Annotated in this window: 13 protein-coding genes and 1 pseudogene (2 of these 14 running past the window's edge); 8 read left to right on the forward strand and 6 right to left on the reverse strand. The window is 73.0% G+C overall.

Features of this window, described 5'->3' with window-relative positions; translation table 11 throughout:
* On the reverse strand, window positions 1-837 hold the 5' portion of the coding sequence (locus tag J7W19_RS02500) for an MFS transporter (protein WP_078588205.1). 810 nt of this gene lie to the left of the window's left edge; 837 of the gene's 1,647 nt are visible here — the first part of the coding sequence; the start codon lies at window positions 835-837; its stop codon lies beyond the left edge, outside the window.
* A gap of 170 nt (window positions 838-1,007) precedes the next feature.
* On the opposite strand from J7W19_RS02500, the gene J7W19_RS02505 reads away from it, so the two are divergent.
* The 3 genes from J7W19_RS02505 to J7W19_RS02515 all read left to right on the forward strand — a co-directional run bounded on the left by J7W19_RS02505 (window position 1,008) and on the right by J7W19_RS02515 (window position 5,070).
* Window positions 1,008-1,544 (forward strand): MarR family winged helix-turn-helix transcriptional regulator, encoded by a 537-nt coding sequence (locus tag J7W19_RS02505; RefSeq protein WP_004951504.1) that lies wholly within the window; start codon window positions 1,008-1,010, stop codon window positions 1,542-1,544.
* Window positions 1,545-1,690: 146 nt separating this feature from the next.
* Complete coding sequence (locus J7W19_RS02510) at window positions 1,691-2,929, forward strand: phthiocerol/phthiodiolone dimycocerosyl transferase family protein (protein ID WP_078588204.1); 1,239 nt, start codon at window positions 1,691-1,693, stop codon at window positions 2,927-2,929.
* 1,340 nt (window positions 2,930-4,269) lie between these two features.
* Window positions 4,270-5,070, forward strand: a complete 801-nt coding sequence (locus J7W19_RS02515) for an AfsR/SARP family transcriptional regulator (protein ID WP_040891805.1) — start codon at window positions 4,270-4,272, stop codon at window positions 5,068-5,070.
* Between the two features lie 186 nt (window positions 5,071-5,256).
* Here J7W19_RS02515 and J7W19_RS02520 read toward each other — a convergent pair whose 3' ends face one another.
* The gene (locus J7W19_RS02520; RefSeq protein ID WP_004951495.1) at window positions 5,257-6,510 is read right to left on the reverse strand and encodes a cytochrome P450; all 1,254 of its coding nucleotides are present in this window, start codon (window positions 6,508-6,510) and stop codon (window positions 5,257-5,259) included.
* Between the two features lie 325 nt (window positions 6,511-6,835).
* On the opposite strand from J7W19_RS02520, the gene J7W19_RS02525 reads away from it, so the two are divergent.
* The 5 genes from J7W19_RS02525 to J7W19_RS02545 all read left to right on the forward strand — a co-directional run bounded on the left by J7W19_RS02525 (window position 6,836) and on the right by J7W19_RS02545 (window position 25,205).
* A complete protein-coding gene (locus tag J7W19_RS02525; protein WP_210455255.1) occupies window positions 6,836-11,719 on the forward strand; it encodes a type I polyketide synthase in 4,884 nt (1,627 codons plus the stop codon).
* A 66-nt stretch (window positions 11,720-11,785) separates the two neighbouring features.
* Window positions 11,786-22,795: a type I polyketide synthase gene (locus tag J7W19_RS02530; RefSeq protein WP_233478052.1), complete on the forward strand. Its 11,010-nt coding sequence runs from the start codon at window positions 11,786-11,788 to the stop codon at window positions 22,793-22,795.
* The gene (locus tag J7W19_RS02535; RefSeq protein ID WP_004954377.1) at window positions 22,792-23,226 is read left to right on the forward strand and encodes a nuclear transport factor 2 family protein; all 435 of its coding nucleotides are present in this window, start codon (window positions 22,792-22,794) and stop codon (window positions 23,224-23,226) included. Before J7W19_RS02530 ends, J7W19_RS02535 begins: the two co-directional genes overlap by 4 nt.
* Before the next feature lie 24 nt (window positions 23,227-23,250).
* Window positions 23,251-23,736: a nuclear transport factor 2 family protein gene (locus tag J7W19_RS02540; RefSeq protein ID WP_004954380.1), complete on the forward strand. Its 486-nt coding sequence runs from the start codon at window positions 23,251-23,253 to the stop codon at window positions 23,734-23,736.
* Window positions 23,733-25,205 carry an NAD(P)/FAD-dependent oxidoreductase gene (locus tag J7W19_RS02545; protein ID WP_004954384.1) on the forward strand — a complete coding sequence of 491 codons (1,473 nt, stop codon included), beginning with the start codon at window positions 23,733-23,735 and terminating at the stop codon, window positions 25,203-25,205. The genes J7W19_RS02540 and J7W19_RS02545 overlap by 4 nt, the downstream gene beginning before the upstream one ends.
* Before the next feature lie 500 nt (window positions 25,206-25,705).
* Here the strand turns inward: J7W19_RS02545 and J7W19_RS02550 are convergent.
* The 4 genes and pseudogenes from J7W19_RS02550 to J7W19_RS02565 form a co-directional block, all read right to left on the reverse strand.
* Window positions 25,706-30,538 (reverse strand): annotated as a pseudogene (locus J7W19_RS02550) (type I polyketide synthase); the annotation flags it as partial.
* A gap of 61 nt (window positions 30,539-30,599) precedes the next feature.
* The gene (locus J7W19_RS02555; protein ID WP_210455259.1) at window positions 30,600-42,422 is read right to left on the reverse strand and encodes a type I polyketide synthase; all 11,823 of its coding nucleotides are present in this window, start codon (window positions 42,420-42,422) and stop codon (window positions 30,600-30,602) included.
* 52 nt (window positions 42,423-42,474) lie between these two features.
* Window positions 42,475-54,240 (reverse strand): type I polyketide synthase, encoded by an 11,766-nt coding sequence (locus J7W19_RS02560; RefSeq protein ID WP_210455261.1) that lies wholly within the window; start codon window positions 54,238-54,240, stop codon window positions 42,475-42,477.
* 218 nt (window positions 54,241-54,458) lie between these two features.
* On the reverse strand, window positions 54,459-57,671 hold the 3' end of the coding sequence (locus J7W19_RS02565; protein WP_210455263.1) for a type I polyketide synthase. The gene runs 8,949 nt beyond the window's last position; 3,213 of the gene's 12,162 nt are visible here — the last part of the coding sequence; its start codon lies beyond the right edge, outside the window; the stop codon is at window positions 54,459-54,461.

Here is a 57,671-nt window from a genome sequence, read left to right on the forward strand (position 1 = left end):
CGCGCCCAGGGCTTTCTGGCGGCGCCAGAACAGGCCGAGCGAGACGGCCGCCACGGCGAAGGCCACGGCGACCGGCGACGGGCCGACGCTCCAGGTGAACACCCCCAGATCGAGCGCCCGGACGGTCTCGAACCAGCCGTAGGCGCGTCCCTCGATCAGGGCGAAGGAGAGCAGTCCGAGGCCGATCACCGACAGGGCGCCACCCACCCCGTCGATCCGGGCCCGGACACGCGGCGACGCGTCGAGGTGGAGGAGCGTACCGGCGGCGATCAAGGCCACCAGAGGGATGTTGATGCCGAAGGCCCAGCGCCAGGACAGGTCGGCCAGCCGACCGCCGAGCAACGGTCCGACCGCGGCGGCCGCACCGATGGTGGAGCCCCAGACCGCGAAGGCGCGTCCCCGCGCCCGACCGGTGAACGACGCGTTCACCAGGGCGAGGGAGGTGGGCAGGATGGCGGCGGCACCGAACCCCTGGAGGAAGCGGGCCAGGATCAGGACGCCGCCGTCCGGCGCCACCGCGGCCGACAGGCTCGTCACTCCGAAGACGGCCAGGCCCAGGAGGAAGACCTTGCGCGCGCCGAACGCGTCGGAGAGGCGTCCGGCCAGCAGGAGGAGCGCGGCGAAGGAGATCGCGTAGGACTCCTGGACCCATTGGGCCTCGACGGCACCGATGCCCAGGTCGTCGATGACCGGAGCCATGATCACGTTCACGATCGTGACGTCCACCACGATCAGGGCCACGCCCGACGACACGGCCAGCAGGCCGAGCCATTGGCGTGGGGTGGGAGGGGGCTGCACGATGCCGTTCACGGTACCTCCACTCTGAAGTATCTCCATCGTGAAGTTATTTTGCGGACGTGCCCACTGTCAACTGCCCTACCGCCGGCAAGTGCCGCCTCGCCGCGGTCACTTCGGCAGCCGCAAAGGAAGTGACTCCCTCTGCTGACTCCACGGCGGAAAATCTTTACGATGAAGCAAAGAGGACCGAGAGGACGTGAAGACGAACCATGGCAGAGCCTGCGGCGGCCGACGGCGGAGCCGACCCCCACCGCCTCCTCGAAGGACTGCGCACCTTCGGAGCCAACTACACGGAGTTCACCCGGCGGTTCGCCGGCTGGCTGGGCCTCCACTCCACGGACGCCATGGCGCTCGCCGAGATCCTGTACGCCGAGGACAAGGGGACGCCCCTGTCCCCCGCGCGCCTGAGCGAGCGGATCTCCCTCTCCTCAGGAGCCACCACGGCCCTGCTGAACCGGCTGGAGAAGGCGGGCTGCGTGGAGCGCAGGCGGGAGACCTCCGACCGCAGGGTCGTCACCTTGCGCAGCAGCCCCGACGTCCGGCCGCGCGCCATGCGGTTCTTCGGTCCGTACACCGCCGGGATGGAAGAGGTCATGTCCCTGTACACCGACGCCCAGTTGGACGAGTTCCGGGAGTTCGTGACGCGTCTGGGCGACGCGATGGACTCGTTGCTGGCGCACGAGTACCACGACGTGGAGCCCGGAACCACTCCCGGGATCCGGCCGGGGCCCGACGCGGCGCCCTAGGGCGAGGGGTCCCCGTCGGTGGATGGTGATCGGTGCTGTATCAACTGGTGTGGCTAATGGGACCGTTTGTCATTCCTGTGTTCTTGTCAGTGATCCGCTGACAAGGGATAGTGGAGTGGTTGCCGGGTTCCGAGCGGGGGGATGGCATGGAGCGTCGTCTGGGTGCGCATGAGATGGCGATCTTCCGCAGCGGCGGACGTGTGCTCGTGCCCTGCGAGATCGACGGGGTCGTCGATCGGGCGCTGCTCGCCGAGGCGGTCCGGATTCTGACGGAGTTCCATCCCGTGCTGCTCGGCAGATTCGTCCCCGACGGGGATTCCTGCGTCGTCCGGGACGGTGATCCGGGCACGCGGCGGGTGAGCGTGGAGACGTTCACCGATCTCCGGGACGAGTTGCAGGTGGTCCAGGACTGGTCGGCCGGGCCGCTGCTGCGGGTGGCGGTGTCCGAGGGCGGTCCGCGTACCACGGTGGCGCTGAGTCTGCCGCGGGCCCTGGTGGACGGGTCGGCCTACATCGCGCTGTACAAGAGGCTGTGGTCCGTCTACACCGACCTGTCGCTCGGCAGGAGCGTCCCGACCCACGTCATCGCGGGCGGGCTGGCCTCGCCGTCGCTCGACACCCGGGTCCAGGAGGCGTTCGGCGAGGAGGAGTTGGCGGGGTTCCTGGCCTCGCGGGCCGCCGAGCGCGCGGCCGTCCCCTCCGTGCTGCCGGTGCGCGGCCGCGAGCCCGGGTCCTTCGGTCTGGTGCGGCTCGAACTCGACGCGGAGCGCACGCGGCGGTTCGCCGACCGCGCCCACGCCGCCGGACTCAGTGTGCACAGCCTCGTCTGCGGGGTCCTGCTGACGGCAGCGCGGGCCTTCCTCGCGCCGGCGTCGTCGCGGCCGGTCACCCTGGCCTGCGTCTCGGCGGTCGACCTGCGTTCGCGCATCTCCCCGCCCATCGATCCGGAGAGCATCCAGTCCTCCGCGTCGTCCAGCACGGCCACGCTGGAGGTCCCCGAGTCGCCCGACCCGGTGGAGCTGGGGCGGCTGGTGGCGGAGAAACTGCGGGCCGACCTCGACGCGCGCGTACCCGACCTCGATGTCGCCACGATCCCCCGGCTCACCGAGGAAACGGTCCCGCGCCTGCCCACCCTGGTCGTCACCAATCTCCACAAGATCCCGCTGCCGAGACTCCCGGAGGGACTGGCCGTGTCGGGCTGGAGAATCCTCCCGCTGGTGGACACACCGGTCCCGCTGGCGACCGTCACCCGCTTCGACGACCGACTCGCCATCGACCTCCCGTACCCCCGCCGCTGGTACGCCGACGAAACGATGCACGGGTTCATGGCGGCCGCTTCCGGGGCCTTCGACGCAATCCTGGCCCGAGAGGCCGTCAGGGATTAGTTAAATTTCGGAGCCGACACCTTCCTAAGGCTTCCCTCACCGCACACGGCGAATTGGCATTCACGCCTGCTCTCGTTCAGGTGCATCGTGAATCTACCTGAGGCCGACCATTCACGCCGTCGTCGGCCGTAGTCCCCCGCCCCACGTCGCAGAGCGTTCCTCGCCGAGGATCGCCGCCGACGGACGTCCGTGTGCGTTTTCCTCCGCCAAGCGAGGTTTGGCGCGATCTCGGTCACAGTGACACGTCGGCATGCCCTGCCGACCCCGTGCCCGCGGGGCGGCGGGCCGTCGCACGCCCCGGCGGTACGACGCGGGTCCACCGCCGTGGCCTGCGGCGTCGGCGTGCACACCGGCCGAGCGCCGGCCCCGGCGGGATCCAAGCAGCCTCCGCTTGACTGCGGGAGGCCGACGCGCTCCGACGGCCGGGCGGGGACCCGCCCGCACTCCCGCGTACCGCGCCCGTCCCTCCGAGACCACCCCTGACGTGCCCTGATGGCACACCTTCGGCGCGGGTTCACACCGGCTCCGCAACCACATCCGAGCCGCGATCGACCCACTGTTTCCAGCCATCATCGCCGACATCATTCGTTCCGCTCCTGCTCCCAGCGGACGAACGGGCGATCCCCGGCCAACGACTCTCACATTGGCGCGAATTACACAGGTCACCACCGCCACAAACGGGCGCGTCGGTCTGATTCGGCGTGGCCGGCCGGCCACCGTCGGCGCCGGGGCCGCACCCGGCTCGGCACCAGGTGCCGACGGTGCCCTAGGCACCCCTCGAAGGCCCCCTCGACCCCGGGTAAACAGCAGGTCAAGCGGTATCCGGCACGGCTTCGCGGACCGGTGGCCGCGACCGCGCGACACCACTCCGAACCGGATCTTCTGCGCTTTCCCGGCCCTTGCGCCACCAAGTCGCCGACACGATCGACATTCGAACAATGGGAATGTCTTATTCCGTCCGGGCGTCGCCCTTGCCTCGTTGCCCTGGCAAGTTCGGCCTTGCATCATCGGTGCGTACACCAATGATCCACAGGAACCTCTTCCGGTTCGACACTTCCGCCCAGCGGAGAAGCGGCCCGAAAGGGGACTTTCGACTCGTCCGGTAATGTCGTGAACATTCGCCGTATCCAGTTTGCGCGCGCCTCGGCGCGAAACGCACCGAACGGACAGGACGGGTCGATTCCGTCGCCCGAGCGCTGACGAGGCGCGAAGGGCAAGCCTTTTGTCCGCCTCTGCCTTTCCGATACGTCAGACGCGTGGTTCGTGAACGCCGTCCCGGTCGTCCGCAGGGCTCCCGCGGACGTCGCACGGCCAAGGGCAATACTTAGGGGGAACGCTCAGTGAGGTACGAGATGCTGGGGCCGCTCCGGGTCACGGACGGCAGCAAGAGCATGACCATCAACGCGCACAAGGTGGAGGTCGTCCTCTCCGTCCTCCTCGTCCGCGCCGACCAAGTGGTGTCTCCGGAGCAGCTGATGGCGGAGATCTGGGGCGAGGACCTGCCCCGGCGCGCCACGGCGGGGCTCCATGTGTACATTTCCCAACTCCGCAAGTTCCTCAAGCGGCCGGGAGTGGCCGGCAATCCCGTCGAGACCCGTGCGCCCGGCTATGTGCTGCACAAGGGCGACGACGAGATCGACGCCCAGATCTTCCCGCAACTCGTGGACGAGGGACGGGCGTTGCTCCGGGAGGGGCGGCACGACGAAGCCGCCTGCCGCTTCGAGCAGGCGCTCGCCCTGTGGCGCGGACCGGCCCTCGGCCACGGCGGCAAGGGGCCGGCCGTGGCCGGTCCGATCATCGACGGTTTCGCGACCTGGCTGACGGAGACCCGGCTGGAGTGCCAGGAGATGCTGGCCGAATGCCGGCTCCAGCTCGGCCGCCACCGGGAGGCCGTCGGCATGCTCTACGCGCTCACCGCCGAGAACCCGATGCGCGAGGTCTTCTACCGCCAGCTCATGCTGGCGCTCTACCGCTCGGAGCGGCAGGCGGACGCGCTGAAGGTGTACCAGTCGGTGCGCAGGACCCTGAAGGACGAACTGGGCCTGGAGCCCGGGCGTCCGCTGCAGAACCTGCAGCAGGCGATACTCGCCGGGGACACGGAGCTGCTCGCGCCGCCGCCCCTGGCCCTGTCGGGCCGCTGACCCCGGAGCCCGTACACCGCACCGGACGCAGCGCCCCCGGCGTACGGACGACGGACCGGGCCCGGCGCGTCGTCCGACGGACCCCGGCGGACCCGGCCGGACGAGCTCCGCCGGACCCGGCCCGCCGTCCGACGGCTCCGGCGGGCCCCATGGGCCCGGCGCCCCTGCCGGGCCCGCGCCTCCGGTTCAGAAGGCGCAGTCCAACCCCTTCAGCCCCTCCACGAAACTGGACTTCAGCCGCCGGGGCCGGCCCACCGCATGGATCCCGGGCAGCGCCGCGAGCAGTTCCCGGTACAGGACGGTGATCTCCAGCCGGGCGAGGTGCGCGCCCAGGCAGACGTGCGGGCCCACCGCGCCGAACGTGACGTGGGGGTTCGCCCCGCGGGTGATGTCGAAGCGGTACGGGTCGGGGAAGACGCTCTCGTCGCGGTTCCCCGACCAGTAGAACAGGAAGAGCCGGTCGCCCCTGCGGAACCTGTGGCCGTTCAGCTCGCAGTCGCGGGCGGCGATCCGGCGCATCCAGTTGATGGGCGTGGAGACGCGCAGGATCTCCTCGACGGCGCTCTTCGCGTGCGCCTCGAAGTCCGCCAGCAGCAGCTGCTTCTGCTCGGGGTGCTCGGTCAGCAGGACGAGGGCGTGGGAGATCGCGTTGCGGGTGGTCTCCATGCCCGCGATGACGAGCAGGATGAAGAAGGACACGAGTTCCTGGCGGGTCAGCTGCTCGCCGTCCGACTGCACCTGCACCAGCTTGGTGATCAGGTCGTTGCGGGGGTGGGCGAGGCGTTCGTCGCGCAGCCGCGCGATGTAGTCCCCGAGTTCGCGCGACGCCTCGACCACCACGCGCTCGGCGTCCGCCGGATTGGGGACGTAGTCGGGGTCCAGCGGGCCGACGATCGTATTGGACCGCTCGAAGAGGAACTCGTGGTCCTCCTCGGGGATCCCCATCATGTCGGCGAGCACGGCGATCGGCATCTCCGCGGCGACGGGCCGGATGAAGTCGCCCGGGCCGCGGGCGACGAGCTCGCGGATGATGCGCCGGGCGGTACGGGTCGCCACCGCCTCGAACTCAGGGACGGTGTTGCGGCCGAAGGAGCGCGAGACGATGCGCCGGAGGCGGGAGTGCTCCGGGTTGTCCATATTGATCATCGAGCCGTAGTACTCGTCCAGTTCGGGCGGCAGGCCGACGATGGTGGTCGCGCCCTTGGAGGAGAAGTCCTGCGGGCGGCGGCTCGCCTCCGCGATGTCGGCGTACTTCACCAGCGCGTGGTAGCCGGACACCCACGGCACGCCCGGCATGCTCTGCCGGATGAACGCCGGGTGCGGCAGCCGGCGCAGTTCCTCGAAGAGGGCCACGCGCTCCTCGCGCGGCCGCGCCCAGAAGGCCGGGTCCACGAGGTCGGGCAGGGTGGCTGCGGCAGGCTGGCTTTCCGTGAGGGACACGATGCCTCGATTCGCGTTGTCCGACCAACGATCAGGCCGTCCGGCTCCACCGAGCGTCGCGACGACACCGCTGATCGGATCGTGACAATGGGTGGGCGCACCCTGACAGCCCCCTCTTAAGTGCGGCTAAGACCCCTCGGCACGCGGCGGAGCGCGCGACCGGGCGGGCGGAGCGCGCAGCGGAGTATTAGGAGGGCTTTAGCGCCGTCGACGATTCTGCAACCCGGTGGTGCCCCGCCTGCCCGATGCGCGCGCCGTACGGCTGTCCGGCCATGCGGGACGAGGGGCCCGCCTGTTCTCGCCGAGAGGAGCGGTTGTCACCGGCATGGCGCACAACGAAGAGAAGCTTCTTGAATACCTCAAGCGTGTCACTGCGGACCTGCGCCAGACCGAACGGCGGCTGCGGGAGGCCGAGTCGGCGGGCCACGAGCCCATCGCGGTCATCGGCATGGCGTGCCGGCTGCCGGGCGGCGTGCGGTCCCCGGAAGAGTTCTGGGACCTGATCGCGGCGGGCGGCGACGCCGTCGCACCGCTCCCCGCCGACCGCGGCTGGGACCTCGACGCCCTCTACGACCCGGACCCCGAGTCCACCGGCACCAGTTACGTCCGCGAGGGCGGCTTCGTCCGCGGCGCCGGTGACTTCGACTCCACCTTCTTCGGCATCGGCCCCAGCGAGGCCCTGGCCATGGCGCCGCAGCAGCGGCTCGCCCTGGAGACCGCCTGGGAGGCCATCGAGCGGGCGGGCATCGACCCGCTCTCCCTGCGCGGCAGCGCCACCGGCACCTTCATCGGCTGCGACGGCCTCGACTACGCGCTGGGCGCCTCCGAGGTGCCGGAGGGCACCGCCGGATACTTCACCATCGGCAACTCCGCCAGCGTCACCTCCGGCCGGGTGGCCTACGCCCTGGGCCTCGAAGGCGCTGCGGTGACGATGGACACCGCGTGCTCGTCCTCCCTGGTCTCCCTCCACCTCGCGGCCCAGGCGCTGCGCGCCGGGGAATGCACACTGGCCCTGGCCGGCGGCACCTACGTGATGTCGTCGCCCGCGCCGCTCATCGGCTTCAGCGAGCTGCGCGGCCTCGCCCCCGACGGGCGGTGCAAGCCCTTCGCGGCGGGCGCCGACGGCATGGGCATGGCCGAGGGCACCGGCGTGGTGCTGCTGGAACGCCTTTCCGACGCGCGGCGCAACGGCCACGAGGTCCTGGCGGTGATCCGCGGTTCGGCCGTCAACCAGGACGGCGCGAGCAACGGCCTCACGGCACCCAACGGCCCCGCCCAGGAGCGGGTCATCCGTGCCGCCCTCGCCAACGCACGCCTGTCGGCCGACGACGTGGACGTCGTGGAGGCGCACGGTACGGGCACCACGCTCGGCGACCCGATCGAGGCCGGCGCGCTCGCCTCCGCCTACGGGCAGGGGCGGCCAGAGGGCCGGCCGCTGTGGCTGGGCTCGGTGAAGTCCAACATCGGCCACACCCAGATCGCCGCCGGCGTCGCCGGTGTGATCAAGATGGTCATGGCCCTGCGCAACGAATCGCTGCCCGCGACCCTGCACATCGACGCCCCCTCCCCCCACGTGGAGTGGGACGGCAGCGGGCTGCGCCTGCTCACCGAACCGGTGAAGTGGTCACGCGGCGAACGGGTGCGCCGGGCCGGGGTGTCGTCCTTCGGGTTCTCGGGGACGAACGCGCATCTGATCCTGGAGGAGGCGCCGGAGGAGGAACAGCCCCCGGCGGCCGAAGCCGAGGCGGGTCCGGTGGTGCCGTGGGTCCTCTCCGCCCGCACCGGCGAGGCCCTGCGCCAACAGGCCCGCCGCCTCGACGCGTTCACCGACGCCGACACCCTCGACGTGGGCTGGTCACTGGCCACCACACGCTCGGTCTTCGAACACCGCGCCGTCGTCATCGGCCACGACCACGACCGCGCCCTCACCGCACTACGCGCCCTCGCCGCCGGTGACCCCTCACCCGACGTCGTCACCGCGACCGCCGGGGACATCGGCCCCGGACCGGTCCTGGTCTTCCCCGGCCAGGGATCCCAATGGATCGGCATGGGAGCCCAACTCCTCGACGAATCACCCGTCTTCGCCGCCCGCATCGCCGCATGCGAACAAGCCCTCGCCCCCCACGTCGACTGGTCCCTGACCGACGTCCTGCGCGGCGACGGCCACGAACTCTCCCGCGTGGAAGTCGTCCAGCCCGTCCTGTGGGCCATGATGGTCTCGCTGGCCGCCGTCTGGGCCCACCACGGCATCACCCCCGCCGCCGTCGTCGGACACTCCCAAGGAGAAATGGCCGCCGCCTGCGTCGCCGGCGCCCTCACCCTCCACGACGCCGCCCGCATCGTCGCCATCCGCAGCAACGCCCTCCGCCAACTCGCCGGACACGGCGCGATGGCTTCGCTCGGCGTGGGCCGGGAACAGGCCGCCGAACTCGTCGACGGACACCCGGGCGTGGGCATCGCGGGCGTCAACAGCCCCAACTCGACGGTGATATCAGGTCCGCCCGCAGGGGTCGCCGCCGTGGTCGCGGACGCGGAGGCGCGCGGCCTGCGGGCGCGCACGATCGATGTGGACTACGCCTCCCACGGCCCTCAGGTCGACGAGATCGCCGGCCTGCTCACGGAGCGCCTCGGCGGTATCCGGCCGGTGGACACCGACGTGGCGTTCTACTCCACCGTCACCGCAGGACGCCTGGAGACCACCGGCCTGGACACCGCGTACTGGATCGCCAACCTGCGCCGGCCCATCCGCTTCGCCGACACCGTCGAAGCCCTGCTCGCCGACGGCTACCGCCTCTTCATCGAGGCCAGCCCCCACCCCGTACTCAACCTGGGCATCCAGGAAACCGTCGACCACCTCGGCCTCACGGCCGCCGTCGTCCCCACGCTGCGCCGCGACCACGGCGGCCTCGCCCAGTTCACGCACTCCGCCGCCCTCGCCTTCACGGCGGGCGCGGACGTCGACTGGCGACGCTGGTTCCCCACCGACCCCACCCCCCGGACCGTCGACCTGCCGACGTACCCCTTCCAGCACCGCCACTACTGGCTGCGGCGCTCCCCCGCCGCGACCGCCGCCGGCGGAGGCCACGACGCGGCCGAGGCACGGCTGTGGCAGGCGATCGAGGACCTGGACGTCGAGGCGCTCGCGGAAAGTCTGGAGCTCGACGGAGGGCCGGAGGCGGTCGAGACGCTGGAGCCGGCACTGCCGGTCCTCTCGGCCTGGCGCCGACGGCACCGGGAGCAGTCGGCGATCGACTCCTGGCGCTACCGCGTCACGTGGGAGTACCGCGCCGACACCCCCGAGACACCGGAGCTGCGCGGGGACTGGCTGCTCTTCGTCCCGGCCGGCCATGACGACCACCCCGCCGTGGCCGCCACGGCGGACGCGCTGCGGGAGCACGGCGCGACCGTCCGCACGCACACTGTGGAGACGGGTCGTGTACGACGTGAGTCCTTGGCCTCGGTGGACACGTCCGGGCTCGCGGGGATCGTCAATCTGCTGGCGCTGGACGAGACACCCCACCCCGACCACCCCGCCGTCCCCGCGGGCCTGGCCGCCACCACCGCCCTCATCCAGGCACTGAACGACAACGGCACCACCACCCCCGTCCACACCCTCACCCAAGGCGCCGTCTCCACCGGCTCCACCGACCCCCTCACCCACCCCCTCCAAGCCCAAGTCTGGGGACTCGGACGCGTCGCCGCCCTCGAACACCCCCACCTCTGGGCCCAACTCATCGACCTCCCCCCACACATCGACCACCACACCCTCACCCGCCTCGCCACCACCCTCACCCCCCACAACAACGAAGACCAAACCGCCATCCGCACCACCGGCACCCACACCCGCCGCCTCACCCACGCCCCCACCACCACACCCACCACCACCTGGCAACCCACCGGCACCACCCTCATCACCGGCGGAACCGGCGGCATCGGAGCCGTCCTCGCCCGCTGGCTCGCCCACCAAGGCGCCCCCCACCTCCACCTCACCAGCCGACGCGGACCCCACGCCCCCGGCGCACAACAACTCACCCAAGAACTCACCCAACTCGGCACCACCGTCACCATCACCGCCTGCGACGTCAGCGACCCCCACCAACTCCGAAACCTCCTCGACACCATCCCCGACACCCACCCCCTCACCGCCGTCATCCACGCCGCGGGCATGACGGACCTGACGCCGATCGGCGACCTGACGGCCGCGCGTCTGGGCGAGGTGCTCGGCTCCAAGGCGTACGCGGCCTGGAACCTGCACGAGATGACGCGGGACGCGGAGCTGTCGGCCTTCGTGATGTTCTCCTCCGGCGCCGGCGTATGGGGCAGCGGCCGACAGGGCGCCTACGGCGCCGCCAACCACTTCCTCGACGCCCTCGCCGAACACCGCCGATCACAAGGACTCCCCGCCACCTCCATCGCCTGGGGCCCCTGGGCCGAGGCCGGGATGTCGGCGGACGCGGAGTCGCTGGCCTACTTCAAGCGCTTCGGACTGCACCCGATCGATCCCGAGCCGAGCGTCAAGGCGCTTCACCAGGCGGTGAGTTCGGGCGAGACGACACTGACCGTGGCGAACTTCGACTGGGCGCGGTTCACCCCGACGTTCACCGCGCAGCGGCCCAGCCCGTTCCTGGACGGCATCCCCGAGAACCGGAGGGAGGCCGAACAGCCGGGCTCCGGTGCGGAGACCAGCGCGTTCCGCGCGGAGCTGGCGAAGACGCCCGCGTCGCAGCGGCACGGGTTCCTGGTCCAGCGCGTCCGGACGTACGCGGCCGCGACGCTCGGCCGGAGGGTGGAGGAGATCCCGGCGGCGAAGCCGTTCCAGGAGCTCGGCTTCGACTCGCTGACCGCCGTCCAGCTGCGCAACCAGCTCAACACCGCGACCGGGCTCGCGCTGCCCGCCACCGTGATCTTCGACCATCCCACTTCCGAGGCGCTCGCCGCGCACCTGCGCGGGCAGCTCGGCCTCGCGGGCGAGGAGGCCGGCGAGGGCAGCGTCCTCGCGGCCCTCGACAAGTGGGACGCGGCGTACGGCACGGCCGGGATGGACGAGGCGGCCCGGCGGCGGATCGCGGGCCGGCTCCGGGTGCTGCTGTCGAAGTGGGACCCGGCCGAGGGCGAGGCGGAACGGTCCGCCTCCGCCCACGACGCGCTGGAGTCCGCGTCCGCGGAGGACATCTTCGACCTCATCTCCAGCGAGTTCGGGAAGTCCTGACCGCCCGTTCCCGTCCGTCCCCCCATGACCTCGATCATCCACGTAGTGCCAAGGAGCCTGGGTTAGATGTCGAACGAGGAGAAACTTCTCGATCACCTCAAGTGGGTCACCGCGGAGCTGCGCGAGGCCCGCCAACGGCTCCGCGACAAGGAAGCGGCGGAACCCGTCGCGATCGTCGGGATGGCCTGCCGCTTCCCCGGCGGCACCCGGTCCGCCGAGGACCTGTGGCGGCTCGTGCGCGAGGGGGGCGACGCCGTCTCGGCGTTCCCCGACGACCGGGGCTGGGACCTGGAGGCGCTCTACCACCCGGACCCCGAGCACCCGGGCACCAGCTATGTGCGGGACGGCGCCTTCCTCTACGACGCGGGCGACTTCGACGCCGAGTTCTTCGGCATCAGCCCGCGCGAGGCCGTGGCGATGGACCCGCAGCAGCGGCTGCTGCTGGAGACCGCGTGGGAGGCCGTCGAGCACGCGGGCCTGGACCCCCGGAAGCTGCGGGGCAGCGACACGGGCGTCTTCACCGGGGTGAGCGCCCACGACTACCTGACGCTGATCAGCCAGACGGCCAGCGAGGTCGAGGGCTACATCGGCACCGGCAACCTCGGCAGCGTCGTCTCGGGCCGCATCTCGTACACCCTGGGCCTCGAAGGCCCGGCCGTGACGGTCGACACCGCGTGCTCGTCGTCGCTGGTCGCCATCCACCTGGCGGCCCAGGCGCTGCGGCAGGGCGAGTGCTCGCTGGCCCTCGCGGGCGGTTCCACCGTGATGGCGACGCCCGGCTCGTTCACGGAGTTCTCCCGGCAGCGGGGGCTGGCGCCCGACGGCCGCTGCAAGCCGTTCGCGGCCGCCGCCGACGGTACGGGCTGGGGCGAGGGTGCCGGCGTCGTGGCGCTGGAACTGCTCTCCGAGGCGCGGCGGCGCGGGCACAAGGTCCTGGCGGTGGTCCGTGGTTCGGCCGTCAACCAGGACGGCACCAGCAACGGTCTGGCCGCCCCCAACGGACCTTCGCAGGAGCGGGTCATCCGCGCCGCCCTCGCCAACGCGCGGCTCTCGGCCGACGACGTGGACGTCGTGGAGGCGCACGGCACCGGCACCACGCTCGGCGACCCGATCGAGGCCGGCGCGCTCCTCGCCACCTACGGCAAGGACCGGCCCGCGGACCGGCCGCTGTGGCTGGGCTCGGTGAAGTCCAACATCGGCCACACCCAGGCGGCCGCCGGCATCGCCGGTGTGATCAAGATGGTCATGGCCCTGCGCAACGGCCTGCTGCCCGCCTCGCTGCACATCGACGCGCCGTCGCCGCACGTCCCGTGGGAGCAGGGCGGCGTACGTCTGCTCACCGGGCCGGTCGCGTGGCGGTCGGAGCGTACGCGCCGGGCGGGCGTCTCGGCGTTCGGTATCTCGGGGACGAACGCGCATCTGATCCTGGAGGAGGCGCCGGAGGAGGAACAGCCCCCGGCGGCCGAAGCCGAGGCGGGTCCGGTGGTGCCGTGGGTCCTCTCCGCCCGCACCGGCGAGGCCCTGCGCCAACAGGCCCGCCGCCTCGACGCGTTCACCGACGCCGACACCCTCGACATCGGCTGGTCACTGGCCACCACACGCTCGGTCTTCGAACACCGCGCCGTCGTCATCGGCCACGACCACGACCACGCCCTCACCGCACTGCACGCCTTGGCCGCCGGTGACCCCTCACCCGACGTCGTCACCGCGACCGCCGGGGACATCGGCCCCGGACCGGTCCTGGTCTTCCCCGGCCAGGGATCCCAATGGATCGGCATGGGAGCCCAACTCCTCGACGAATCACCCGTCTTCGCCGCCCGCATCGCCGCATGCGAACAAGCCCTCGCCCCCCACGTCGACTGGTCCCTGACCGACGTCCTGCGCGGCGACGGCCACGAACTCTCCCGCGTGGAAGTCGTCCAGCCCGTCCTATGGGCCATGATGGTCTCGCTGGCCGCCGTCTGGGCCCACCACGGCATCACCCCCGCCGCCGTCGTCGGACACTCCCAAGGAGAAATGGCCGCCGCCTGCGTCGCCGGCGCCCTCAGCCTCCACGACGCCGCCCGCATCGTCGCCATCCGCAGCAACGCCCTCCGCCAACTCGCCGGACACGGCGACATGGCCTCGCTCGGGACCGGCGCCGAGCAGGCCGCCGAGCTGATCGGCGACCGGCCGGGTACGTGCGTCGCGGCGGTCAACGGGCCGTCCTCGACCGTGATCTCCGGTCCGCCCGAGCACGTCGCCGCCGTGGTCGCCGAGGCCGAGGCGCGGGGACTCAGGGCCCGCGTGATCGACGTCGGGTACGCCTCGCACGGCCCACAGATCGACCTGCTGACCGATCAGCTGACGGACCGTCTGAGCGGCATCCGGCCGGTGGAAACCGACGTGGCGTTCTACTCCACCGTCACCGCCGAGCACATCGACACCACCGGCCTGGACACGGACTACTGGGTGACGAACCTGCGGCAGCCGGTGCGCTTCGCCGACACCGTCGAGGCCCTGCTCGCCGACGGCTACCGCCTCTTCATCGAGGCCAGCCCCCACCCCGTGCTCAACCTGGGCATCCAGGAGACCATCGACCGGTCCGGCGTCACGGCCACGACCGTTCCCACGCTGCGCCGCGACCACGGCGGCCTCGCCCAGTTCACGCACTCCGCCGCCCTGGCCTTCACGGCGGGCGCGGACGTCGACTGGCGGCGCTGGTTCCCCACCGACCCCACCCCCCGGACCGTCGACCTGCCGACGTACCCCTTCCAGCACCGCCACTACTGGGTCGAGCCGCCCGCGGCGGCCCCGGCGACGGGCGGCGGCCACGATCCCGTCGAGGCGCAGGTGTGGCAGGCGATCGAGGATCTGGACGTCGAGGCGCTCGCGGAACGTCTGGAGCTCGACGGAGGGCCGGAGGCGGTCGAGACGCTGGAGCCGGCACTGCCGGTCCTCTCGGCCTGGCGCCGACGGCACCGGGAGCAGACCACGGTCGATTCGTGGCGCTACCGCGTCACGTGGAAGCACCTGGCCGATCCGTCGGAGGCGCCGGAGTTGAGCGGTGACTGGCTGCTGCTGGTGCCCGCCGCGCACGCCGATCACCCGGCCGTGCTGGCGGCCGCGCAGACCTTGGCCGCTCACGGCGCCGAGGCTCGGCGGCATGTGGTGGACGCGCGGGCCGTGGAACGTGCGGAGTTCGCGCGGGAGTTGCGGTCGCTGCTGGAGGGAGGTCCATGCGCGGGGATCGTCAATCTGCTGGCGCTGGACGAGGCACCCCACCCCGACCACCCCGCCGTCCCCGCGGGCCTGGCCGCCACCACCGCCCTCATCCAGGCACTGAACGACAACGGCACCACCACCCCCGTCCACACCCTCACCCAAGGCGCCGTCTCCACCGGCTCCACCGACCCCCTCACCCACCCCCTCCAAGCCCACATCTGGGGACTCGGACGCGTCGCCGCCCTCGAACACCCCCACCTCTGGGCCCAACTCATCGACCTCCCCCCACACATCGACCACCACACCCTCACCCGCCTCGCCACCACCCTCACCCCCCACAACAACGAAGACCAAACCGCCATCCGCACCACCGGCACCCACACCCGCCGCCTCACCCACGCCCCCACCACCACACCCACCACCACCTGGCAACCCACCGGCACCACCCTCATCACCGGCGGAACCGGCGGCATCGGAGCCGTCCTCGCCCGCTGGCTCGCCCACCAAGGCGCCCCCCACCTCCACCTCACCAGCCGACGCGGACCCCACGCCCCCGGCGCACAACAACTCACCCAAGAACTCACCCAACTCGGCACCACCGTCACCATCACCGCCTGCGACGTCAGCGACCCCCACCAACTCCAAGACCTCCTCGACACCATCCCCGACACCCACCCCCTCACCGCCGTCATCCACGCCGCGGGTGTGCCCAACTACATCGCGCTCGGCGAGCTCTCCCTCTCCGAGCTGGACGAGGTGCTCGCGCCGAAGGCGCGGGCCGCGCTCAACCTGCACGAGATGACGCGGGACGCGGAGCTGTCGGCCTTCGTGATGTTCTCCTCCGGCGCCGGCGTATGGGGCAGCGGCCGACAGGGCGCCTACGGCGCCGCCAACCACTTCCTCGACGCCCTCGCCGAACACCGCCGATCACAAGGACTCCCCGCCACCTCCATCGCCTGGGGCCCCTGGGCCGAGGCCGGGATGGCCGCCGATCAGGCAGCGCTGGCCTTCTTCAGCCGGTTCGGTCTGCACCCGCTCGACCCCGACCTGTGCGTCAAGGCGCTTCACCAGGCGGTGAGTTCGGGCGAGACGACACTGACCGTGGCGAACTTCGACTGGGCGCAGTTCACGTCGACGTTCACCGCGCAGCGGCCCAGCCCCCTGATCGGTGACCTGCCGGAGAACCGGCGGGCGGTCGCGCCGGTGGTGCGCGAGAGCGCCGAGGAGTCGTCGCTGCGGCAGGAGATGGCCGGGGTGAAGCCGGGTCAGCAGCGGCAGTTGCTGTTGCAGCATGTGCGTGCGCAGGCGGCGGCGACCCTGGGGCACTCGGACGTGGACGCGGTGCCGGCGGCGAAGCCGTTCCAGGAGCTCGGCTTCGACTCGCTGACCGCGGTGGAGCTGCGCAACCGGCTCAACAAGAGCACGGGCCTCACCCTGCCCACCACGGTGGTCTTCGACCACCCCACGCCCGAGGCACTCGCCGACGTCCTCCGCGCCGAGCTGTCGGGCGGGACGGCGGACGACGCTGCGGGGGCCGCCGGCGTCGTCGCGGACGACGAACCGATCGCGATCGTCGGCATGGCCTGCCGGTACCCGGGCGACGTGCGCTCCGCCGACGAGCTGTGGGACCTGGTCATGGCCCGCCGGGACGCCATGGGCGACTTCCCCGACGACCGCGGCTGGGACCTGGAGGCGCTGTACGACCCGGATCCGGAGAGCCGCGGGACGAGCTATGTGCGCGAGGGCGGGTTCCTGTACGACGCGGGGGACTTCGACGCGGCGTTCTTCGGCATCAGCCCGCGCGAGGCGGTCGCCATGGACCCGCAGCAGCGGCTGCTGCTGGAGACGGCCTGGGAGGCGTTCGAGCACGCGGGCATCACCCGCGAGGCCCTCAAGGGCAGCAACGCCGGGGTGTACACCGGCCTGACGATCTTCGACTACCTCGCGCTGGTCGGTGAGCGGCCCACGGAGGTGGAGGGGTACATCGGCACCGGCAACCTCGGCTGTGTCGCCTCGGGTCGCGTGTCGTACGTCCTGGGACTCGAAGGTCCGGCGATGACGCTCGACACCGGCTGTTCGTCCTCCCTGGTGGCGATCCACCAGGCGGCGAACGCGCTGCGCCGGGGCGAGTGCTCGCTGGCGCTGGCCGGGGGCGCGACGGTGATGGCGACTCCGGGCTCGTTCGTGGAGTTCTCGCTCCAGCGGGGTCTCGCGGCGGACGGGCGGTGCAAGCCGTTCGCCGCCGCGGCCGACGGCACGGGCTGGGCCGAAGGCGTCGGCCTGGTGGTCCTGGAGCGGCTGTCGGAGGCGCGGCGCAACGGGCACAAGGTCCTCGCCGTCCTCCGTGGTTCGGCCGTCAACCAGGACGGTACGAGCAACGGTCTGACGGCACCCAACGGGCAGGCGCAGCAGCGGGTGATCCGGCAGGCGCTGGCCAACGCGCGGCTGTCCGCCGAGGACGTGGACGTGGTGGAGGCGCACGGTACGGGCACCACGCTCGGCGACCCGATCGAGGCCGGCGCGCTCCTCGCCACCTACGGCAAGGACCGGCCCGCGGACCGGCCGCTGTGGCTCGGCTCGATCAAGTCGAACATCGGGCACGCGCAGGCGTCGGCCGGCGTCGCCGGTGTGATCAAGATGGTGAAGGCCCTGGAGCACGAGCGGCTGCCCGCCTCGATCCACCTGGACGCGCCCACGCCGCACGTGGACTGGGAGAGCGGCGGGGTACGGCTCCTCGCCGAGCCGGTCGACTGGCCGCGCGGCGAACGCCCGCGCCGGGCCGGGGTGTCCGCCTTCGGCATCTCGGGCACGAACGCGCACGTGATCCTGGAGCAGGCGCCGGAAGCGCCGGAGCCGGTGGGCGCGGACGCCGCCGAGGCGCCGGCCGGGGTGGTGCCGTGGGTGGTCTCCGCCCGCGACGAGACGGCGCTGCGGGCCCAGGCCCGGGCGCTGGCCGCGCGGGTGGCCGACGATCCCCGGCTCGCGTCGCCCGTCGACGTGGGGTGGTCGCTCGTCAGGACCCGGTCGCTGTTCGAGCGGCGGGCGGTCGTCCTGGGGCGTGACCGGGACGCGCTGACGGCCGGGTTGCGGGCGCTGGCGGCGGGTGAGCCCGCGTCCGACGTGGTGACCGGCGTCGCGGGTTCGTCCGGTGCCGGTCCGGTGCTGGTGTTCCCGGGGCAGGGTTCGCAGTGGGCGGGCATGGGCGCCCGGCTGCTGGACGAGTCGCCGGTGTTCGCCGCCCGCATCGCCGAGTGCGAACAGGCCCTCGCCCCCTACGTCGACTGGTCGCTGACCGACGTCCTGCGCGGTGACGGCGACGAACTCTCGCGCGTGGAGGTCGTCCAGCCCGTCCTGTGGGCCGTGATGGTGTCGCTGGCGGCGGTGTGGGCGGCGTACGGCGTCGTGCCGGCCGCCGTAGTGGGGCATTCGCAGGGCGAGATCGCCGCGGCGTGCGTGGCGGGGGCGCTGACGCTGGAGGACGGTGCGAAGGTCGTGGCGCTGCGCAGCCTGGCGCTGCGGGAGCTGTCCGGGGGCGGTGCGATGGCTTCCCTCGGGGTGGGCCGGGAGCAGGCCGCGGAACTGGCCGAGGCGCATGCCGGAGTGGGTGTCGCGGCGGTCAACGGGCCGTCGTCCACGGTGGTCTCGGGCCCGCCCGAGGCGGTCGCCGCGGTCGTGGCGGAGGCCGAGGCGCGCGGGCTGCGGGCCCGCGTCATCGACGTGGACTACGCCTCCCACGGCCCTCAGGTGGACCTGATCACCGATCTGCTCACCGAGCGGCTCTCCGGCATCCGTCCGTCGGACACCGGCGTCGCGTTCTATTCGACGGTCACCGCCGAGAACCTCGACGACACCGGTGTCCTCGGCACCGACTACTGGATCACGAACCTGCGGCAGCCGGTCCGCTTCGCCGACACCGTCGAGGCCCTGCTCGCCGACGGCTACCGCCTCTTCATCGAGGCGAGCCCGCACCCCGTACTGGCCCTCGGCGTGGAGGAGACCATCGAGCGGGCGGACGCCTCCGCCACCGTGGTGCCCACGCTGCGCCGCGATCACGGGGACACGGCCCAGCTCGCGCGTGCCGTCGCCCAGGCGTTCGCGGCCGGGGCCGAGGTGGACTGGAGGGGTTGGTTCCCCGCCGTTCCGCCGCCCCGGATCGTGGACCTGCCGACGTACGCCTTCCAGCGGGAGCGGTACTGGCTGGAGGGGCACCGGGGCCTCGCGGGGGATCCGTCGGGGCTCGGGCTGGCCTCGGCCGGGCACCCGCTGCTGGGGGCCGCCGTGGAACTCGCGGACGGCGGCAGCCATGTGCTGACGGGCCGGATCTCGCCGCGGGACCAGGGGTGGCTGGCCGAGCACCGGGTCGCGGACACCGTGCTGCTGCCCGGGTCGGCGTTCGTGGAGCTGGCCCTCCAGGCCGCCGTGCGCACCGGCTGCGAGCAGCTCGCGGACCTCACCCTGCACACGCCGCTCGCCTTCGGGGACACGGGCGCGGTCGACCTCCAGGTGGTGGTCGGCCCGGTGGACGAGGACGGGCGGCGCCCGGTGTCCGTCCACTCCCGGCCCGCCGGCGGCGGCGAGGAGGAGGACGGGTGGACCAAGCACGCCGCGGGCGTGCTCGCGCCCGCCGGCCCCGAGGCGCCGGACGCCGGGCCCCTCGGCGCCTGGCCGCCGCCGGGTGCCACGCCCGTCGCCCAGGCCGACGGGACCGACCCCTATGACGAACTCGCCTCGTACGGCTACGACTTCGGCCCGGCGACCCGGGGCCTGGTGGCCGCGTGGCGGCAGGGCGAGGACGTGTACGCCGAGGTGGCGCTGCCGGAGCCGGAGAGCGGCGCGGCCGGACGGTACCGGGTGCACCCCGTGCTGCTCGACGCCGCGTTGCACGCGCTGATCCTGGACACGGCCACGTCGTCCGCCGACACGGACCAGGTGCTGCTGCCGTTCTCCTGGAGCGGCCTCCACGTGCACGCGCCGGGCGCGGACCGGCTGCGGATCCGGATCACCCGTACCGCCGCGGACCGGCTGTCCCTGACGGCCGTGGACACCGCCGGCGCGCCGGTGCTGACGCTGGAGGCGCTCACCGTACGGCCGGTGGCGGCCCGTCAGGTCGCGGGGTCGCGGGGTGTGGACCGTGACGCGCTCTTCCGGCTCGACTGGACGCGGGTGGAGGTCCGGGGCGACGGCGGTCGCCCGCGGTCGGCCCTCGTCGCGCTGCCCGGTGAGCCGCTGGCGGCGGAGCTGGCCGAGGTGCTGGACGGGGCGCCCGTGCGGGAGACGTTCGGGGCACTGCGGGCGGAGGCCGCCGCGGGCGGCGACGCGCCCGACGTCGTCCTCGCGGTGTGTGTCACGCCGGAGGAAGAGCCGTACGACGCGGGCGAGTTCGCGCGGCAGTCGTCCGTCTCGCTGCTGGGCCTGCTGAAGGAGTGGCTCGCCGACGCCGCGTTCGGGAGCAGCCGGCTGGTCGTCGTCACCCAGGGCGCCGTCGCCGCGCGGCCGGGCGAGACGGCCGGCGATCTGCCCGGCGCGTCGCTGTGGGGCCTGGTGCGCAGCGCGCAGACCGAGAACCCGGGCCGGCTGACGCTGCTCGACGTCGACGAACTGCCCGCTTCCCTCGCGGCGGTTCCGGCGGCGCTGGGCTCGGACGAGCCCGAACTGGCTCTGCGCGACGGGCTGATGTACGTGCCTCGGCTCGTGCGCGACGACGCGTCCGGGCGGCTCGCCCCGCCGGTCGGCTCCGCCACCTGGCGCCTGGCGCGGGGAGACGGGGGGCGGCTCGCCCTCGTCGACGCCCCCGAGGCCGGCCGGGAGCCCGCGGCGGACGAGGTGCGGGTGGCGCTGCGGGCGGCCGCGCCGGACCCGGCCGCGCTGGGCGCTCCCGCGCCCGTGATCGCCGGTGCGGGCGTGGTGACGGAGGTGGGCGCCGGGGTCGGCGCCGTGTCGGTGGGCGACCGGGTGTTCGGACTGTTCGACGTGGTGGGGCCGGTGGCCGTCACCGGGGCCGGGCTCGTCGCGCCGGTGCCGTCCGGCTGGAGCTGGACGCGGGCGGCCGGGTCCCTCGGGGCCCATGTGTCCGCGTACCACGCGCTCACGGACGTGGCGGAGCTGCGCGAGGGCGAGTCGCTGCTCGTGGAGGAGGGCACGGGGGCGGTCGGCTCGGCGGCGCTGCGCCTGGCCCGGCTTGTCGACGCTCGGCTTCTCGACGTGGCCGCGGCGGGCGGTACCGCTCCGGCGGACTCCCCCGACGCGGTCCTGGCGGTCCGGGACGGCGCGCTGGTGGTGCGGCGGGGAGCCGGCCCCGAGCGGGTGGTCGGGCCGGTCGCGGCCGAGCGGGCCCGTGAAGTGGTCGCGGCGCTGGCGGAGTTCGCGGCGCGCGGCGCCCTGACGCCGGTGGAGGGGCCCGTGTGGGACGTCCGCCGGGCACCCGAGGCGCTGGGTTCCGGGTACGCCGCCTCGCGTCCGCCGGTGCTCACCCTGCCGGTCGCGTTCGACCCGAACGGCACCGTGCTGATCACCGGTGGCACCGGCGCCCTCGGTTCCCTCGTCGCCCGGCACCTGGTCACCCGCCACGGGGCACGGAACCTGCTGCTGTCGAGCCGGCGCGGGGCCGAGGCGCCCGGCGCACTCGAACTCGCTGCGGAACTTGCTGCGTTGGGCGCCCACATCACCTTCTCCGCCTGCGACCCGGGTGACCGGAAGGCCGCCGAGGCCCTGCTGGCGTCGGTGCCCGCCGAGCATCCGCTGACCGCGGTGTTCCACTGCGCGGGCACCGTGAGCGACGCGGTCGTCCAGAACCTCTCGGCCGAGCAGGTCGAGGAGGTGCTGCGGGTGAAGGCGGACGCCGCCTGGAACCTGCACGAGCTGACGGCGGACGCGGACCTGTCGGCGTTCGTCCTGTACTCCTCGGTGGCCGGCCTGCTCGGCGGGGCGGGGCAGGCCGGTTACACGGCCGCCAACGCCTTCCTCGACGCGCTCGCCGCGCACCGGCAGGCCGGCGGCGCCGCGGCCACTTCCCTGGCCTGGGGCTACTGGCGGCTGACGGAGGGCATGTCCGGGCGGCTGAGCGACGCCGACCGGGCGCGGCACGCCGCCGCCGGTGTGGTCGGGCTCGGCGCCGACGAGGGCCTCGCCCTCCTCGACGCCGCGTGGGACAGCGGTCTGCCGCTGCTCGCGCCGGTCCGGCTGGACCTGGCCCGGATGCGCCGGCAGGCGCGGAGCCATTCCGCCGCGCCGACGCTGCTGCGGAACCTGGTGCGCGGCGGCGCGGACCGGGCCGCCGCCGGTCCGTCGGGGCCGTCCGCGCTCCTGAGGACGCTGAGCGGGCTGCCCGCGGCGGAGCGGGAGCAGGCGCTGCTCGACCTGGTGTGCTCGCACGTCGCGGCGGTCCTCGGCTACGACGCGGCCACGCCCGTCAACGCCACGCAGGGCCTGCGCGAACTCGGCTTCGACTCCCTGACCGCGGTGGAGCTGCGCAACCGGCTCTCGGCGGCGACCGGTCTGAAGCTGCCGGCCACCTTCGTCTTCGACCACCCGGACCCGGCGGCGCTCGCCCGCCGGCTGGGCGAGGAACTGGCGCCGCAGGAGGCGGACCCGCTCGCCGGCGTCCTGGAGGAGTTCGAGCGCCTGGAGTCCGCCCTGCTCGCCGTCTCCTCGCGGGACGACACGGCGCGGACCGCGCTGGCCGGACGGCTGCGCGCCGCACTGGCCCGCCTCGACGTACCGGACGGCACGGCCGGGGAGGCGGCCGGGGACACCGCGGTGGCCACCCGCATCCAGGACGCGTCGGCCGACGAGATCTTCGCGTTCATCGACCGGGACCTCGGCCGGGACACCGGCGACGGACACGACGGCCAGGCAGTGGAGGAGCAGCGATGAACGAGTTCACCCGCAAACAGCGGGCCCTGGAGCACAGCCGCCGGATCAACGCCGGGGACGTGGACGCGGTCCTGGAGCTGTACGCCCCCGACGCCGTCCTGGAGGACCCGGTCGGCCTGCCGCCGCTCACCGGCCACGGGGAGCTGCGCGCCCACTACGCGCGACTGCTCGGCGCCCACGTCCGCGAGGAGGCGGCCGAGCCGGTCGCCGGACAGGACGGCACCCACGTCCTGCTGCAGGTGACCTCCGTCATGGACTACCTGCCCGACGGCCCGCTGTACGCCGAGCGCGGCTGGCTCAAGGCCCCCGACGATCCCCGGACGGCCCGCGTCCGGCGCGCGGCCATGCTCGTGATGCGCCTGGACAGGTCCGGGCTCGTCGAGCACGTGAAGGCGTACTGGGGCACATCCGATCTCACGGTCCTCGGCTGACCGGCCACCCTTCCTGGAGGAGCAATGCCCGACGAGGCCGCGCGAAAGAAGATGGCGCTCGACTACGCCCAACGCATCAACGCCGGCGACATCGAGGGCGTCCTCGACCTGTTCGCGGACGACATCGTCTTCGAGGACCCGGTGGGACGGCCGCCGATGGTCGGCAAGGAGGACCTGCGCCGCCATCTCGAACTGGCCGTCTCCTGCGGGACGCACGAGGTGCCGGGCCCGCCGATGACCTCGATGGACGACCGTTTCGTCGTGACGCCGACCGTCGTCACCGTGCGGAAGCCCCGGCCGATGACCTTCCGCATCGTGGGCATCGTCGAACTCGACGAGAACGGGCTGGGCCGCCGGGTCCAGGCGTTCTGGGGAGTGACGGACGTGACCATGGACACGGCCGTCGACACGGCCGTCGGCACCGCCGTCGACACCGCCATGGACGAGCCCGAGGCGGCCGGCACGGCACCCGGCACCGACCCCGCCCACCCCGAAGGGAACCGCGCGTGACCACCACCCGACTCGCCCACGCCGTCGTTCTGGGCGCCAGCATGGCAGGGACCCTCGCGGCCCATGTGCTGGCCCGCCACGCCGAGACCGTCACCGTCGTGGAGCGCGACGAACTGCCCGAGGAAGCGCGGCACCGCAAGGGCGTGCCGCAGGGCCGCCACGCCCATCTGCTGTGGTCCAACGGGGCACGCCTCATCGAGGACCTGCTGCCCGGCACCACCGACCGCCTCCTCGCGGCGGGGGCCCGCCGGCTGGGCTTCCCCGAGGACCTGGTGACCCTCACCGGGCAGGGCTGGCAACACCGCTTCCCCGCCACGCAGTTCGCCCTGCTCGCCAGCCGCCCCCTGCTGGACCTGACGGTACGTCAGGAGGCGCTGACGCGGCGGAACATCACCGTTCTCCAGCGGACCGAGGCCGTCGACCTCACCGGCGACGCGGGGCGGGTCACCGGCGTGGTCGTCCGCGACATCGACAGCGGGCGGCGGACCGCGCTGGAAGCCGACCTGGTGATCGACGCCACCGGGCGCGGCTCCCGGCTCAAGCAGTGGCTCGCGGCGCTCGGCGTGCCCGCGCTCGAAGAGGATGTCGTGGACGCCGGCGTCGCCTACGCGACCCGCTTCTTCCAGGCCCCGCCCGGCGCGACGACGCGCTTCCCGGCCGTGAACATCGCCGCCGACGACAACGTCCGCGAACCCGGCCGCTTCGGCGTCGTCTACCCCATCGAGGGCGGCCGGTGGATCGTGACGCTCTCCTGCACCCGCGGCGCCCGGCTCCCCTCCACCGAGGAGGAGTTCCTGCCGTTCGCCAGGGACCTCCGGCACCCGGTCATCGCCGACCTGCTGCGCGACGCCGAACCGCTCACCCCCCTCTACGGCTCCCGCTCCGCCGCCAACCGGCGCCTGTACCCGGAACGCCTCGACCGGTGGCCCGACGGGCTGCTCGTCCTCGGCGACTCCCTGACGGCCTTCAACCCGATCTACGGGCACGGCATGAGCTCGGCCGCGCGCTGCGCCGTCACCCTGGACCGGGAACTCGGACAGGGCGCCCCCTCCGGGCCGGGGGACGGGCACCGGATACAGAAGGCGATCGGCGCTGCCGTGGACGACCCCTGGATCCTGGCGGCGTCCAAGGACATCGACTACGTCAACTGCCGCGTGGACGCGACGGACCCGCGGCTCGTCGGCGTCGACACCGAACAGCGCCTCCGGTTCGCCGACGCCATCACGGCGGCGTCGATCCGCGTCCCGGAGGCGTCGGAGATCGTCACGGACGTGATGAGCCTGAACGCGCCTCAGTCGGAGCTGGGTTCCAACCGCTTCCTGCTCGCCATGCGCACCGGCGAACGCCGTCCGGAGCTGACCGCGCCGCCGTTCAGCGCGGAGGAGCTGGCGGTGGTGGGCCTCGACGCGTCGGTCCTCACGCCGGCGGCGGCCGGGTCGGCCGCGGCGGGGCCGGCGCCTGTGGGGTAGGCGGTCGGGTAGGCGGTGGCCTCGGATACGCCCGGGTGACGCCGGGGTGACGCCCGGGTGGCGCCGGGGAGCGACCGAAGGAGACCGAGGACGGGCCGGGGGCGGCCGAGCGATCGTGCCGCCCCCGGCCCGTTCGCCATTCGGAGGGCGGCGTTCGGCGGAGCGGGCGGCAGGCGGCAGGCGGCAGGCGGCAGGCGGCAGGCGGCAGGCGGCAGGCGGCAGGCGGCAGGCGGCAGGCGGCAGGCGGCAGGCGGCAGGCGGCAGGCGGCAGGCGGCAGGCGGCAGGCGGCAGGCGGGGCATGCGAGCACACGCCGCGCGAACGGCCGATCCGCCGCCGCAGTCACCGGTCGCACTAAGCACGAAGCACGAAGCACGAAGCCGGGGTGGCCGCCACACGGCAGCCACCCCGGCTCGGATCAGTGCCCGGTGTCGGTCACCGGCCGGCGCCGTCCGGCGCCCGTGTCGGGCAAGGCCCGACGCCGGTCTCGTCCACCGTCGGTCAGCGTCCACCCCACTCGCGGTCGATCAGCGCGAACATGTCGTCGGCGCTTGCCGCCGACAGGTCCTCCGCACCGCCCGCCTCGTCCTCGCCGTCCGACGCGACCGGGCCGGCGGTGTCGGGGTGCTTCCACAGCAGGGCCTGGAGGCGGCGGATCAGGCCCCGGCGGCGGGGGTCGTCCGCGGCGAGGTCCGCCAACGCGGCGTCCAGCTCGTCGAGATGGGCGGCCACCGGCAGCTCCGCCGCACCGCCGTCCGGCAGGATCCGCTCGAGCAGGTGCTCGGCGAGGGCGCGGGGCGTCGGATAGTCGTAGACGAGCGTGGCCGGCAGCCGGAGCCCGGTGGCCGCGCGCAGCCGGTTGCGCAGCTCGACGACCACGAGGGAGTCGAAACCCAGGTCCTTGAAGGCCCGTTCGGGATCGACGTCCTGCCCCGGCTCGTACCGCAGCACGGCCGCCACCTGCGCACGGACCGTCTTCAACAGCGCGCCGACCCGCTCCCGCGCCGGCAGGGCGGCCAGCTCGCGCCGCAGCTCGGCGACGTCCGCCCCGTCACCGGCCTCCGGCCCGGCCTCGAGCACCCGCCGGGCGGCCGGCACCCCGTCGAGGAGCCGGGTGGGCCGGGAGAGGGTGAACAGCGGGGCGAAGCGCTCCCACTCGACGTCCGCGACCACCGCGTGCCCGCCGCCACCGTCGAGCAGGGTGTGCAGCGCGCCGAGCGCCAGCCGGGGTTCCAGCGGGGGCAGCCCCTGCCGCCGCGACAGTCCGGTCTGCCGGAGGGCGAGGTCCCCGTCGTCCGGCAGGTCCCAGATGCCCCAGCCCACGGAGACCATCCGGGGGCCGTCGGGCCGGTGCTGCTGGGCCAGGGCGTCGAGGCAGGCGTTGGCGGCGGCGTGGGCACCGTGCTCCCTGCTGCCGAGGGTGGCCGCCAGGGACGAGAAGAACAAAACGGTCTCCACCGGCCCGGCACCGGCCGGTTCTCCGAGCGCCACGGCGGCGGACACGGCCGAGGTCAGGTCGTCGGGCGTGACATCCGCGAGGGGGGCGGGCACGCCGGGCAGCGAAGTGTGGACGACCGTCCGTACCCGTGCGCCCGCCGCCTCTTCCGGCGTCCGCACCACGGTCAACCGGCTCCCGTACTCGGCCACTTCGACAGCCAGCTCGGCTTCCCGCCGGGAACCGCCGGCGCCGTCCGAGTCCAGAAGGACGACGTGTTCGGCGCCGCGGGCGGCCAGCCAGCGCACCACGTGGTCCGCCAGCCGCCCGACGCCACCCGTCACGAGCACGGCACCGTCCGGCCGCCAGCCCTCTCCGGTGCCGCCGGCGGACGCCGCGTCGGGCACCAGACGGCGGCCGAGAACCCCGGCCGGGCGCAACGCGACCTGGTCCTCGCCGGCGTCCCCGCACAGGACCGCGGGGAGCGGTCCCACCTCGCGCCCCTCCGGGGCGGCGGGCAGGTCCACCAGGCCGCCCCACACCTCGGGATGCTCCAGGGCCGCCACCCGCCCGAGGCCCCACACCGCCGCCTGCTCGGGGGAGACGACGGGATCGGTCTCGCCGCAGGAGACGGCACCGCGGGTGGCGCACCACAGGGGTGCGTCGAACCCGGCGTCCAGCAGGGCCTGCAAGAGCGCCAACGACGCCTCGGCGGGCCGCTCGGCGAGCGCGAGCAGGGACAGCACCCCGGCGGGGGCCGTGCCGTCCGGGAGTCCGGCCCGGCAGGAGCGGAGCAGCTCCGCGAGGTCCGACCGCCCCGGGCGCGGACCGGCCTCGACGAGCACCGCCGGGACCCCGGCCTCCTCCAGCGCGTCCAGGCAGGCCCGGACCCAGGCGTCGGCGCCCTGGGAGGGGGCGACGATCAGCCAGGGACCGGCCCCGGGAGCGGTGGGCTCGGAGAGGGAAATCGGCTGCCAGTCGACGCGGTAGCGCCAGGAGTCGACGACGGACTGCTCACGCCGCTCGCGCCGCCACGCGGACAGGGCGGGGAAGACGGTCTCCAGCGCCGACCTGCGCTCGTCGTCCTTGAGGTGCAGGGTGTCACAGAGCGCCTGGACGTCCTCGCCTTCCACGGCCGCCCAGAAACCGGCCTCGTCACCGTCCGCCGGGGACGCCGCCTCGGGAGCCAAGATGTCCGCCAGCCAGAAGCGCCGGCCCTGGAAGGCGTACGTGGGCAGGTCGACGGTACGGGGGGCGGGGTCGGCCGGGAACCAGCCCGACCAGTCCACGGCGGCCCCGGCCGTGTGCAGCCGGGCCGCCGCTTGCGTGAACGCCACGTCGTCCGGCTGCGCGGGATGCAGCGAGGCGGTCACGACCGGCTCCTGCGCCTCGGCTTCGACGACGTCGTCGAGGGTGTGCTGGGCGGCGGTGGTCAGCACCGGCGACGGGCCCAGCTCGACGAAGAACCCCGCCTCGTCAGCGACGTGCGCGACGGCCTGCCGGAAGAGAACCGGCTGACGGACGTGACGCACCCAGTAGTCCGGGGACGCGATCTCCTCGCCCGCGGGCAGACCGGACACGTTGCTGATCAACGGAATCGCAGGGGACTTGAACCTCACCTCGGCGAGGGCGTCGGCGAAATCCGAGAGCATCGGTTCCATCAGCGCCGAGTGGAAGGCATGACTGACGGAGAGCGCCTTCGTCTTACGCCCCTGGGCCGACCATACGGCAGCGATCCGCTCCACCTCATCGACGGGACCGGAAATCACCGTCGAATCAGGGGTGTTCACCGCAGCGACACTCACGCCCGAGCCGTCAAGACTGCCGGCCAGCTCCTCCGGGGTGGCCTGCACCGCACACATCGCCCCGCCCTCAGGCAGCGCACCCATCAACCGCGCCCGAGCACCGACAACCCTGCACGCATCCGCCAGATCAAACGCACCCGCCACATGCGCGGCAGCAATCTCACCCACGGAATGACCGATCACCACATCGGGGCGTATCCCTACCGACTCCCACAGCCGGGCCAGCCCCACCTGGAGCGCGAACAACCCCGCCTGCGCCCACATCGTGTGATCCAGCCGCTCCCGCGGGCCGCTGAAGACGACGTCCTTCAGCGAACCCCCAAGCTCCTCCTCCAACAGCCCGCACACCTCGTCGAAGGCTTCCGTGAACACCGGGAACCGCTCATACAACCCCGACCCCATCCCCACCAACTGACTCCCCTGACCACTGAAGAGCCACACCGCCTTGCCCCCACGCACCACACCCGGACCCACCAACCCCGCATGCGACTCCCCCACCGCCAACGCCCCGAGCGCGGCCACCCGCTCCGTACCCGTCACCACTGCTCGATGCTCGAACAACGACCGCGTACGCAACAACGACCAACCCACATCACGTACATCACCGGCACCGCCCACGGCCTCGCTCAAGCGGCCCGCCTGTGCCCGCAACGCATCCCGGCTGCGGGCCGAGAGCACCCACGGCACGACGGCACCGTCCGGGGAAGCGTCGGCGTGCACCGGTTCGTCCGCTTCGTCGGGGGCCTGTTCCAGGATGAGGTGGGCGTTGGTGCCGCTGATGCCGAAGGAGGAGACGCCCGCCCGTCGGGGCCGGTCGGCCCGTGGCCACGGCACGGGGTCGGTGAGCAGCCGCACTCCCCCGTCCTCCCAGTCCACGTGGGGCGTGGGGCGGTCGATGTGCAGCGAGGCGGGCAGTTCTCCGTGCCGCATCGCCATCACCATCTTGATCACACCTGCCACGCCGGCGGCGGCCTGGGTGTGACCGATGTTCGACTTCACCGAGCCCAGCCACAGCGGCCGGTCGTCGGCGCGTTCCTTGCCGTACGTGGCGAGGAGCGCCTGCGCCTCGATGGGGTCGCCCAGCGTCGTCCCGGTGCCGTGCGCCTCCACGGCGTCCACCGTGTCCGGGGTGACCCGGGCATTGGCCAGGGCCTGGCGGATCACCCGTTCCTGGGCGGCGTCGTTGGGGGCGGTGAGGCCGTTGCTCGCGCCGTCCTGGTTGACGGCGGATCCGCGGATGACGCCGAGTACGCGATGCCCGTTGCGGCGGGCGTCGGAGAGGCGTTCCAGCAGGACGAGGCCGACGCCCTCGGAGAATCCGGTGCCGTCGGCCGCGGCGGCGAACGGCTTGCAGCGGCCGTCAGGGGACAGGCCCCGCTGGCGGGAGAACTCGACGTACGCGGTGGGGGTGGACAGCACGGTGACGCCGCCCGCGACGGCCAGTTCGCACTCGCCCTGCCGCAGCGCCTGCGCCGCCAGGTGGATCGCGACCAGCGACGCCGAGCACGCGGTGTCGAGCGTGACCGCGGGTCCCGCGAGGCCGAAGGTGTAGGCGATGCGACCGGAGATGACGCTGGAGAGGGTGCCCGTGGTGGCGTACCCCTCCACTTCGGCGGGCACCCGGGACCGGGACATGTAGTCCTGGCTGGACACCCCTGCGTACACGCCCGTCGGGCTGTCCTTGAGGGTGGCCGGGTCGATGCCCGCCCGCTCGAACAGTTCCCAGGCCACTTCCAGGAGCACCCGCTGCTGCGGGTCGGCGGCCAGCGCCTCCCGCGGGTTGACGCCGAAGAAGTCGGCGTCGAAGCGCGTGGCGTCCCGCAGGAAGCCGGCCTCCCTTACGTAGCTGGTGCCCGGGTGGTCCGGGTCGGGGTGGTACAGGCTCTCCACGTCCCAGCCGCGGTCGGCCGGGAACGCCTCGATGGCGTCGCCGCGCGAGGCGACCAGGTCCCACAGTTCCTCCGGCGACGTCACACCGCCGGGGTACCGGCAGGCCATCGCGACGATGGCCAGCGGTTCCCGCTGCCGTTCCTCCGTCTCGCGCAGGCGCTGACGGGTCTGTCCGAGATCCGCCGTCACCCGCTTCAGGTAGTGGCGAAGCTTCTCCTCGGTACCCGGCGTGTCTTTCGTACCCGGCATGTTCTTCCACTCCTGATCAAGAAGGCAGTTCGCGGTCGATCAGCTCGAACAGCTCGTCGTCGGACGCGGACTCCAGGTCGTCGCCCGCGACGGCGTCACCGCTGCCGTCACCCGTGCCGTCGCCCAGCCGCCACAGCAGGGACTCCAGGCGCGCCACCAGGCGGCCGCGGGTGTCCTCGTCGTGCGCGTGGCCCGCGATCACCGTCTCCAGCCGGTCCAGCTCGCCGAACAGCGGCGCCGACGGATCGGCCGCCGCCGGGCAGAGCTGCTCGCGCAGTTCCTCCGCGATGGCGGCGGGGGTGGGGTGACGGAAGATGAACGTGGCGGGCAGGCGCAGGCCGGTGGCGGCGGAGAGCCTGTTGCGCAGTTCGACCGCCGTCAGGGAGTCGAAACCGAGGTCCGTGAACGGAACGTCGGCGCGTACGGCGTCGGTGCGCGCGTGCCCGAGCACCGCCGCGGCATGGGTACGCACCAGGTCGAGCAGGTTCTGGTACTGCGCCTCGACGGTGAGACCGGCGAGTTGCCCGGCCCAGTCGGTGCTCGGCCGTCCGGCGGCGGTCGGCCGCGCGGGCCCCTGCCCGTTGGCGAAGGCACGCAGCAGGGCCGGCAGGGCGGTGGCGGATTTGGCGGCCAGAACGCGGGGGTCGAGGTCGGCGGCGAGTACGTAGGGCTCGGCACGGCGCTGTGCCGCGTCGAGGAGGGCGAGGCCGTGTTCGCTGCTCATCGCCTTGACGCCGATGCGGGCCATACGGGCGACGTCGGTGTCACCGAGACCACCGGTCATGCCGTCGCCGGAGGTCTCCCACAACCCCCAGCCCACCGACAGACCGCTCAGACCGGCGGCACGACGGTGACGCATCAGAGCATCGCAGTAGGCGTTCGCCGCCGCGTAGTTCGCCTGCCCCGGACTGCCCAGCGTCGCAGCCGCGGAGGAGAAGACCACGAACGCCCCCAACCGCAGATCCCGCGTCACCTCGTGGAGGTTGGCGGCGGCCGCGGCCTTCGCCGACCACACACGCGCCAGGCTCTCGCGGGTCTGAGCCGTCACCACCGCGTCGTCCAGGACGCCGGCGGCGTGCACCACACCCGTCAGCGGATGAGCCGGGTCCGTCTTGCCGACCAGCTCCGCCACCGCCTGCGCATCACTCACATCAGCCGCCACCACCGACACCTCGGCACCCAACCCACGCAAGTGCTCGACCAACTCGGCGGCGCCCGGAGCCTCCGGCCCACGACGACCCGCCAACAGCAGGCGCCGCACACCCCACTGCCGGACCACGTGTTCGGCCACGACCCGGCCGAGGGCTCCGGTGCCGCCGGTGATCAGTACGGTGCCGTCGGGGTCGAGGGCGGGCGGAATTTCCAGTACCAGCTTGCCGGTGTGCTTGGCCTGGCTCATGAACCGGAACGCCTCCCGCGCCCGCTCCAGCGGCCAGGAACGCACCGGAAGGGGAGCGAGCGCGCCGGAGGCGAACAACTCCTCCATCGCCGCCCACATGTCCTTGATCCGGTCGGGTCCGGCGTCGGTGACCAGGTCGTAGAGGTGGTAGGTGACGCCGGGGTACTGCTCGGCCACCTCTGCCGGATCCCGGAGATCGGTCTTGCCCATCTCCAGGAAACGCCCGCCCTCACGCAGCAGCCGCAAGGACGCCTCGATGAACTCGCCCGTCAGGCTGTTCAGCACCACATCCACACCACGACCACCCGTGGCCCGCCGGATCTTGTCCTCAAAATCCACATCCCGCGAAGAGGCGCGGTGCTCGGCATCGATGCCCATCTCCTCCAGCACACCATGCTTGGCAGGACTGGCCGTCGCGAAGACCTCCGCACCCAGATGACGGGCGATCCGCACCGCCGCCATCCCCACCCCACCCGTCGCCGCATGCACCAGCACCGACTCACCCGGACACACCCGAGCCAACTCCACCAACCCATACCAAGCCGTCAAGAACGCCACCGGCGCACCCGCCGCCTCCAACACACCCCACCCGGGTGGAATCGGCGCCACCATGCGGGTGTCCGCTACGGCCACCGGGCCGAACGAGCCGCCGAGTACGCCCATGACCTGGTCGCCGACCGCGAGGTGCGTGACGTCGGGCCCGACCTCCGTGACGACGCCGGCACCCTCGCCGCCCAGGCCGGTCTGTCCCGGCACCATGCCGAGGCTGACCAGGACGTCGCGGAAGTTGATGCCCGCGGCCCGCACCTCCAGGCGCACCTGGCCGGGAGCCAGGGGCTCGACGAGCTCGGGGCAGACCACGGGGGCCACCCCTTCCAGCGTTCCGGTGCCGCTGGTCTCCAGCCGCCACGCCCGTTCGCCGGGCGACCCGACGGCAGGGCCGCCGGTCGCGCGGACCAGCCTCGGGATCATCAGCGTCCCGTCGCGGAGGGCGAGTTGTGGCTCGTCCAGTTCCTCGACGGCGTAGCGCAGCGCGGCGAGCGGGAGATCGTCGGCGTCGGTGTCCACGAGCACGAAGCGGCCCGGGTGTTCGGACTGGGCGCTGCGGACCAGCCCCCACACGGAAGCGGCGGCCGGGTCGATGTCGCTGTCGCTGTCATCCTCGGTGGCGACGGCGCCTCGGGTCACCAGCAGCAGCCGCGACTCGGCCGGCTGGGGCGCGGCCAGGAACTCCTGGACCAGGGACAGCACCCGCTCCGCCGCCGCGAGACCGTCGCCACCGGACTCCACGGGAGCGACCACCGCCCAGGGCGCTGCGTCGCCGCTGTCCGATCCGTCCTCCGTCGCCGTGGCGGGAAGCGGCAGCGGCGTCCACCGCACGGTGAACAGGCCGTCGTCGTCCCTCGCGGACTTCAACTGCCCGACGTCCGCGGGACGCAACGTCACCGACCCCACGCTCAGTACGTTCGTTCCGGCGGCGTCCGTGACCAAGAGCCGGAGTTCCCGTTCGGTGGCGTCGTGCTCACCGGGCGACACGCGGACGCGTACGGTGTCGGCGCCCGCGGCCCACAGGCCGACCCGGTTCCAGGTGAACGGCAGCCACACCTTGCCGTCGTCCTGCTGCTCCCCGTCCCAGTCGAGCAGGAGGGCCGGATGGAGCGCGGCGTCGAGGAGGGCGGGGTGGATGCCGTAGCCGTCCCGCGAACCGGCGGCCTCCGGCAGCGCGACCTCGGCCAGCAGATCGTCGCCGTCCCGCCACACCGACCTCAGCCCCTGGAAGGCCGGACCGTACGCGTAACCCGCGTCGGCCATCCGCTCGTAGAAACCTTCCACCTCGACCGGCACCGAGCCCGAGGCCGGCCAGGCCCCGATCAGACCCTCGGGTACGGCCGTCGGCTCGGGGGTGAGGATGCCGGTGGCGTGGCAGACCCAGGCATCGTCGCCGTCGTCGGGCCGGCTGTAGACACGCACTTCACGACGGCCGTCGTCCGCCGCCGCGTCCACCACCACCTGCACCCGCAAACCGGACGCGGTAGGAACCACCACAGGAGCCTGCAACATCAACTCCTCGACCGTGGCACACCCCACCTCGTCGCCGGCCCGCAGCACCCACTCCACCAACGCCGCACCAGGAACGAGAACCGTCCCGGCCACCTCATGATCGGCCAGCCAGGACACGCCCGAGCGCGAGAGCCTGCCGGTCAGCAGGCAGCCACCCCGATCGGCGAACTCCACCGCCGCACCCAACAACGGATGCCCCGCGGCCACCAGCCCCAGACCCGCCGCATCCGCACGCCCGGACCGGCCGGACAACCAGAACCGCTCCCGCTGGAACGCATACGTCGGCAGATCCACCACAGCGGGCTTGCCCTCGCCCTGGAACCAAATGTCCCAGTCCACCGTGCCTCCGGCCGTGTGCAGCCGTGCCATCGCCTCAAGGAACGCCTGCTCCTCGGGCCGGCCGCCGCCCAACGACGAGACCAACAGCGGCTCCGGCCCCTCGACGTCGTCGAGGGTGTGCTGGGCGGCGGTGGTCAGCACCGGAGCCGGGCCCAGCTCGACGAAGAACCCCGCCTCGTCAGCGACGTGCGCGACGGCCTGCCGGAAGAGAACCGGCTGACGGACGTGACGCACCCAGTAGTCCGGGGACGCGATCTCCTCGCCCGCGGGCAGACCGGACACGTTGCTGATCAGTGGAATCGCAGGGGACTTGAACTTCACCTCGGCGAGGGCGTCGGCGAAGTCCTGGAGCATCGGTTCCATCAGCGCCGAGTGGAAGGCGTGGCTTACGGAGAGCGCCTTCGTCTTACGGCCCTGGGCCGACCATACGGCTGCGATCCGCTCCACCTCGTCGACGGGACCGGAAATCACCGTCGAATCAGGGGTGTTCACAGCAGCGACACTCACGCCCGAGCCGTGAAGATGGTCGGCCAGCTCCTCCGGGGTGGCCTGCACCGCACACATCGCCCCGCCCTCAGGCAGCGCACCCATCAACCGCGCCCGAGCACCCACCACCCTGCACGCATCCGCCAGATCAAACACACCCGCCACATGCGCGGCAGCAATCTCACCGACCGAATGACCGATCACCACATCAGGGCGTATCCCCACCGACTCCCACAGCCGGGCCAACCCCACCTGCAGCGCGAACAACCCCGCCTGCGCCCACATCGTGTGATCCAGCCGCTCCCGCGGACCACCGAAGACAACCTCCTTCAGCGAACCCCCAAGCTCCCCCTCCAACAGCCCGCACACCTCGTCGAAGGCTTCCGTGAACACCGGGAACCGCTCATACAACCCCGACCCCATCCCCACCAACTGACTCCCCTGACCACTGAAGAGCCACACCGCCTTGCCCCCACGCACCACACCCGGACCCACCAACCCCGCATGCGACTCCCCCACCGCCAACGCCCCAAGCGCGGCCACCCGCTCCGTACCCGTCACCACTGCTCGATGCTCGAACAACGACCGCGTACGCAACAACGACCAACCCACATCACGCGCGGGCACATCAGGGGCAGCCACCACGGCTTCCTTGAGACGGTGGGCCTGGTCGCGCAGTGCCTCCGGGCTGCGGGCGGACAGCACCCACGGCACCGGTCCGTCGTCGACGGGGTCCGTCTCCCGTGCGACCGCCTCCGCCGGCTCGGGGACGTGCTCGATGATCACGTGCGCGTTGGTGCCGGACGCGCCGAACGACGAAACACCCGCCCGACGCGGCCGGTCCACCTCAGGCCACGACACCGCCTCCGACACCACCCGCACCGCACCCGACGCCCAATCCACATGCGGCGTCGGCACATCCACATGCAAACTCGCCGGCACCACACCCCGCCGCATCGCCATCACCATCTTGATCACACCCGCCACACCCGCGGCAGCCTGCGTATGACCGATGTTCGACTTCACCGACCCCAGCCACAACGGCCGGCCCACCGGCCGCCCCTGTCCATACGTGGCCAGCAGCGCCTGGGCCTCGATCGGATCGCCCAGCGTCGTCCCCGTGCCGTGTCCCTCGACCACGTCCACATCGGACGCGGCGAGCCCACCACTGGCCAACGCCTGCCGGATGACCCGCTCCTGCGACGGACCGTTCGGCGCGGTCAGTCCATTGCTCGCGCCGTCCTGGTTCACCGCCGAACCCCGCACCACACCCAGCACCCGATGTCCCCGACGCCGGGCATCCGACAGACGCTCCAGCAGGAGGACGCCGACGCCCTCTCCCCAGCCCGTGCCGTCGGCCGCCGCGGCGAAGGGCTTGCAGCGGCCGTCCGGGGCGAGGCCGCGCTGGCGGGAGAAGCCGGTGAAGACCTCCGGGGTGGCCATGACGGTCACACCGCCGGCGAGGGCGAGGTCGCACTCGCCCTGCCGCAGCGCCTGCGCCGCCAGGTGGATCGACACCAGCGACGACGAACACGCCGTGTCGACCGTCACCGCCGGACCCTCCAGACCCAGCGTGTACGCCACCCGACCGGAGACCACGCTTCCCGAGCCGGCCAGCATGGAGTAGCCCTCCAGCTGGGGGTCCTCGCCACTGGCCAGGCCCGCCGCGTAGTCGTGGTACATCACGCCCACGTACGTACCGGTCCGCGTCCCCTTCAGCGACGTCGGATCGATACCCGCCCGCTCCAGCACCTCCCACGACGCCTGCAACAGCAGCCGCTGCTGCGGATCCATGGCCAACGCCTCACGCGGGCTGATGCCGAAGAACGCCGCGTCGAAATCGGCCGCGTCGTGCAGGAAGGCGCCTTGGTCGGCGTAGCTGGTGCCGGGGTGGTCGGGGTCCGGGTGGAAGAGCCGGTCCAGGTCCCAACCGCGGCCCGTGGGGAACTCCCCTACCGTGTCCACGCCCGATTCGACCAGTTTCCACAGGTCTTCGGGCGAGGTGACGCCTCCCGGGTACTTGCAGGCCATGGCGACGATGGCGATCGGGTCGTCCGTCCCCACGGTGGCGGGAACCCCGGGTACCGCGGTGGGCGCGGCGGTCGGGCCGCCGCCGAGCCGGGTGCACAGGTGGGCGGCCAGCGCCCGGGGCGTCGGGTGGTCGAAGACCAGGGTGGCGGGGAGCCGCAGGCCGCTGGCGGCCGTCAGGCTGTTGCGCAGCTGAACGGCCGTCAGCGAGTCGAAGCCGAGGTCCTTGAAGTTGGCTTCGGTACGGACGTCGGCGGGCGTGGGGTAGGCGAGTACCGCCGCGACGCACTCGCGCACCAACTCGGTGACGGCGGCGAGGCGTTCGGTGGCGTCGAGGCCCGCGAGCCGGGTCTCGAGCGCCGCCGGGTCACCGGTGGAGCCGGCGGCCGTCCGGCGGCGCGGCGGCCCGGCCAGCTTCCGCAGCATCGCGGGGGCGGTGTCCTGGGCCAGGCCGCGTACGTCGATCCCGGCGGCGACGACCGCCGGGCCGTCCACGTCGCGCGCCGCGTCCAGCAGGGCCAGGCCCTGCTCGTCCGAGAGCGGTTTCATGCCGCCCGCGCGCAGCCGCGCCAGGTCGGTCTCGTCGAGGTGCCGGGTCATGGCGCTGTCGCGCGCCCACAGCCCCCAGGCGATCGACAGGGCGGTCCCGGTCCCGTGCGTGCCGTCGCGGCGGGTCACGAGGGCGTCGACGAAGGCATTGGCGGCCGCGTATCCGGCCTGGCCCGCGTTGCCGAGGACGCCGGCGGCGGAGGAGAAGGCGACGAAGAGGGCCGGGTCCGCCCGCCGGGTGGCGAGGTCCAGGTTGGCGGCGACGGTCGCCTTGGCGGCCCAGACCCGGGCGAGTTGGCCGGGGGTCTGCGCGGTGACCACGGCGTCGTCCAGCACGCCCGCCGCGTGGATCACTCCGGTGAGGGGGTGCGCCGGGTCGATGGAGGCGACCAGTCCCTCGGCGGCCCGCCGGTCGGTGAGGTCGGCGGCGACGATCCGCACCTGGGCGCCGAGAGCGGTGAGCCGGTCGGCGAGGTCGCCGGCGCCGGGCGCGTCGGGGCCCTGCCTGCCGACGAGCAGCAGGTGGCGCACCGACCAGGTGCGGACGAGGTGTTCGGCCACCAGGCCGCCCATCATCCCGGTGCCGCCCGCGATCAGGACGGTGCCGTCGGGGTCGAGGCCGCTGTGGCCGGGTCGCCGGGATCCGTCGACGCCGGTCCCGGACTCGGTCGTGGTGGCGCGTACGAGGCGCGGGGCGAGGACGCGGCCGGCGCGGAGGGCCAGTTGCGGCTCGCCGGAGGCGAGGGCCCGTGCGACGGCCGCGCGGTCGAGGCCCTCGTCGTTCGCGGCATCGGTGCCGTCCGTGACGTGGACGCCGTCCGTGACGTGGACGCCGCCCCCGATGTCGATGCCGTCCGCGACGTCGAGCAGCACGAAGCGGTCCGGGTGCTCGGACTGGGCGCTGCGGACGAGTCCCCAGAGGGCGGCGGCCGACGCGTCCACGTCCCCCGGCTCGTCGACGGCCGGAACGGCCGCCGCGCGGTGGGTGAGGAAGACGAGGCGGGTGTCGGTCAGGCGCGGTTCGGCCACCCAGTCCTGTACGAGCCGCAGTGCGCGCTCGGCGACGGCGTGACCGTGTGCTTCGACGGCCAGGGTCGATGTGTCCGGTGTCGGGGAGGGTGCGACGAGGACCGTTCCGGGAACCGGCGCGTCGCTCTCCAGCAGCGCCGCCGGAGTCTCGTAGCGCGGAAGGTCCGTTCCGGCCCAGGCCGGCGCGTCCTGGCCGAGCACCGCCCAGCCGTGCCCGTCCCCCACGCCCGCCGAGGACACGTCCACCAGCGGAACGTCGGTCCACTCCACGGTGAACAGTCCCTTGGCCCGCGCCTTCCCCGCGGCGCGCAGCTGCTCGGGGTCGGCCCGGCGGACCGCCAGCGAGGCGACGCTCAGTACGGGGGCGCCGGTGGCGTCGGTCACCGTCAGCCGCAGGTCCGGCTCGTCCCCGTCCCCCCGGTGCGGGGACAGCCGCACCCGCGCCTCGGTGGCGCCGGTGGCCCACAGGGAGACGCCGTTCCAGGCGAAGGGCAGTCGGACGCCGGCCTCGGTCTCCTCCTGGGGTCCTTCGTCGAGCAGCAGCGCCGGGTGCAAGGCGGCGTCCAGCAGGACGGGGTGGATGCCGAAGCCGTCATGAGCGCCCGCGGCGTCGGGCAGGACGACCTCGGCCAGCAAGTCCTCGCCGTGCCGCCACACCGTGCGCAGGCCCTGGAACGCCGGGCCGTAGTGGTAGCCGGCGGCCGAGGCCCGCTCGTAGAGACCGCCGATGTCCACCTGCTCCGCGTCGGCCGGGGGCCATGCCCCGCCCGGTTCGCCGTCCGCGGCGGAGGCGGATTCGGGACTCAGCGCGCCGGTGGCGTGGCACGCCCACGCCTCGTCGTGGTCCACCGCGTCCTCGGTGTCGGGCCGGGAGAAGATCCGCACCTCCCGCCGCCCGTCCCGCTCGTCGGCCGGACCCACGACGACCTGCACCTGAAGCCCGCCGGAGTCCGGCAGCGCGAGCGGCGCCTGGAGCGTCAGCTCCTCCAGGGTGGGGCAACCCGCCTCGTCGGCGGCCTGGAGCGCCCACTCCACCAGGGCCGCGCCGGGCACCAGCGTCGTCCCCGTCACGGCGTGGTCGACGAGCCAGCCGGCGGCACCGGACGCCGCGAGCCGGCCGGTCAGTACGAGCGCGCCGTCCGCCAGGCCGAGCGCGGCGGGCAGCAGCGTGTGCTCCAAGCGCCGCAGCCCCGCCTGCCGGACGTCACCGACTCCGTCCACCTCCAGCCAGTAGCGCTGGTGCTGGAAGGCGTACGTGGGCAGGTCGACGGTACGAGGGCTGGGATCGGTGGGGAAGAAGCGCCGCCAGTCCACGTCCACGCCAGCAGTGAACGCGTGCGCGACGGAGCGCGCGAGCTGGAGGGCGTCGCCGTGGTCGCGGCGCAGGGTGGGCACCACCGTGGCGGCGACGTCCGCCCGCTCGATGGTCTCCTCCATGCCCAGGTTCAGCACCGGGTGCGGACTGGCCTCCACGAAGACGCGGTAACCGTCCGCCAGCAGCGCCTCGACCGTCTCGGCGAAGCGGACCTGCTGCCGCAGGTTCGTGATCCAGTAGTCCGAGGTCAGGGTCCGGGTGTCGATCCGGCCGGCGGTGACCGTGGAGTAGAACGCGATGTCCGTGGTGGCCTGGGGCTCGATACCGCTCAGACGGTCGGCCAACAGGTCCGCGATCTCATCGACCTGCGGACCGTGCGAGGCGTAATCCACATCGATCAGCCGGGCACGATACCCTCGCGCCTCGACCTCGGCGACCACCGTCGCCACCTGCTCCGGCGGCCCAGAAATCACCGTCGACGACGGGCCGTTCACGGCAGCGACACCGACGCCTGCGTGCCCGTCGATGAACTCCTCGGCAACTCCCCGGCCCACACCGAGGGAAGCCATCGCCCCCCGCCCGGCCAACCGCCTCAGCGCATCACTGCGCACGGCGACGACCCGCGCCGCATCCTCCAACGACAACGCACCGGCCACCACCGCCGCAGCCATCTCACCCTGCGAATGACCGATCACCGCAGCGGGCTTGACCCCGTACTCGGCCCACACCACGGCCAACGAGACCATCACCGCCCACAAAACCGGCTGCACCACCTCCACCCGCGACAGCGCATCGCCATTCCCGCGCAACACCTCCGTCAGCGACCAGTCGACATACGGCGACAGCGCCCGCTCGCACTCGGCGATCCGTGCCGCGAACACCGGTGACTCGTCCAGCAGTTGGGCACCCATACCCGCCCACTGCGACCCCTGCCCCGGAAACACCAGCACCGGCCCCGGGCCCACATCACCGGCCACCCCGGACACCACATCCGGCGACGCCTCACCGGCGGCCAGCGCCTCAAGACCCGCGAGCGCCTGGCCGACGTCCTGACCCACCACCACGGCCCGGTGCTCGAAGGCCGCACGCGACGTCGCCAGCGACCAACCCACATCCAGCGGCGAAGAGTTCTCCGACGCGACAGCACCCAAACGGCGGGCCTGCTCCCGCAGCGCCTCACCCGTACGCCCGGACACCACCCACGGCACCACCGCACCCGGAACGGGCTCCGGCGCAACCTCGTCGGAAACCTCCGCCGGCGCCTCCTCCAGGATCACGTGCGCGTTCGTCCCCGAGATGCCGAACGAGGACACCCCGGCCCGGCGCACCCGTTCGCTGCGCGACCACGGAACCGGCTCGGTGAGCAGCCGTACGCCGCCGCCTTCCCACTGCACATGCGGGGTCGGCTCGTCCACGTGCAGGGTGGCGGGCAGCAGCTCGCGCCGGAGCGCCATCACCATCTTGATGACACCGGCGACACCGGCGGCCGCCTGCGTGTGGCCGATGTTGGACTTCACCGAGCCGAGCCACAGCGGACGGTCCTCGTCGCGCTCCTTGCCGTACGTGGCGATGAGGGCCTCGGCCTCGATGGGGTCGCCCAGCTTGGTGCCGGTGCCGTGCGCCTCCACCGCGTCGATCTCGGACGTGGAGAGGTTGGCGCCGGCCAGCGCCTGCCGGATGACGCGGCGCTGCGAGGGGCCGTTGGGCGCGGTGAAGCCGTTGCTGGCGCCGTCCTGGTTGACGGCCGAACCCCGCAGAACAGCAAGGACTTTGTGTCCGTTGCGACGCGCGTCCGACAGGCGCTCCAGCAGGATCAGGCCCGCACCCTCGCCCCAGCCCGTGCCGTCGGCCGCCGCGGCGAACGGCTTGCAGCGGCCGTCGGGGGCCAGGCCGCGCTGGCGGGAGAAGCCGGTGAACACCTCGGGTGTGGACATCACGGTCACGCCGCCGGCGAGGGCCAGGTCGCACTCGCCCTGCCGGAGCGCCTGCGCGGCCAGGTGCATGGCCACCAGCGAGGAGGAGCACGCGGTCTCGACGGTCACGGCCGGGCCTTCGAGGCCGAGGGTGAAGGAGACGCGGCCCGAGAGGACGCTGGGCGCGCTGCCCGCGTACCCCTCGGTGGCCTTGCCCGCCGGGTCGCCCTGGGTCGGGTTGCCGGTCGTCGCGGCACCCACGTAGACACCCGTGGAGCTGCCCTTCAGGGTGGTGGGGTCGATGCCCGCCCGTTCGAGCACCTCCCAGGACGTCTCCAGGAGCAGGCGCAGCTGCGGGCTGCTGGCGAGGGCCTCGCGCGGGCTGAAGCCGAAGAACCCGGAGTCGAACCGGTCGGCGCCGTCGAGGAATCCGCCCTCGCGTACGTAGCAGGTCCCCGGGTGGTCGGGGTCGGGGTGATAGAGGCCCTCCAGGTCCCAGCCGCGATTGGTGGGGAAGCCCTCGATGGCGTCCTCGCCCGCGGCCACCAGCTCCCACAGGGCCTCGGGCGACGCGACGCCGCCGGGGAACCGGCAGGCCATGCCGACGATGGCCACCGGCTCCTGGGAGCGCTCCTCCACCTCGCGCAGCCGCTGCCGCGTGTCGTGCAGTTCGGCGGCGACCCGCTTGAGGTAGTCGACCAGTTGCTCTTCACTCGCCATGAGAGTTCACCCAGCCTTCAGCGTGGTTGTCGCGCCGTGCACGGTCGTCGGTTCACAGACCCAGCTCTTTGTCGATGAAGTCGAGCACCTGGTCGGTCGTGGCGACCTGGAGCTGCTCCTTGGCGCTGCCGGAGTCGGGCGCGGCACCGGACGCCGCGCCGGACGCCCGCCACTTCGCCAGGAGGGATTCGAGACGCGCGGTGACGGCGTCCGCGTCGAGGTGTTCGACGAGCGCGGAGGACAGGGTGTGCTCGAGCTTCGCCATGTCGCGGAGGACGGAATCGGTCGCTTCCTGCCCGGTGGGCGTTCCGCCGTCGGGTGCGAGCCGTCCGTCGAGGTGTTCCGCCAGGGTGTCGGCGTCCGGGTAGTCGAAGACCAGTCCGGCGGACAGGCGCAGGCCGGTGGCTGCGGAGAGCCTGTTGCGCAGTTCGACCGCGGTGAGGGAGTCAAATCCGAGTTCCTTGAAGGTGCTGCCCGTGGTGAGGCTGTCGGTGTGGTGTCCGAGGACGGTGGCGGCCTGCTCCCGGATGAGGCCGACCAGCGTGTGGTGCCGTTCGACCGGCGGCAGGGCGGCCAGCCGGCTCGCCAGGTCGGCGGGCCGCGCGCCCGCCGTCGCCGTCGCCGTCGCCGTCGGCCTGCCCGTCGTGGCCGGAGCGGGGGCGGCGAGGCCGCGCAGGAGGGTGGGCCTGGTGTCCACGGGGTGGGTGGCCAGGGTCCGCAGGTCGAGGTCGAGCCCCACCGCGTGGGGCCGGCCGTGGTGGTGTGCCGCGTCGAGGAGGGCGAGGCCGTGTTCGCTGCTCATCGCCTTGACGCCGATGCGGGCCATGCGGGCGACGTCGGTGTCACCCAGTCCACCGGTCATGCCGTCGCCGGAGGTCTCCCACAACCCCCAGCCGACCGACAGACCGCTCAGGCCGGCGGCACGACGGTGACGCATCAGGGCGTCGCAGTAGGCGTTGGCCGCCGCGTAGTTGGCCTGTCCCGGACTGCCCAGCGTCGCAGCCGCGGAGGAGAAGACCACGAACGCCCCCAACCGCAGATCCCGCGTCACCTCGTGGAGGTTGGCGGCGGCCGTGGCCTTCGCCGACCACACACGCGCCAGGCTCTCGCGGGTCTGGGCCGTCACCACCGCGTCGTCCAGGACGCCGGCGGCGTGCACCACACCCGTCAGCGGATGAGCCGGGTCCGTCTTGCCGACCAGCTCCGCCACCGCCTGCGCATCACTCACATCCACCGCCACCACCGACACCACGGCACCCAACCCACGCAAGTGCTCGACCAACTCGACGGCACCCGGAGCCTCCGGCCCACGACGACCCGCCAGCAGCAGACGCCGCACACCCCACTCGCGTACGAGGTGCTCGGCAACGAGCCGCCCCAGCGCGCCGGTGCCGCCGGTGATCACCACCGTGCCCTCGGGATCGAGGGCAGGGGGTATCTCCAGCACCAGCTTGCCGGTGTGCTTGGCCTGACTCATGAACCGGAACGCCTCCCGCGCCTTGTCCAGCGGCCAGGAACGTACCGGCAGCGGCTTAAGCCGGTCTGAGGTGAAGAGTTCGACCAGGCGCTCGAACATTCGTCCGATCCGGTCGGGTCCGGCGTCGGTGACGAGGTCGTAGAGGTGGTAGGTGACACCGGGGTACTGCTCGGCCACCTCTCCCGGGTCCCGGAGATCGGTCTTGCCCATCTCCAGGAAACGCCCGCCCTCACGCAGCAGCCGCAAGGACGCCTCGATGAACTCGCCCGTCAGGCTGTTCAGCACCACATCCACACCACGACCACCCGTGGCCCGCCGGATCCGCTCCTCAAAATCCACATCCCGCGAAGAGGCGCGGTGCTCGGCATCGATTCCCATCTCCTCCAGCACACCATGCTTGGCAGGACTGGCCGTCGCGAAGACCTCCGCACCCAGATGACGGGCGATCCGCACCGCCGCCATCCCCACCCCACCCGTCGCCGCATGCACCAGCACCGACTCACCCGGACGCACCCGAGCCAACTCCACCAACCCATACCAAGCCGTCAAGAACGCCACCGGCGCACCCGCCGCCTCCAACACACCCCACCCCGACGGAACCGGCACGACCATACGGGCGTCGGCGACCGCGACGGACCCGAAGGCGCCCTCGAACACGCCCATGACCTGGTCGCCGACCGCGACGTGGGTGACGTCCGGCGCGACCTCCGTGACGACGCCGGCGCCCTCACCGCCCATCGCCCCGTACGCGGGGACCATGCCGAGGGCCACGAGCACATCGCGGAAGTTGATGCCCGCGGCGCTCATCGACACCCGGACCCGGCCGGGCTCCAGGGGTTCGAGAACCTCAGGGCAGGGAACCGCCGTCAGGTCTTCCAGCGAGCCGCCCGCGCCCATCCGCAAGCGCCAAGCCGGTTCGCCGGGCGGTGCGACCAGCGCGGCCTGCCGGCGCACCCGGGTGAGGCGCGGAACGCTGAACCGGCCGTCGCGCAGGGCGAGTTGTGGCTCGCCCAGTTCCTCGACGGCGTAGCGCAGTGCGGCGAGCGGGAGATCGTCGCCGTCGGTGTCCACGAGCACGAAGCGGCCCGGGTGTTCGGACTGGGCGCTGCGGACCAGCCCCCACACGGAAGCGGCGGCCGGGTCGATGTCGCTGTCGTCCTCGGTGGCGACGGCGCCTCGGGTCACCAGCAGCAGCCGCGACTCGGCCAGGCGGGGTGCCGCGAGGAACTCCTGGACCAGGGACAGCACCTGCTCCGCCGTCCGGAGGCCGTCGCCGCCGGCGTCGACGGGAGCGACCACCGCCCAGGGCGCTGCGTCGCCGGAGCGCACCACATCGCCCGGGGTGACGCCTTCATCGAGTGTGACCCAGCCGGCGCCGTCTGGTACCTCCTGCTCCGGGGCCGGAATCGGCGTCCACTCCACCGTGAACAGGCCGTGCACGTCGCGTTGTTGGAGGGCCGAGAGCTGCGACGCCTGCACGGCGCGGGTCCGCATCGCGTCGACGCTCAGTACGGGACCACCGGTCGTGTCGGTGACCGTCACCCGTGCGCCCTGCTCGATGCCGCCTTCGACAGGGCTGAGGCGTACGCGGACGGTCGTGGCGCCCACGGCCCACAGCGAAACACCGTTCCACGCGTAGGGGACGTGCACCTCATCGCGCCCGCCGTCCGGGAAGCGGGCGGCCAGCAGGGGGTGGAGCGCGGCGTCGAGGAGGGCGGGGTGGATGCCGTAGCCGTCCGGCGAACCGGCGGCCTCCGGCAGCGCGACCTCGGCCAGCAGGTCGTCGCCGTCCCGCCACACCGACCTCAGCCCCTGGAAGGCCGGACCGTACGCGTAACCGGCCTGGGCGGCGCGCGCGTAGAAGGTCTCGACATCCACCGGTTCTGCTCCGACGGGGGGCCAAGGGCCGCTCAACTCCGTCGTGGGGTTGGTGGTTTCGGCGGTGAGGATGCCGGTGGCGTGGCAGACCCAGGCATCGTCGCCGTCGTCGGGCCGGCTGTAGACACGCACTTCACGACGGCCGTCGTCCGCCGCCGCGTCCACCACCACCTGCACCCGCAAACCGGACGCGGTAGGAACCACCACAGGAGCCTGCAACATCAACTCCTCGACCGTGGCACACCCCACCTCGTCACCGGCCCGCAGCACCCACTCCACCAACGCCGCACCAGGAACGAGAACCGTCCCGGCCACCTCATGATCGGCCAGCCAGGACACGCCCGAGCGCGAGAGCCTGCCGGTCAGCAGGCAGCCACCCCGATCGGCGAACTCCACCGCCGCACCCAACAACGGATGCCCCGCGGCCACCAGCCCCAGACCCGCCGCATCCGCACGCCCGGACCGGCCGGACAACCAGAACCGCTCACGCTGGAACGCATACGTCGGCAGATCCACCACAGCGGGGCGATCCAGGAACCAGCCCGACCAGTCCACAGCGGCCCCGGCCGTGTGCAGCCGGGCCACCGCCTGGAGAAAGGCCAGGTCATCCGCCCGCCCAGCGGCCAGCGAAGAGACCAACAGCGGATCGGTCCCGTCCATCTCGTCGAGGGTGTGCTGGGCGGCGGTGGTCAGCACCGGAGCCGGGCCCAGCTCGACGAAGAACCCCGCCTCGTCAGCGACATGCGCGACGGCCTGCCGGAAGAGAACCGGCTGGCGAACGTGACGCACCCAGTAGTCCGGGGACGCGATCTCCTCGCCCGCGGGCAGACCGGACACGTTGCTGATCAGGGGAATCGTGGGAGCCTTGAACCTCACCTCGGCGAGGGCGTCGGCGAAATCCGAGAGCATCGGTTCCATCAGCGCCGAGTGGAAGGCGTGGCTGACGGAGAGCGCCTTCGTCTTACGCCCCTGGGCCGACCATACGGCTGCGATCCGCTCCACCTCATCGACGGGACCGGAAATCACCGTCGAATCAGGGGTGTTCACGGCCGCAACACTCACGCCCGAGCCGTCAAGACTGCCGGCCAGCTCCTCCGGGGTGGCCTGCACCGCACACATCGCCCCGCCCTCAGGCAGCGCACCCATCAACCGCGCCCGAGCACCGACAACCCTGCACGCATCCGCCAGATCAAACGCACCCGCCACATGCGCGGCAGCAATCTCACCCACGGAATGACCGATCACCACATCGGGGCGTATCCCCACCGACTCCCACAGCCGGGCAAGCCCCACCTGCAGCGCGAACAACCCCGCCTGCGCCCACATCGTGTGATCCAGCCGCTCCCGCGGGCCGCTGAAGACAACCTCCTTCAGCGAACCCCCAAGCTCCCCCTCCAACAGCCCGCACACCTCGTCGAAGGCTTCCGTGAACACCGGGAACCGCTCATACAACCCCGACCCCATCCCCACCAACTGACTCCCCTGACCACTGAAGAGCCATACGGACTTGCCCCCACGCACCACACCCGGACCCACCAACCCCGCATGCGACTCCCCCACCGCCAACGCCCCAAGCCCAGCGATCAACTCCGCACGCTCGGCCCCCACCACCACAGCCCGGTGCTCGTGGGCGGCACGCGTCGTCAGAAGGGACCAGCCCACCTCGGCCGGGTCCACTCCACCAGCGACGGCCTCTTTGAGACGGTGGGCCTGCTCGCGCAGTGCCTCCGGGCTGCGGGCGGACAGCGCCCAGGGCGTCGGAGCGTCGGCAGCCGGCTCCCTTTCCGGGACCGTCGGGACCGTCGGGACCGTCGGGACCGTCGGGACCGTCGGCTCGGGGACGTGCTCGATGATCACGTGCGCGTTGGTGCCGGACGCGCCGAACGACGAGACACCCGCCCGACGCGGCCGGTCCACCTCAGGCCACGACACCGCCTCCGACACCACCCGCACCGCACCCGACGCCCAATCCACATGCGGCGTCGGCACATCCACATGCAAACTCGCCGGCACCACACCCCGCCGCATCGCCATCACCATCTTGATCACACCCGCCACACCCGCGGCAGCCTGCGTATGACCGATGTTCGACTTCACCGACCCCAGCCACAACGGCCGGCCCACCGGCCGCCCCTCCCCGTATGTGGCCAGCAGCGCCTGGGCCTCGATCGGATCGCCCAGCGTCGTCCCCGTGCCGTGTCCCTCGACCACGTCCACGTCCGACGCCGTCAGTCGGGCGCCGGCCAACGCCTGCCGGATGACCCGCTCCTGCGACGGACCGTTCGGCGCGGTCAGCCCGTTGCTCGCGCCGTCCTGGTTCACCGCCGAACCCCGCACCACACCCAGCACCCGATGTCCCCGACGCCGGGCATCCGACAGACGCTCCAGCAGGATCAGGCCGACGCCCTCCGAGAAGCCGACTCCGTCGGCCGCCGCCGCGTACGGCTTGCAGCGGCCGTCAGGGGACAGGCCGCGCTGCCGGGAGAAGCCCGCGAAGACGTCGGGGTCGGCCATGACGGTGACGCCACCGGCGAGGGCCAGGTCGCACTCGCCCTGCCGCAGCGCTTGCGCCGCCATGTGGATCGCGACCAGCGACGACGAACACGCCGTGTCGACCGTCACCGCCGGACCCTCCAGACCCAGCGTGTACGCCACCCGCCCGGAGACCACGCTTCCCGAACTCGCCAGGTAGGCGTAGCCCTCCAGTTGGGCGTCGGCCTCGGGGAACGCCTTGGCGTAGTCGTGGTACATCACGCCCACGTACGTACCGGTCCGCGTCCCCTTCAGCGACGTCGGATCGATACCCGCCCGCTCCAGCACCTCCCACGACGCCTCCAGCAGCAACCGCTGCTGCGGATCCATGGCCAACGCCTCACGCGGGTTGACGCCGAAGAACGCGGCGTCGAAGTCCCCCGCGTCGTGCAGGAACCCGCCCTGATCGCAGTAGCTGGTACCGGGGTGGTCGGGGTCCGGGTGGAACAGCCGGTCCAGGTCCCAACCGCGGTCGGTCGGGAAGGGGCCCATGGCGTCCCCGCCGGACTCGACGAGGTCCCACAACCCGTCGGCGGAGGTCACCCCGCCCGGGAAGCGGCAGGCCATGGAGACGATGGCGATGGGCTCATCCGCCTCGACGGCGGCGGGCGGCAGGGCGGGTCCGGTCGCCGGGGCGCCGCCCAGGCGGGTGCACAGATGGGCGGCCAGCGCCCGGGGCGTGGGGTGGTCGAAGACCAGCGTCGCGGGCAACCGCGCATCACAGGCGGCCGACAGGCGGTTGCGCAGCTCCACCGCCGTCAGCGAGTCGAAGCCCAGGTCCCTGAAGGCGGCGTCCACCTTCACCTGGGCCGTCGAGCCGTGGCCGAGCACGGCCGCCACGTGTTCGCGCACCAGGTCGGTGACGGCGTTGAGGCGTCCCTCCTCGTCCAGACCGGCCAGTCGCATGGCGAGCGCGCCGCCGGCCGTCCCGGCCGCCGCCACGCGGCGCCGTGTGACGGGCGGGGCGAGTGTACGCAGCAGCGGGGAGAGGCCGTCGGCCGTGGTGCGCGGGTCGAGGTCGGCCGCCAGGACGTACGAACGGCCGTGCGCACGGGCGGCGTCGAGCAGAGCCAGGCCGTTCTCGGTGCTCAGGGGCGCGAAGCCGGTGCGCTTCATGCGCTCCAGGTCCGTCCGGCCGAGCTGCCCGGTCAGGTCGCTGGTGGCCTGCCACAGACCCCAGCCGATGGAGAGGCCCGCGAGCCCCTGGGAGCGGCGGTTGCGCATGAGCGCGTCGCAATAGGCGTTCGCCGCCGCATAGTTGGCCTGTCCGGGACTGCCCAGGAGGGCAGCGGCGGAGGAGAAGACCACGAAGAGTCCGAGCGGCATTCCGCGCGTCGCCTCGTGCAGGTGGCGGGCGGCGGCCGCCTTGGCCGACCACACCCCGGCCAGGCGCTCGGGCGTCTGGGCGGTGACGACGGCATCGTCCAGGACGCCCGCCGCGTGGACGACGCCGGTCAGCGGGTGGGCCGTTTCGATGCCCGCGAGCAGGTCGGCGACCGCGGTGGGGTCGCCGGCGTCGGCCGCCGCGATGCGCACCTCGGCGCCCAACTCGCTCAAACACTGCTTGAGTTCGGCGCTTCCCGGGGCGTCCTCGCCGCGTCGGCTCACGAGGAGCAGGTGGCGTACGCCATATGTCCGGACGAGGTGTTCCGCCACCGCGCCGCCGAGCACACCCGTGCCACCGGTGATGAGGACCGTGCCGTCCGGGTCGAGTTCCTCGACGGCATTGCCCCGTGCGCCGTCGGCCCGGGCCAGTCGGGGAACGCGGATCTCACCGGCGCGCACGGCCATTTGCGGCTCGTCCGCGTTCCGGGCCGCCGCCATGGCCGTGGCGAGGGTGTCGTCCGGGCCGATGTCGAGCAACGTGAAGCGGCCCGGGTGCTCCGACTGGGCACTGCGGACGAGTCCCCATACGGCCGCGGCCGCCGCGTCCACGCCGTCGCCGTCGTCGGCCGCGGTCGCCCCTGACGTCACGAACACCAGGCGGCTGTCGGAGAGTTGCGGTGACGCGAGCCAGGTTTGCATCAGATCGAGGATGCGCGTGGCGAGCGCCAGGCCGTCGTCGTCCGCGGCGGTCTCGACCGGGGCGGCCACGAGCCGCGGCGCCGGGTCGCCCGCTTCGACGGACGCCACCAGGTCCGCGAGGCCGGAGCCGTTCCAGCCCAGGGTCGGCCACGAAGAGTCGTCCTGGGCCTCCGGCTGCCCGCCGGCGGGCGCCAGCGGAGTCCACTCCAGGTCGAACAGACCGCTCCCCCGGCCTTGGGTCGTCGCCGCCTCGGCGAGCCGGTCGGTGTCGGCCGGGCGCGAGTGCAGGCCCTGGACGGTGAGGACGGGGGCGCCGACGGCGTCGGCCACGGTGATCCGTACCCCCTGCTCGACCCGTTCGCCGAGCGGCGTGAGGCGCACGCGAACCGTGGTCGCCCGTACCGCGTGCAGTTCCACGTCGTTCCAGGCGAACGGCAGCCAGACCTGAGCGCCGTCGGAGGGCGGGAGGAGCAGCGCGGCGGGCTGGAGGACGGCGTCGAGGAGCGCCGGGTGGATACCGAAGCCGTCCGGGTCGCCGGCTTCCTCCGGCAGCGCCACCTCGGCCAGCACGTCGCCGCGGTGCCGCCACAGGGCTCGTACGCCGCGGAACGCCGGCCCGTAGCCGTACCCCGCCCGCTCCGCCCGCGCGTAGAGGTCCGCGACGTCCACCGGCTCGGCGCCGGCCGGCGGCCAGGCGCCGTCCAGGGGCGCCGCGTCGCCGCCCGTCGGCCCCGGGCCGAGCACCCCGGTCGCGTGGCAGGTCCACGGCCGCGTCGAGCCGAAGGCGTCGTCGTCATCGGGGCGTGAGAACACCTGGACGTCACGGCGGCCGTCCGTGCCGGCCGCGTGCACGACGACCTGGACCTGCAGGCCCCCGTCGGCGGGGAGCACGAGCGGCGCCTGGAGCGTCAGCTCCTCCAGGGCGGGGCAGCCCGCCTCGTCGGCGGCCCGCAGCACCCACTCCACCTGCGCGGCGCCGGGCACGAGGGCCTGGCCCGCCACGACGTGATCGTCCAGCCAGGCTCCCGACTGCCGCGACACCCGGCCGCTGAGCAACTGGACGTCCCCGCTGGCCAGCCCCACCGAGGCGCCGAGGAGCGGATGCCCCGACGCGGCGAGTCCGAGCCCCGCCGGATCACCCGGGCGCCCGCCTGTGGGGGCCAGCCAGTAGCGCTGGCGCTGGAAGGCGTACGTGGGCAGGTCGACCGTACGGGGGGTGGGGTCGCCCGGGAAGAACCGCCGCCAGTCGACGTCCGCGCCCGCCGTGAAGGCGAGCGCGACCGAACGCGTCACCTGGAGCAGATCGCCTTGGTCGCGGCGCAATGTGGGTACCACTGTGGCGGTGACGTCCGCCTGCTCGATGGTCTCCTCCATGCCCAGGTTCAGCACCGGGTGCGGGCTGGCCTCGACAAAGACGCGGTAGCCATCGGCGAGCAGCGCTTCGACGGTGTCGGCGAAGCGGACCTGCTGCCGCAGGTTCGTGATCCAGTAGTCCGAGGTGAGGGCGGCGGTGTCGATCCGGCCGGCGGTGACCGTGGAGTAGAACGCGATGTCCGTGGTGGCCTGGGGCTCGATACCGCTCAGGCGGTCGGCCAGCAGGTCCGCGATCTCGTCCACCTGCGGACCGTGCGAGGCGTAGTCCACGTCGATCAGCCGGGCGCGGAGCTCGCGCTCCTTCGCGTCGGCCACGACCTGCGCCACCTGCTCCGGCGGACCGGAAATGACCGTGGAGGACGGGCCGTTCACGGCGGCGATCCCTACCCCGGCGCGACCGTCGATCAGCTCTTCGGCAAGCTCCCGGCCCACGCCGAGGGAAGCCATCGCACCCCGCCCGGCCAACCGCCTCAGCGCGTCACTGCGCACGGCGACGACCCGCGCCGCATCCTCCAACGACAACGCACCGGCCACGCACGCCGCGGCCATCTCACCCTGCGAATGACCGATCACCGCAGCGGGCTTGACCCCGTACTCGGCCCACACAGCAGCCAACGAGATCATCACCGCCCACAGAACCGGCTGCACCACCTCCACCCGCGACAACTCAGCGCCGTCACCGCGCAACACCTCGACCAACGACCAGTCGACATACGGCGACAACGCCCGCTCACACTCGGCGATCCGCGCCGCGAACACCGGTGACTCATCCAGCAGTTGGGCACCCATGCCCACCCACTGCGACCCCTGCCCCGGAAACACCAGCACAGGACCAGCACCAGGCGAGCCGACCACCCCGGCCACCACGTCCGCCGACACCTCATCGGCGGCCAACGCACCCAATCCGTCCGACAGTTCGTCGAGGCCCCGGCCGATCACCACGGCCCGGTGCTCGAACATCGAACGCGTCGTGGCCAGCGACCAGCCCACGTCGAGCAGCGCGGAGCCCTCCGACGCGAACGCGTCCAGGCGCACGGCCTGTTCCCGCAGCGCCTCGGCGTCTCGCGCCGATATCACCCAGGGCACCACCGCATCGGGAGCGGGCTCCGGGGCGTCGGTGGCGTCGCTCTCCTGGACGTCCGGGGCCTCCTCCAGGATCACATGCGCGTTCGTCCCGGACATCCCGAACGCGGACACCCCCGCCCGGCGGGGCCGTTCACCGCGCTTCCACGGCACCGGCTCGGTCAGGAGCCGGACGGAGCCGGAGGACCAGTCGACGTGCGGGGTCGGTTCGTCCACGTACAAGGTGGCGGGCAGGAGTTCCCGCTGGAGCGCCATCACCATCTTGATGACGCCGGCGACGCCGGCGGCGCCCTGGGGGTGGCCGATGTTCGACTTCACCGAGCCGAGCCAGAGCGGGCGGTCCTCGTCGCGGTCGCGGCCGTAGGTGGCCAGCAGGGCCCCGGCCTCGATGGGGTCGCCCAGCCGGGTGCCGGTGCCGTGCGCCTCGACCGCGTCCACCTCGGCGGCGCCGAGCCCGGCGTTGGCCAGGGCGGCGCGGATGACGCGCTCCTGCGAGGGGCCGTTGGGGGCGGTGAGGCCGTTGCTCGCGCCGTCCTGGTTGACGGCCGAACCCCGCAGCAGGGCGAGGACTCTGTGTCCGTTGCGGCGCGCGTCCGACAGGCGTTCCAGCAGGAGCAGGCCGACGCCTTCGGAAAAGCCGGTGCCGTCGGCCGCCGCGGCGAAGGGCTTGCAGCGGCCGTCGGGAGAGAGTCCGCGCTGGCGGGAGAACTCCGTGAACATGCCCGGGGTCGACATCACGGTGACGCCGCCCGCCAGGGCGAGGTTGCACTCGCCCTGGCGCAGCGCCTGCGCCGCCAGGTGCATGGCCACCAACGACGAGGAGCACGCCGTGTCGACGCTGACCGCCGGGCCTTCGAGGCCGAGGGTGAAGGAGACGCGGCCCGACAGGACGCTGAGGGCGTTGCCGGTCAGCAGGTGCCCTTCCACCGACCTGTCGGCCTGGCCGTTGCCGAAGCCGGGGACGCCCGCGCCGACGTAGACGCCGGTGGGGCTGAGTTTCAGGGTGGCCGGGTCGATGCCGGCCCGTTCCAGGAGTTCCCAGGCGGTCTCCATGAGCACCCGCTGCTGCGGGTCCATGGCCAGCGCCTCGCGCGGGCTGATGCCGAAGAACGCGGCGTCGAAGCCGGGCGCGTCGTGCAGGAATCCGCCGTGGCGGACGTAGCTGGTGCCCGGGTGCTCGGGGTCGGGGTGGTAGAGGCCGTCCAGGTCCCAGCCGCGGTCGGTGGGGAACGCGCCGATGGCGTCACCGCCCTCGGCGACCAGTTCCCACAGCGCCTCGGGCGAGCGGGTGTCGCCCGGGAAGCGGCAGGCCATGGAGACGATCGCGACCGGCTCCTGGTGGCGTTCCTCCACCTCGCGCAGCCGCTGGCGGGTCTGTCCGAGGTCGACTGTCACCCGCTTCAGGTACTGGCGAAGCTTCTCTTCGGTACTGGGTTCGGCACTCGACATCGAACGTCACTTCTCCATCAGCGAGGGGCTCGGAAGGGCAGGGCCACCGGGCAAGGAAGGTCAGGCAAGGGAGGTCGGGGGCTCCCGATCGGCGGGCGGTCACGGCGGGCGGCTACGGCGCGCGGTTACGGCAGGCGGCTACGGCACGCGGTCGTCGCCGGGCATCTCGTCTCCCCTTCGTTCGTCGAGCATCACGGCTCCCGGTCGTCGCTCAGGCATCACAGCTCCCGGTCGATGAGCGCGAACATCTCGTCGTCGGATACGCCGTCGAGCGCGTCCATGTCCGTCGTGCCGGTGGTGGCGCGGTCCCCGCCGTTCAGCTTCGTCAGCAGGGCGTTGAGCCGCCGGGTGATCCGGCCGCGCGCCTCCTCGTCCAGCGCCAAGGCGTCCAGGCCCGACTCGATCCGGCCGAGGTCGTTGAGGACCGGGTCGGCCGCGTCCTTCAGGGGCGCGGGCTCGCCGTCGGGTGACAGGAGGGTCAGGAGGTGGTCGACGAGGGCGGCGCTCTCCGGGTAGTCGAAGACGAGTGTGGCGGGCAGCTTCAGGCCGGTGGCGGCGGCGAGCCGGTTGCGCAGTTCCACGGCGGTGAGGGAGTCGAAGCCGAGTTCCTTGAACGAGGTGTCCGGGCGGATCGTGTCGCGGTCGGTGTGGCCGAGGACGCCGGCGACGTTGCCGCGGACGATGTCGAGCAGCAGGCGGTGGCGTTCGGGGGCCGGCAGGCCGGCGAGCCGGTCGGCGAGGCCGTCGCCGGTGGCGGCTCCGGCGGCGGCGGTGGGCCGTCGGTCGCGTCCGCCCGGTGCCGTGGTGGCCAGGGCGCGCAGGAGGACGGGCCGGGACCCGGCCGGCCTGCCGGCGACGGTCCGCGTGTCGAGGTCGACGGCGACGAGGTGCGGGCTGCCGTGCGCGCGGGCGGCGTCGAGGAGGGCCAGGCCGCGCTCGGTGGTCAGAGGCGTGAAACCGGTGCGCTTCATGCGCGCCAGATCCGTCTCGCCGAGGTGCCCGGTCATGTCGCTCGCGGTCTCCCAGAGCCCCCAGCCGACGGACAGCCCGGGCAGCCCGGCGGCGCGGCGGCGCTGGACCAGCGCGTCGCAATAGGCGTTCGCGGCAGCGTAGTTGGCCTGCCCCGGGCTTCCGAGTGTCGCCGCCGCGGACGAGAAGACGGCGAACAGGCCGAGGCGCAGATGCCGCGTCGCCTCGTGCAGGTGGCGTGCGGCGGCGGCCTTGCCGGCCCACACCCTGGCCAGGCTCTCGGGGGTCTGCGCGGTGACGACGGCGTCGTCCAGGACGCCCGCCGCGTGCACGACGCCGGTGAGCGGGTGGGCGGGATCGACCGCGCCGATCAGCTCGGCCACCGACCCGGGGTCACTCACATCGGCCGCGACGACGGACGCCGAACCGCCCAACTCGCGCAGTTTGGCGACGAGTTCTGCCGCGCCCGGCGCTTCCGTACCGCGCCGTCCCGCGAGGATCAGGTGCCGTACGCCCCAGGTGCGGACGAGGTGCTCCGCCACCGCACCGCCGAGCACGCCCGTGCCACCGGTGATCAGGACCGTGCCCTCGGGTTCGAGGCCGGCCGGGATCTCCAGGGCCAGCTTGCCGGTGTGCTTGGCCTGGCTCATGAACCGGAACGCCTCGCGGGCCCGGCCGAGCGGCCATGCCGTGACGGGCAGCGGCCGCAGGACGCCGGAGGCGAACAGCTCGCCCATCTCCGCCAGCATTTCCCCGATCCGGTCGGGCCCGGCGTGCGGTACGAGGTCGAAGGCCCGGTACCAGGCGCCCGCGTGGTCGGCGGCGACCCGCTCGGGGTCGCGCTTGTCGGTCTTGCCCATGTCGACCATGCGCCCGCCCTCGGCGAGCAGCCGCAGCGAGGCGTCGGTGAACTCGCCCGCCAGGCTGTGGAGTACGACGTCCATGCCCCGCCCGCCGGTGGCCTCCCGCAGGGTGTGCTCGAAGTCGAGGTCGCGGGAGGAGGCGCGGTGGGCTGCGTCGATACCCATCTCCTCCAGCACGGCGTGTTTGGCGGGGCTCGCGGTGGCGTATACCTCGGCGCCCAGGTGGCGGGCGATCTGGGTGGCGGCCATGCCCACGCCGCCGGTGCCGGCGTGGATGAGCAGCGATTCGCCCGCCTTGAGCCGGCCCAGGTCCACCAGGCCGTACCAGGCCGTCAGGAACACCACCGGTACCGCCGCGGCCTCCTGGAGGCTCCAGCCTTCCGGCACCGGCACGACCATCCGCGCGTCCGCGACGGCCACCGGCGCGAAGGCGCCCTCGAACAGGCCCATCACACGGTCGCCGACGGCCAGACCCGTCACGCCGGGGCCGACCTCCGTGACGTAGCCGGCGCCCTCGCTGCCCGCGAACGTCCCCTTGTCGGGGTACATGCCCAGGGCGATCAGGACGTCGCGGAAGTTGATGCCCGCCGCCCGCACGGAGATCCGCACCTGGCCGGGCTCCAGCGGCGCGAGCGCCTCCGGCGCCTCGATCACCGACAGGCTCTCGACGGTGGCGGTGCCCACGGTGCCCAGCCGCCAGGCGGGGGCACCGGCCGGCGGGACGAGCTCCACCGGAGCACCCGCGGGAACCATCCTCGGGACGAGGACGACACCGTCGCGCAGGGCGAGTTGCGACTCGTCCCGGTCCTCGACGAGGTGGCGCAAGGCGGCCTGCGGGAGGTCTCCGCCGTCGGTATCGACGAGGGCGAGGCGACCCGGGTTCTCGGACTGGGCGCTGCGGACCAGCCCCCAGACGGACGCGGCCGCCGGGTCGGCATCGGCGCCCGGGACGGTGGCCACGGCGCCGCGCGTCACCAGCAGCAGCCGGGAGTCGGCCAACCGGGGTGCCGCCAGGAACTCCTGGACCAGCGACAGCGCCCGCTCCGCCGTCGCGAGGCCGTCCCCGCCGGCCTCGACGGGAGCGACCACCGCCCACGGCACGTCGTCGCCGGAACGCACCGCATCGGCAGGAGCCACGCCTTCACCGAGCGCGACCCAGGAGGCGCTGTCCGGCGCCTCCCGCTCCGGCACCGGAAACGGCATCCATTCCACCGCGTAGAGACCGTCGACACCGCCACGGGCGGCGGCCGAGAGCTGCGCGGGATCGGCCGCCCGCAAGGTCAGGGACTCCACGCCGAGAACGGGCGCACCGGTGCCGTCGGCGAGCGTCACCCGCAGGTCCCGGTCGGCGGACTCCCCTCGCGGGGACAGCCGGACGCGGAGGCGGGTGGCCTGCTCGGCGTGGAGAGACACGCCGCCCCACGCGAACGGCAGCCACATCGTCCCGTCCTCCGGCCGGTCGATGAGCAGCAGCGGGTGCAGGGCGGCGTCGAGGAGTGCGGGGTGGATACCGAACGCGCCCGCGTCACCGGCTTGCTCGGGCAGCTCGACCTCGGCGAGCAGGTCACCGCCCTGCCGCCACAGGGCCCGCACACCCTG

This window comes from Streptomyces mobaraensis NBRC 13819 = DSM 40847 (assembly GCF_017916255.1).
Taxonomy (GTDB): Bacteria; Actinomycetota; Actinomycetes; order Streptomycetales; family Streptomycetaceae; genus Streptomyces; species Streptomyces mobaraensis.

Bases quoted from the DNA above. Each gene is read 5' to 3' on its own strand.
- J7W19_RS02505 (WP_004951504.1), top strand. From the start codon at position 1,008: ATGGCAGAGCCTGCGGCGGCCGACGGCGGAGCCGACCCCCACCGCCTC.
- J7W19_RS02510 (WP_078588204.1), top strand. From the start codon at position 1,691: ATGGAGCGTCGTCTGGGTGCGCATGAGATGGCGATCTTCCGCAGCGGC.
- J7W19_RS02525 (WP_210455255.1), top strand. From the start codon at position 6,836: ATGGCGCACAACGAAGAGAAGCTTCTTGAATACCTCAAGCGTGTCACT.
- J7W19_RS02530 (WP_233478052.1), top strand. From the start codon at position 11,786: ATGTCGAACGAGGAGAAACTTCTCGATCACCTCAAGTGGGTCACCGCG.
- J7W19_RS02535 (WP_004954377.1), top strand. From the start codon at position 22,792: ATGAACGAGTTCACCCGCAAACAGCGGGCCCTGGAGCACAGCCGCCGG.
- J7W19_RS02540 (WP_004954380.1), top strand. From the start codon at position 23,251: ATGCCCGACGAGGCCGCGCGAAAGAAGATGGCGCTCGACTACGCCCAA.
- J7W19_RS02555 (WP_210455259.1), bottom strand. From the start codon at position 42,422: ATGGCGAGTGAAGAGCAACTGGTCGACTACCTCAAGCGGGTCGCCGCC.
- J7W19_RS02560 (WP_210455261.1), bottom strand. From the start codon at position 54,240: ATGTCGAGTGCCGAACCCAGTACCGAAGAGAAGCTTCGCCAGTACCTG.